Origin of the sequence: Dermabacter hominis NBRC 106157 (assembly GCF_001570785.1) — a bacterium.
GTDB classification, from domain to species: domain Bacteria; phylum Actinomycetota; class Actinomycetes; order Actinomycetales; family Dermabacteraceae; genus Dermabacter; species Dermabacter hominis.
Map to the genome: position 1 here is coordinate 285,087 of NZ_BCSI01000001.1, position 54,460 is coordinate 339,546.

General features: G+C 62.8%; 58 protein-coding genes (2 of these 58 only partly in view). 30 read left to right on the plus strand and 28 right to left on the minus strand.

The annotated features are described in order from the left end of the window. Positions 1–345, minus strand: the 5' portion of a protein-coding gene (locus tag DEHOM01_RS01290) for a DUF4307 domain-containing protein (protein WP_061211140.1). Its footprint begins 60 nt before the window's first position; only the first 345 of its 405 coding nucleotides appear in the window; it begins with the start codon at positions 343–345; its stop codon lies beyond the left edge, outside the window. A 34-nt stretch (positions 346–379) separates the two neighbouring features. On the opposite strand from DEHOM01_RS01290, the gene mca reads away from it, so the two are divergent. Both mca and DEHOM01_RS01300 read left to right on the plus strand, forming a co-directional pair. Beyond that, positions 380–1,378, plus strand: a complete 999-nt coding sequence (mca, locus tag DEHOM01_RS01295; protein WP_082738627.1) for a mycothiol conjugate amidase Mca — start codon at positions 380–382, stop codon at positions 1,376–1,378. Continuing rightward, entirely contained in the window at positions 1,375–1,644 is a 270-nt protein-coding gene (locus tag DEHOM01_RS01300) for a hypothetical protein (protein WP_061211141.1), read from the plus strand. Before mca ends, DEHOM01_RS01300 begins: the two co-directional genes overlap by 4 nt. 4 nt (positions 1,645–1,648) lie before the next feature. Here DEHOM01_RS01300 and trhA read toward each other — a convergent pair whose 3' ends face one another. Then, on the minus strand, positions 1,649–2,419 hold the full coding sequence (gene trhA, locus DEHOM01_RS01305; RefSeq protein ID WP_236621880.1) for a PAQR family membrane homeostasis protein TrhA: 771 nt from the start codon (positions 2,417–2,419) through the stop codon (positions 1,649–1,651). 131 nt (positions 2,420–2,550) lie between these two features. Between trhA and uppS the strand changes: the two genes are divergently transcribed. Both uppS and phoH2 read left to right on the plus strand, forming a co-directional pair. Continuing rightward, entirely contained in the window at positions 2,551–3,318 is a 768-nt protein-coding gene (uppS, locus tag DEHOM01_RS01310; protein WP_061211373.1) for a polyprenyl diphosphate synthase, read from the plus strand. A gap of 169 nt (positions 3,319–3,487) precedes the next feature. Beyond that, a complete protein-coding gene (gene phoH2 / locus DEHOM01_RS01315) occupies positions 3,488–4,801 on the plus strand; it encodes an RNA 5'-3' helicase PhoH2 (RefSeq protein ID WP_061211142.1) in 1,314 nt (437 codons plus the stop codon). Positions 4,802–4,810: 9 nt separating this feature from the next. On the opposite strand, the gene DEHOM01_RS01320 is transcribed toward phoH2, so the two are convergent. Then, the gene (locus DEHOM01_RS01320; RefSeq protein WP_061211143.1) at positions 4,811–6,220 is read right to left on the minus strand and encodes a class II fumarate hydratase; all 1,410 of its coding nucleotides are present in this window, start codon (positions 6,218–6,220) and stop codon (positions 4,811–4,813) included. A gap of 1 nt (position 6,221) precedes the next feature. Next, positions 6,222–7,163, minus strand: coding sequence for a carbohydrate kinase family protein (locus DEHOM01_RS01325; protein ID WP_061211144.1), 942 nt, complete (start codon positions 7,161–7,163; stop codon positions 6,222–6,224). 84 nt (positions 7,164–7,247) lie between these two features. Here DEHOM01_RS01325 and DEHOM01_RS01330 point away from each other — a divergent pair, with 84 nt between their 5' ends. Further along, a complete protein-coding gene (locus tag DEHOM01_RS01330) occupies positions 7,248–7,859 on the plus strand; it encodes a DUF4245 family protein (protein WP_061211145.1) in 612 nt (203 codons plus the stop codon). 6 nt (positions 7,860–7,865) lie between these two features. Next, the gene (locus DEHOM01_RS01335) at positions 7,866–8,462 is read left to right on the plus strand and encodes a hypothetical protein (protein WP_061211146.1); all 597 of its coding nucleotides are present in this window, start codon (positions 7,866–7,868) and stop codon (positions 8,460–8,462) included. 74 nt (positions 8,463–8,536) lie between these two features. Here DEHOM01_RS01335 and pcp read toward each other — a convergent pair whose 3' ends face one another. The 7 genes from pcp to DEHOM01_RS01370 form a co-directional block, all read right to left on the minus strand. After that, entirely contained in the window at positions 8,537–9,181 is a 645-nt protein-coding gene (pcp, locus tag DEHOM01_RS01340; RefSeq protein ID WP_061211147.1) for a pyroglutamyl-peptidase I, read from the minus strand. A gap of 13 nt (positions 9,182–9,194) precedes the next feature. After that, entirely contained in the window at positions 9,195–10,124 is a 930-nt protein-coding gene (locus DEHOM01_RS01345; RefSeq protein WP_061211148.1) for a DUF979 domain-containing protein, read from the minus strand. After that, entirely contained in the window at positions 10,121–10,834 is a 714-nt protein-coding gene (locus DEHOM01_RS01350; protein ID WP_061211149.1) for a DUF969 domain-containing protein, read from the minus strand. Before DEHOM01_RS01350 ends, DEHOM01_RS01345 begins: the two co-directional genes overlap by 4 nt. A 103-nt stretch (positions 10,835–10,937) precedes the next feature. Continuing rightward, positions 10,938–11,207 carry an exodeoxyribonuclease VII small subunit gene (locus DEHOM01_RS01355; protein WP_061211150.1) on the minus strand — a complete coding sequence of 90 codons (270 nt, stop codon included), beginning with the start codon at positions 11,205–11,207 and terminating at the stop codon, positions 10,938–10,940. A 21-nt stretch (positions 11,208–11,228) separates the two neighbouring features. Next, positions 11,229–12,482, minus strand: coding sequence for an exodeoxyribonuclease VII large subunit (gene xseA / locus DEHOM01_RS01360; RefSeq protein WP_061211151.1), 1,254 nt, complete (start codon positions 12,480–12,482; stop codon positions 11,229–11,231). A 175-nt stretch (positions 12,483–12,657) separates the two neighbouring features. Then, positions 12,658–17,256, minus strand: a complete 4,599-nt coding sequence (locus DEHOM01_RS01365; RefSeq protein ID WP_061211152.1) for a lamin tail domain-containing protein — start codon at positions 17,254–17,256, stop codon at positions 12,658–12,660. A 127-nt stretch (positions 17,257–17,383) separates the two neighbouring features. Continuing rightward, entirely contained in the window at positions 17,384–18,583 is a 1,200-nt protein-coding gene (locus tag DEHOM01_RS01370) for a DNA recombination protein RmuC (protein WP_061211153.1), read from the minus strand. 89 nt (positions 18,584–18,672) lie between these two features. Between DEHOM01_RS01370 and ychF the strand changes: the two genes are divergently transcribed. Further along, positions 18,673–19,776, plus strand: coding sequence for a redox-regulated ATPase YchF (ychF, locus tag DEHOM01_RS01375; RefSeq protein WP_061211374.1), 1,104 nt, complete (start codon positions 18,673–18,675; stop codon positions 19,774–19,776). Next, the gene (locus tag DEHOM01_RS01380; RefSeq protein ID WP_061211154.1) at positions 19,773–20,846 is read left to right on the plus strand and encodes a type I restriction enzyme HsdR N-terminal domain-containing protein; all 1,074 of its coding nucleotides are present in this window, start codon (positions 19,773–19,775) and stop codon (positions 20,844–20,846) included. Before ychF ends, DEHOM01_RS01380 begins: the two co-directional genes overlap by 4 nt. A gap of 219 nt (positions 20,847–21,065) precedes the next feature. Here the strand turns inward: DEHOM01_RS01380 and DEHOM01_RS01385 are convergent, their stop codons facing one another. After that, a complete protein-coding gene (locus DEHOM01_RS01385) occupies positions 21,066–21,947 on the minus strand; it encodes an IS3 family transposase (RefSeq protein ID WP_082738630.1) in 882 nt (293 codons plus the stop codon). Continuing rightward, complete coding sequence (locus DEHOM01_RS01390; protein WP_016664108.1) at positions 21,917–22,201, minus strand: transposase; 285 nt, start codon at positions 22,199–22,201, stop codon at positions 21,917–21,919. Before DEHOM01_RS01390 ends, DEHOM01_RS01385 begins: the two co-directional genes overlap by 31 nt. A 225-nt stretch (positions 22,202–22,426) precedes the next feature. Between DEHOM01_RS01390 and nrdI the strand changes: the two genes are divergently transcribed. From nrdI to DEHOM01_RS01415, 5 genes are all read left to right on the plus strand, one after another. Beyond that, on the plus strand, positions 22,427–22,942 hold the full coding sequence (nrdI, locus tag DEHOM01_RS01395; protein ID WP_019174207.1) for a class Ib ribonucleoside-diphosphate reductase assembly flavoprotein NrdI: 516 nt from the start codon (positions 22,427–22,429) through the stop codon (positions 22,940–22,942). Further along, positions 22,939–25,113, plus strand: coding sequence for a class 1b ribonucleoside-diphosphate reductase subunit alpha (nrdE, locus tag DEHOM01_RS01400; protein ID WP_016664110.1), 2,175 nt, complete (start codon positions 22,939–22,941; stop codon positions 25,111–25,113). Before nrdI ends, nrdE begins: the two co-directional genes overlap by 4 nt. A gap of 102 nt (positions 25,114–25,215) precedes the next feature. Then, positions 25,216–26,244, plus strand: a complete 1,029-nt coding sequence (nrdF, locus tag DEHOM01_RS01405) for a class 1b ribonucleoside-diphosphate reductase subunit beta (RefSeq protein ID WP_016664111.1) — start codon at positions 25,216–25,218, stop codon at positions 26,242–26,244. 215 nt (positions 26,245–26,459) lie between these two features. Next, positions 26,460–27,680 carry an ATP-binding protein gene (locus tag DEHOM01_RS01410; protein ID WP_061211155.1) on the plus strand — a complete coding sequence of 407 codons (1,221 nt, stop codon included), beginning with the start codon at positions 26,460–26,462 and terminating at the stop codon, positions 27,678–27,680. A 222-nt stretch (positions 27,681–27,902) separates the two neighbouring features. Next, positions 27,903–28,733: an Abi family protein gene (locus DEHOM01_RS01415; protein WP_082738631.1), complete on the plus strand. Its 831-nt coding sequence runs from the start codon at positions 27,903–27,905 to the stop codon at positions 28,731–28,733. A gap of 3 nt (positions 28,734–28,736) precedes the next feature. Here DEHOM01_RS01415 and DEHOM01_RS01420 read toward each other — a convergent pair whose 3' ends face one another. Further along, positions 28,737–29,405, minus strand: coding sequence for an IS3 family transposase (locus tag DEHOM01_RS01420; protein ID WP_256365641.1), 669 nt, complete (start codon positions 29,403–29,405; stop codon positions 28,737–28,739). 116 nt (positions 29,406–29,521) lie between these two features. Here DEHOM01_RS01420 and DEHOM01_RS01425 point away from each other — a divergent pair, with 116 nt between their 5' ends. The 4 genes from DEHOM01_RS01425 (at position 29,522) to DEHOM01_RS10175 (ending at position 30,855) form a co-directional block, all read left to right on the plus strand. Then, complete coding sequence (locus tag DEHOM01_RS01425; RefSeq protein ID WP_016664115.1) at positions 29,522–29,755, plus strand: FitA-like ribbon-helix-helix domain-containing protein; 234 nt, start codon at positions 29,522–29,524, stop codon at positions 29,753–29,755. Next, a complete protein-coding gene (locus tag DEHOM01_RS01430; RefSeq protein WP_016664116.1) occupies positions 29,752–30,189 on the plus strand; it encodes a type II toxin-antitoxin system VapC family toxin in 438 nt (145 codons plus the stop codon). Before DEHOM01_RS01425 ends, DEHOM01_RS01430 begins: the two co-directional genes overlap by 4 nt. Before the next feature lie 191 nt (positions 30,190–30,380). Then, positions 30,381–30,581, plus strand: a complete 201-nt coding sequence (locus DEHOM01_RS10170; protein ID WP_227909832.1) for a hypothetical protein — start codon at positions 30,381–30,383, stop codon at positions 30,579–30,581. Then, positions 30,568–30,855, plus strand: a complete 288-nt coding sequence (locus DEHOM01_RS10175) for a GNAT family N-acetyltransferase (RefSeq protein WP_232049727.1) — start codon at positions 30,568–30,570, stop codon at positions 30,853–30,855. The genes DEHOM01_RS10170 and DEHOM01_RS10175 overlap by 14 nt, the downstream gene beginning before the upstream one ends. A gap of 164 nt (positions 30,856–31,019) precedes the next feature. On the opposite strand, the gene DEHOM01_RS01440 is transcribed toward DEHOM01_RS10175, so the two are convergent. Both DEHOM01_RS01440 and DEHOM01_RS01445 read right to left on the minus strand, forming a co-directional pair. Further along, positions 31,020–31,613 (minus strand): TetR/AcrR family transcriptional regulator, encoded by a 594-nt coding sequence (locus tag DEHOM01_RS01440; protein WP_016664118.1) that lies wholly within the window; start codon positions 31,611–31,613, stop codon positions 31,020–31,022. Between the two features lie 4 nt (positions 31,614–31,617). Continuing rightward, positions 31,618–32,034, minus strand: coding sequence for a CPBP family intramembrane glutamic endopeptidase (locus tag DEHOM01_RS01445; protein ID WP_016664119.1), 417 nt, complete (start codon positions 32,032–32,034; stop codon positions 31,618–31,620). A 515-nt stretch (positions 32,035–32,549) separates the two neighbouring features. Here DEHOM01_RS01445 and DEHOM01_RS01450 point away from each other — a divergent pair. Next, on the plus strand, positions 32,550–33,017 hold the full coding sequence (locus DEHOM01_RS01450; RefSeq protein ID WP_061211157.1) for a hypothetical protein: 468 nt from the start codon (positions 32,550–32,552) through the stop codon (positions 33,015–33,017). Between the two features lie 41 nt (positions 33,018–33,058). On the opposite strand, the gene DEHOM01_RS09905 is transcribed toward DEHOM01_RS01450, so the two are convergent. Continuing rightward, entirely contained in the window at positions 33,059–33,235 is a 177-nt protein-coding gene (locus DEHOM01_RS09905) for a hypothetical protein (RefSeq protein ID WP_156468276.1), read from the minus strand. 78 nt (positions 33,236–33,313) lie between these two features. Here DEHOM01_RS09905 and DEHOM01_RS09910 point away from each other — a divergent pair, with 78 nt between their 5' ends. Further along, complete coding sequence (locus DEHOM01_RS09910) at positions 33,314–34,138, plus strand: BPL-N domain-containing protein (RefSeq protein ID WP_061211158.1); 825 nt, start codon at positions 33,314–33,316, stop codon at positions 34,136–34,138. 68 nt (positions 34,139–34,206) lie between these two features. Continuing rightward, positions 34,207–35,040 (plus strand): antirestriction protein ArdA, encoded by an 834-nt coding sequence (locus DEHOM01_RS01460; RefSeq protein WP_259853775.1) that lies wholly within the window; start codon positions 34,207–34,209, stop codon positions 35,038–35,040. A gap of 69 nt (positions 35,041–35,109) precedes the next feature. Here the strand turns inward: DEHOM01_RS01460 and DEHOM01_RS01465 are convergent, their stop codons facing one another. Beyond that, positions 35,110–35,952 (minus strand): IS3 family transposase, encoded by an 843-nt coding sequence (locus DEHOM01_RS01465; RefSeq protein WP_016664123.1) that lies wholly within the window; start codon positions 35,950–35,952, stop codon positions 35,110–35,112. Next, the gene (locus DEHOM01_RS01470; RefSeq protein ID WP_082738665.1) at positions 35,952–36,266 is read right to left on the minus strand and encodes a helix-turn-helix domain-containing protein; all 315 of its coding nucleotides are present in this window, start codon (positions 36,264–36,266) and stop codon (positions 35,952–35,954) included. Before DEHOM01_RS01470 ends, DEHOM01_RS01465 begins: the two co-directional genes overlap by 1 nt. 332 nt (positions 36,267–36,598) lie before the next feature. Between DEHOM01_RS01470 and DEHOM01_RS01475 the strand changes: the two genes are divergently transcribed. The 3 genes from DEHOM01_RS01475 to DEHOM01_RS09920 all read left to right on the plus strand — a co-directional run bounded on the left by DEHOM01_RS01475 (position 36,599) and on the right by DEHOM01_RS09920 (position 39,303). Beyond that, positions 36,599–37,225, plus strand: a complete 627-nt coding sequence (locus DEHOM01_RS01475) for an MFS transporter (protein ID WP_016664125.1) — start codon at positions 36,599–36,601, stop codon at positions 37,223–37,225. Between the two features lie 432 nt (positions 37,226–37,657). Beyond that, complete coding sequence (locus DEHOM01_RS09915) at positions 37,658–38,929, plus strand: MFS transporter (protein WP_156468278.1); 1,272 nt, start codon at positions 37,658–37,660, stop codon at positions 38,927–38,929. Then, entirely contained in the window at positions 38,926–39,303 is a 378-nt protein-coding gene (locus DEHOM01_RS09920; RefSeq protein WP_061211161.1) for a siderophore-interacting protein, read from the plus strand. Before DEHOM01_RS09915 ends, DEHOM01_RS09920 begins: the two co-directional genes overlap by 4 nt. A 152-nt stretch (positions 39,304–39,455) precedes the next feature. On the opposite strand, the gene DEHOM01_RS10295 is transcribed toward DEHOM01_RS09920, so the two are convergent. Beyond that, the gene (locus DEHOM01_RS10295; RefSeq protein ID WP_259853739.1) at positions 39,456–39,578 is read right to left on the minus strand and encodes a hypothetical protein; all 123 of its coding nucleotides are present in this window, start codon (positions 39,576–39,578) and stop codon (positions 39,456–39,458) included. 177 nt (positions 39,579–39,755) lie between these two features. Here DEHOM01_RS10295 and DEHOM01_RS01490 point away from each other — a divergent pair, with 177 nt between their 5' ends. Both DEHOM01_RS01490 and DEHOM01_RS01495 read left to right on the plus strand, forming a co-directional pair. After that, complete coding sequence (locus DEHOM01_RS01490; protein WP_061211162.1) at positions 39,756–40,688, plus strand: hypothetical protein; 933 nt, start codon at positions 39,756–39,758, stop codon at positions 40,686–40,688. 488 nt (positions 40,689–41,176) lie between these two features. Next, positions 41,177–41,506, plus strand: coding sequence for a hypothetical protein (locus DEHOM01_RS01495; protein ID WP_061211163.1), 330 nt, complete (start codon positions 41,177–41,179; stop codon positions 41,504–41,506). A 111-nt stretch (positions 41,507–41,617) separates the two neighbouring features. On the opposite strand, the gene DEHOM01_RS01500 is transcribed toward DEHOM01_RS01495, so the two are convergent. The 5 genes from DEHOM01_RS01500 to DEHOM01_RS01520 form a co-directional block, all read right to left on the minus strand. After that, the gene (locus tag DEHOM01_RS01500) at positions 41,618–41,827 is read right to left on the minus strand and encodes a hypothetical protein (RefSeq protein ID WP_061211164.1); all 210 of its coding nucleotides are present in this window, start codon (positions 41,825–41,827) and stop codon (positions 41,618–41,620) included. 333 nt (positions 41,828–42,160) lie between these two features. Continuing rightward, the gene (locus DEHOM01_RS01505) at positions 42,161–44,053 is read right to left on the minus strand and encodes a heavy metal translocating P-type ATPase (RefSeq protein WP_061211165.1); all 1,893 of its coding nucleotides are present in this window, start codon (positions 44,051–44,053) and stop codon (positions 42,161–42,163) included. Next, on the minus strand, positions 44,050–44,409 hold the full coding sequence (cmtR, locus tag DEHOM01_RS01510; protein ID WP_061211166.1) for a Cd(II)/Pb(II)-sensing metalloregulatory transcriptional regulator CmtR: 360 nt from the start codon (positions 44,407–44,409) through the stop codon (positions 44,050–44,052). The genes DEHOM01_RS01505 and cmtR overlap by 4 nt, the downstream gene beginning before the upstream one ends. Before the next feature lie 27 nt (positions 44,410–44,436). Continuing rightward, positions 44,437–44,943: a flavin-dependent oxidoreductase gene (locus tag DEHOM01_RS01515; protein ID WP_156468279.1), complete on the minus strand. Its 507-nt coding sequence runs from the start codon at positions 44,941–44,943 to the stop codon at positions 44,437–44,439. 242 nt (positions 44,944–45,185) lie between these two features. Continuing rightward, a complete protein-coding gene (locus tag DEHOM01_RS01520) occupies positions 45,186–45,569 on the minus strand; it encodes a MerR family transcriptional regulator (RefSeq protein WP_055089491.1) in 384 nt (127 codons plus the stop codon). Between the two features lie 197 nt (positions 45,570–45,766). Here DEHOM01_RS01520 and DEHOM01_RS01525 point away from each other — a divergent pair, with 197 nt between their 5' ends. Further along, complete coding sequence (locus tag DEHOM01_RS01525; protein ID WP_061211167.1) at positions 45,767–47,290, plus strand: SulP family inorganic anion transporter; 1,524 nt, start codon at positions 45,767–45,769, stop codon at positions 47,288–47,290. 93 nt (positions 47,291–47,383) lie between these two features. Here DEHOM01_RS01525 and DEHOM01_RS10180 read toward each other — a convergent pair whose 3' ends face one another. Both DEHOM01_RS10180 and DEHOM01_RS01530 read right to left on the minus strand, forming a co-directional pair. After that, the gene (locus DEHOM01_RS10180; RefSeq protein WP_034372423.1) at positions 47,384–47,512 is read right to left on the minus strand and encodes a hypothetical protein; all 129 of its coding nucleotides are present in this window, start codon (positions 47,510–47,512) and stop codon (positions 47,384–47,386) included. Between the two features lie 439 nt (positions 47,513–47,951). After that, positions 47,952–48,494: a DUF488 domain-containing protein gene (locus DEHOM01_RS01530; RefSeq protein WP_061211168.1), complete on the minus strand. Its 543-nt coding sequence runs from the start codon at positions 48,492–48,494 to the stop codon at positions 47,952–47,954. Between the two features lie 512 nt (positions 48,495–49,006). Between DEHOM01_RS01530 and DEHOM01_RS10185 the strand changes: the two genes are divergently transcribed. From DEHOM01_RS10185 to DEHOM01_RS01555, 4 genes are all read left to right on the plus strand, one after another. After that, complete coding sequence (locus tag DEHOM01_RS10185) at positions 49,007–49,981, plus strand: GNAT family N-acetyltransferase (RefSeq protein ID WP_082738635.1); 975 nt, start codon at positions 49,007–49,009, stop codon at positions 49,979–49,981. Between the two features lie 120 nt (positions 49,982–50,101). Further along, positions 50,102–50,383, plus strand: coding sequence for a type II toxin-antitoxin system RelE/ParE family toxin (locus DEHOM01_RS01545; protein WP_055089482.1), 282 nt, complete (start codon positions 50,102–50,104; stop codon positions 50,381–50,383). Continuing rightward, positions 50,370–50,672 (plus strand): HigA family addiction module antitoxin, encoded by a 303-nt coding sequence (locus DEHOM01_RS01550; RefSeq protein WP_016664140.1) that lies wholly within the window; start codon positions 50,370–50,372, stop codon positions 50,670–50,672. The genes DEHOM01_RS01545 and DEHOM01_RS01550 overlap by 14 nt, the downstream gene beginning before the upstream one ends. Positions 50,673–50,746: 74 nt before the next feature. Then, complete coding sequence (locus tag DEHOM01_RS01555; protein ID WP_156468280.1) at positions 50,747–51,739, plus strand: serine hydrolase domain-containing protein; 993 nt, start codon at positions 50,747–50,749, stop codon at positions 51,737–51,739. Between the two features lie 425 nt (positions 51,740–52,164). Here DEHOM01_RS01555 and DEHOM01_RS01560 read toward each other — a convergent pair whose 3' ends face one another. Beyond that, on the minus strand, positions 52,165–54,460 hold the 3' portion of the coding sequence (locus DEHOM01_RS01560; RefSeq protein ID WP_061211170.1) for an excinuclease ABC subunit UvrA. Its footprint extends 302 nt past the window's final position; only the last 2,296 of its 2,598 coding nucleotides appear in the window; its start codon lies off the right edge, out of view; its stop codon occupies positions 52,165–52,167.

Below are 54,460 nucleotides of genomic sequence, written 5' to 3' on the forward strand. Positions count from 1 at the left end.
TTCGGCCCGATGGGTCGTGAGCCTTTCCGCTTGAGCAGGAATATGGACGACCGTATAGCCCACCTGTGCACGGACGGAGTTGAGGGCCTCGAGCGAGCAGTCGAGCGCGGTGCCGGGAGAGGCGTTGACCGAGAAGCTCACAGAAATTCGTGAGTCGTCGATGTGGGTGTAGGAAAGCGTATTGGCCTTGATCGGCTGTGAAGAGATGAATGCGAAGGCGACCCAAATGACCGTTGCGATGAATCCGACGGCGATTACGATCGTGCCCACAAGCGCAAAACGGTGTTTCTGAGGGGAATTTCTCACGCCGTAGCGTTCTTGAAGTGTGCGCTCGCGGGTACTCATGCCTACATTGTTTCACGTGTGTGAACTTTGCGTAATGACGACGGGGCGCTACCGCGCAGGCGTGGCGCCCGAGGATACGGGGGTGCCAAAGGCGGCGCTTGCACCGAGCGATGAGACCTTCAAGGCGCTCCTGAATCACGGTGGACACCCCGAAGCGGAAGTCGAGAAGAATCCCTGCCGCTTGCGGCTCATGGCTGTTCACGCCCACCCGGACGACGAGTCGTCGAAGGGGGCTGGGACGATGGCCCGCTATGTCGACGAGGGTGCCGAGGTGACCGTCGTGACCTGCACGGGTGGAGAGCGCGGAGACATCCTTAACCCGCGGCTGAAGGACGATCCCGAGGCAAATGCGGATCTGAGCGCGGTGCGTCATCGTGAAATGGATCGCGCACGCGAGATTCTCGGCATCAACCAGGTGTGGCTTGGCTACGTCGACTCGGGGCTCCCCGAAGGGGATCCGCTGCCCGCACTTCCCGACGGCTGCTTCGCCCTCATCGATCCCGAAGAGGCGGCGCGCCCCCTCGTGAAGCTCGTTCGTGAGCTGCGACCACACGTCATGCTCACATACGACGAAAACGGTGGCTACCCCCACCCCGACCACATTCACTCGCACAGGATCAGCATGCTCGCCTATGAACTTGCAGCTGATCCGAACTACATGCCTGAGCTCGGTGAGCCGTGGGCGGTCGCAAAGATTTACTACCAGCTTCTGTTCCCGCCGGCCCAGATGATCGCGTACGCGCGCTACATGCGTGAGCATGGGCTCGACAACCCGTTCGAGGCGCAAATGGAGTATTTCGAGGGCCTCGACCAGCGACCGATCACGACGCGAGTGAATGTTTCGAGGTATCTTGACGTGCGTGATGCCGCGCTTCTCGCGCATGCGACTCAGGTCGATCCGGACGGTTTCTTCTTCGCTGTCTCCAACGAAATTAAGCGCGAGGCGTGGCCCACCGAGGATTTTCAGTTGCGTCATTCGCGTATCGGCGTGACGCTTCCGGAATCCGACCTGTTCGAAGGGATCCGACAATGACTCTCGCGAATCTTTCAGCCGTGGCTATTCTCGCTGATGGTGCTCCGACGACGCCTCCTGGCTCGGGAGACATGACGACGGCGACGGTGACGCCGGGTCTGCCGGGCTTTGTCGTGTTTTTCGTGATGGCGATTGCGCTTGTGCTTCTTGCGCTCGATTTGTCGAGGCGCGTGCGGCGCTCGAGCGCCCGCGAAAACGTGCGTATTCGCATGGAGGAGGCTGAGCGTGCGGAACGCGAGGCCGCGGAGCCTCACGAAGAGGCGTAGCGCTTTAAACGACGGCGAGCCACACCGCGATCAGGTGGCACACGAAACCCACGACGGTGAAGGAATGGAAGATTTCGTGGAAGCCGAACCACGCCGGTGAGGGATTTGGTTTCTTAGTGCCGTAGACGATGGCACCGAGTGTGTAGGCAATACCGCCCGCGATGATGAGGGCGATGACGGCCGCGCCGCCACCTGCGTAAAGCTGAGGCATGTAGAAGATGGCAACCCAGCCGAGGGCGACGTAGGCGGGTACGTAGAGCCATCGCGGCGCGTTCGTCCACAGGAGCCTGAATGCTACGCCGATGAGCGCGCCGATCCAGCAGACCGTGAGTAGCACGGTCGCGTCGTGGGGGTTGAGCAGCGCGACTGCGAGAGGCGTGTATGTGCCAGCGATGATGAGGAAGATGTTCGCGTGGTCGAAACGTCTCAGCGCGAGAGTCCCCTGTACCGACCAGGTTCCGCGGTGGTAGGTCGCTGAGACGCCAAAGAGCATCCCCGCGGTGACGATGAAGACGACGGTTGCGAGACGCACCGCGAGCGACGAGCCGGTCGCGATCAGTAGCATGCCCGCGATCAGTGCGGAGGGGAAAGCCACGAGGTGGATAATTCCGCGCAGCTTCGGCTTTTTAGGGAGCGTGGGCAGGTGAATTCCGTACGCGCCAAGGAGCTCAGGAACGCTCGCCCCGTTGGCGGCGGTGGGCACCGCTTCGCCATTGGTGGGAGAGGTTCCGACGCTCGCTACGCTCTGCTGCGTGTTTCGCTGATCGGTGCTCATAACGGTAGCGTAACTTACGGTGGCGTAGGTGTCACGGGACGTCCACTTTTTTGACTCTTCCACGAATCTTTTGTGAAGGAGTCGTGGGAAATGTCGGGCATGCGCGCGTCGGCTGGGGCGCTCCTGCCACAATGGAAGGCGTGAATTCCTCGAGACCTGCCGACGCCACGCCGCACTCCGCACTTCCCGCGGGGTCCGTGCCGCGCCATGTCGGTATCATCCTCGATGGCAATCGTCGCTGGGCGAAAATGAGAGGGCTCGAGACTTACGAAGGTCATCGCGCCGGGGCAGCGATTATTCTCGAAGCGATCGAGTGGGCGCGCGAAAGTGGAATCGAAACGCTGACGCTGTGGCTCCTGTCGACCGATAACTTCCGTAGGCCCGACACTGAACTCGCGCAGCTTTTTGACATCATCGTCGACCTCGCGCGCGCGGTGGCACACATGGGGTTTCCGCTTCGCATCCTCGGAGCCGAAAACGTGCTCCCGGACTCTCTCGCCGCGCGACTCGCCGCACTTGATGCGCCGCAGAAACCTGCTGAGGCTTCCTCCACGACGTTCGAGGTGAATCTCGCGATCGGCTACGGCGGCAGGCGCGAGATAGTCGATGCGGTTCACTCCCTCATCGACGAGGAAATTGCCCGCGGGGGAGACCTCGCGAGCCTGCGCGACGCCGTGAGTGAAGCTGCCGTCGGAAACCACCTGTATACGGCTGGGCAAAGCGCCCCCGACCTGCTCATTCGCACCTCCGGAGAACAACGCCTTTCAGGCTTCCTGCTGTGGCAGTCCGTGCACTCAGAACTCGTGTTCTGTGAGGCGCTGTGGCCCGATTTCACTCGTGCCGACTTTGATGCGGCACTTGCGGAGTTCGCTCGCCGCGAGCGGCGTTTCGGGGCTTGATCGTCGCGGCGTCTCCCAACAAAGAGTTTCTCGGGTAACGCTTGGGTGAAGGCTAAGTGACCGTCGTGGATGAGCGGCGCGTCAGCCGATCGAAGAAGCCGAAAACGGTGCAAGGATCGAAGCGGTAGCCGGTCGTGGACGACCGGAAGGACTTCGAAAGCGAGAGACCATGAATGCGCCGCTTACCTATGTTCTCGATACGTCCGTTGTGCTGGCGGACCCACACTCGATCTTTCGATTCGCGGAGCACCACGTTGTGCTCCCTATCGTCGTGATCACCGAACTCGAAGGGAAGCGGCACCACTCCGAACTCGGCTATTTCGCCCGCCAATCTCTGCGCATCCTCGACGACCTGCGCGAAAAGCACGGCACGCTCGCCGAACCGTTGCCGATCGGGGACCAGGGCGGCACGGTACGCGTCGAACTCAACCACCAAAGCCCCGAAAACCTGCCCGACGGCTTCCGCCTCGGCGATAACGACACGAGGATCCTCTCCGTCGCGAAAAACCTGCAGGTGGAGGGTGCCGAGGTCATTCTCGTCTCGAAAGACCTTCCCATGCGGATCAAGGCGAGTGCATCGGGGCTCAAGGCTGAGGAGTACCGTGCAGAACTCGCACGCGACCGCGCTTACACGGGCATCACCTCCGCCGACATCACCGAGGAGCAGATGGCGGCGCTGTGGAGTGATGAGGGCGGTGCCCGCCATACGGGTATCGAGATCCCCCAGCTCGCCGATCTCGGCGTCCACACGGGTCTCAAGCTCACGTCCCCGCGCGGCTCGGCCCTCGGGCGCGTCCTGCCAAACGGCAACGTGCGTCTCGTTCCGGGAGACGGAAACGTTTTCGGTGTGACTGGCAGAAGCGCAGAGCAGCGCATCGCCATCGACCTGCTACTCGACGACGAACTGTCCATCGTGAGCCTCGGTGGCCGCGCCGGCACAGGCAAGTCCGCTCTCGCGCTATGCGCGGGCCTCGAAGCGGTTCTCGAAAAACGCCACCAGCGCAAGATCATGGTGTTCAGGCCCCTGTACGCGGTAGGCGGTCAGGAACTCGGCTACCTTCCCGGGGATCACGACGACAAGATGGGGCCCTGGGCGCAAGCGGTGTTCGACACGCTCGGGTCGATGGTCTCCAACGCCGTGGTCGACGAAGTCCTCGGCCGTGGACTGCTCGAAGTGCTGCCGCTTACCCACATCCGCGGCCGCTCCCTCCACGATGCCTTCGTCATCGTTGATGAAGCGCAGTCGCTCGAGCGCAACGTCCTGCTCACGATGCTCTCGCGCATCGGCCAGAACTCCCGGGTCGTGCTCACGCACGACGTTGCGCAGCGTGACAACCTGCGCGTCGGGCGGTACGACGGAGTCGCCTCCGTGATCGAAGCCCTCAAAGGCAACGAGCTCTTCGCGCACGTGACGCTCCAACGCTCCGAACGCTCCAAGGTCGCCGAACTCGTCACGCGAGTCCTCGACGCGCCAATCGCGTAAACGGCGCCCCTACTCGCCCCGAGGGGCAGGGGGAGCGGTCATCGTTAACACGTCGAGCGCGGAATCGAGCTGCTCCTTGGTGAGCTCACCGCGCTCGACGTAACCGAGTGCGATAGCCGCTTCGCGGACTGAAACGCGGTTCGCAACCGAATACTTCGCGATCGCGGCCGCATTCTCGTAGCCGATCAGCCTATTGAGAGGCGTCACGACCGAGGGAGAGGCCTCCGCAAAGAACCGTGCTCGCTCCTCATTCGCACGGATTCCTTCGATCGTCTTCGTCGCGAGGACGCGCACGGAGTTCGATAGGAGAGAGATCGACTCGAGAAGCGCCGTTCCCATCAGCGGGATCTGAACGTTCAGTTCGAACGCACCCTGCGCTCCGCCCCACGCGATCGCCGCATCATTGCCGACAACGCGTGCACACACCATGAGCACCGCCTCGGGAATAACCGGATTGACCTTCCCGGGCATGATCGAACTGCCCGGCTGGAGATCGGGCAGCGCGATTTCGCCAAGTCCCGTGTTGGGGCCCGATCCCATCCATCGAAGGTCATTGCAGATCTTCGTGAGAGAGACCGCGAGTGTGCGCATCGCCCCGCTCATTTCGACGAGGGAGTCGCGCGCCGACTGCGCTTCGAAGTGATTGCGCGCCTCCGCGAGCGGGAGGCCAGTGCGCTCGCGGAGGAGCTCAATGACTCGCGAGGCGAAACCCGCGGGGGTATTAATGCCGGTTCCCACGGCAGTCCCGCCGAGGGGCAGCTCGGCGGTGCGGCCGATTGCGGCCTCGACGCGTTCAATCCCGTAGCGTACCTGCGCGGCAAAACCACCGAATTCCTGGCCGAGGGTGACGGGGGTAGCGTCCATCAGGTGCGTGCGGCCGCTCTTGACGACCCCCGCAAATTCGCGTTCTTTGCGCTCGAGCGCGCTCGCGAGCGACTCGAGGGCCGGTATGAGGAGAGTCGTGACATCGCGTGTCACGGCGAGATGCACGGCTGTGGGGAAGGTGTCGTTGCTCGATTGCGAAGCATTGACGTGGTCGTTCGGGTGCACCGGACGTTCGTCCGTGCTCGCGAGATGCGCGAGCACCTCGTTCATGTTCATGTTCGAGCTCGTGCCGGAACCCGTTTGGTACACGTCGATCGGGAACTGTGCATCGAACTCGCCTTCGCTGACGCGCTCGGCGGCCCGGGCGATGGCTCCGGCGCGCTCCTCGTCGAGAACGCCGAGTTCGGCGTTCGCAAGGGCAGCGGCGCGCTTGACCTCCGCGAGCGCGTGAATGTTCGACGGGGCGAGAGGGCGATGGGAGATGGGGAAGTTTTCCACTGCGCGCTGGGTTTGCGCACCGTAGAGCGCCGAAACGGGAACTCGCACCTCACCCATGGTGTCGTGTTCGATGCGGAAATCTTCGGTGCCAGTCATGTCAGTCCTCCGTGGATGTAAGCGTGCAGCGATCAGCGATCTCGCGCGTCCACGGCGGATTCGCGCCCGCGCGGGACACTGTCACGGATGCGAGGAGCGCGGCGTGCGCGAGGATATCCTTGATGGCCGTACCCTCGAGCGCGCTGATCTTCTCGCGGCCTGAAGCTCCGAGGAGCCCCTTGCGCGAGAGTGCATCGAGGAGGCCGGCCGAGAATGTGTCTCCCGCTCCAACCGTGTCGGTGACGTCGACGCGGACGCCCGGAATGTCGAATCGCCCCTGCGCCGTGAACGCCGTCGCGCCCTTCTCGCCTCGCGTAATCACCGCGAGCTTCACGCCTCTGCGAAGCCATGATTGCGCAGCCTGGTCGATCTCGGTCGTTTCATACAGCCACTCGAGGTCTTCGTCTGAGGCCTTCACGATGTCGGCGAGCGCGATGTTCTCCTCGATCGGTTCGCGCGCGATCGAGGGATCTCCCATGAGGGTGGGGCGCGCGTTCGGATCGTAGGAGATGAGGGCGCTCTCGCGAAGCGAAGCCACGACCGTGCGGAGGGTATCGGCGCCTGGCTCGAGTGTCGCGGCGATCGAGCTGGTGTGCACCGCATCGACCTTTGCGGGCAGTCCTCGTGGATCGGGGTCCCACGTGATGTCGAAGTCGTATGAAGCCGCGCCACCTTCGCCGATCGTCGCGGCCGCAGTCGAGGTGTGAGCCCCAGGCCTTACCGAACCGGGGGTGAGCGAGACGTTCGAGGATTCAACATGCTGCACAATGGCGCGCCCGCGCTCGTCATCGCCAATGTGGGTGAGCAGGTGCGAGGTGTGGCCGAGTCGGCCGAGGGCGACGGCCACGTTCATGGGGGACCCACCCGGGAGCTCGGCCCTAGGAGCGTCGGTGCGGATTACGATGTCTGTCAGCGCTTCGCCGATCGTTAGATAGGTACTCACGCCAGTATTGTTTCAGATCACAGCGGGGGCTGCATGGTCCTCAGTCACGGCGCGCGACGCTTCGGAATTTGGAACAATGGCGGTATGGCCGAATCTCACGAGAGACCGCAGCGGAAAAAGCGCGAGCTGCCCACGAAGAAAAACACCTCGGTACGGAACCTTGTGTGGGCGATCGGGCTGAACCTCATTGTGGTGGCTATTGCCGCGGTTGTCATCGTCGGGCTCGGACGGAACGATCGTGATACGGCCGCCTCCGCGCGTTCACATGTCAATGTGGGCGAAAGCGCGGCGCGTGCGAGTGAGTCACTCGGCTTTCGCGCGGCCGACGTCGAGCCGGAAGGGTTTACGGTGCGTGAGGCGAAAATGTCGACGGCCGAGCCGGCCTACTGGGAGGTGCGCTACACCTCGCCCTCCAGTGAGCTTGCGACACTTCTGCAATCCCGTGCCGACTTCTCCTCTCTTGCGTCGCGAGTGCGCGGTACCGCAAGGCAGGCGGACTACCTAGAATTCGGCGGCACCGAGTGTGCGAAACTCGACATTGAGGTTCAATCGACCAAACCGAAGGGCAAGGAAGGTGAGGCCGTATCGGGTCTCGTCTGCTCAGCCCAGGACACAACGCTTATTGTCTACGGGGCCGGTGACGGTGCCGAGCACACAACGCTCATGCGAGCAGCCCTCGACCGTGTCAACAAGTGAGGAACCATGAACACCAACTCCCACCGTCCGCCGCGCGGTAGTGCCGACGCCACCGAAAAGCTCGATGCGCCGCTTGGTGCAGACCCCACCGAGGTCCTCGCGCCTGTCGCGAGTCCCGACCCAACTGCGTCAACGCCCACCGCGAGGCCCGCGCGCACGTCTGCGCCCGGGCCTGCCGCCGCCTCGACGCCGGTAGTGGCCCCGGAGAGGCAGAGCCGGCAACGCCCGCGCTCAGCAACCGCCCCCGTCGTCATCGTGCTTGGCCTCGTCGCCTCCGCGCTCCTCGCAATTTTTGCCTGGGGAGGCATTTTCTCGACCGCCCAGCTCGCGTGCGTGATCGCAGGTGCAGCGCTGTTTGCGCTCACGGGCATCGTCGCGGTGCGCACGTGCACAACAACGGGCGCCCTCGTCGCTGCGTGGATCCTCGCCTTTGTTCTCCTGTTCGCCCCGCTTCTCGTGTGGATCGTTGTGCAGGGGGGAGCGGCCGTCACGAGCACGCTCATCTTCGGGGCGATCGGCATGTGGGTTTCAGGCGTTGCCGTCGTCGCTCTCGTGGTGGCCGTTCTCGGCACGTACCTTCACGCACGCGCGGCAGCGCGGTAAGAGATCCGCGCTGCCGCGATACGCACTCCTATCCGTGGCGCCATAGCGCCCCGAGTGCGGTGTGTGCGTGGGGCTCAGTGCGTCGTGCCCTCAACCGTGGCCACATCGCTCGCATTCTCAGCGATCGCGCGGATCGCTGCGGTGAGCCCCTTCGTGATCGTCTCCGTGGAAAGCGAGGGCTGACCAGGCTTGCCCACGGTCTGCTCGGGGATGAACGGCACGTGCACAAAGCCACCGCGGGTGCCCTTCGGGCCCTCGGTTGCGAGGTGGTGCAGAACGCCGTACATGATGTGGTTGCACACGAAGGTCCCCGCCGAGTTCGAGACCGAGGCGGGAACGCCTGCGTCGCGAATCGCCGCGGCCATCGCCTTGATCGGCAGAGTCGCGAAGTACGCCGACGGTGCCCCGTCAACCACGGGCTCATCAATGGGCTGATTGCCGTCGTTATCGGGGATGCGCGCATCGTCGATGTTGATCGCGACGCGCTCTGGGGTGATGTCGAAGCGCCCGCCAGCCTGGCCGACACAGAGCACGGCGCTCGGCTGGTGCTTCTCGATCGCTGCCGTCGCCGTCTCGATGGCTTTGCCGAACACTGTGGGCACTTCGACCGTGATGACCTCTTCTCCCGCGATTTCGGCGGGGAGTGCCTTCACGGCTTCGAGCGCGGGGTTGATCTTCTCCCCGCCAAACGGGTCAAATGCGGTCACAAGGATTGACATGGTGTTCCTCCAATTAGAACGCGAGGGTGTACATGAGCACGATGTGCACAAGCAAAAGTAGCGTGGCAGTCACGGCTTGAGACTTGATGACCCCGTACTTGTCTTTCATCTCGAGCAAGACCGCGGGAACCACGTTGAAGTTGGCGGCCATGGGGGTCAGGAGTGTGCCGCAGTAGCCTGCGGTCAGGCCGAGCGCTGCCACGATGATCGGGTTTCCACCCTGCGCGACGACGAACGGGATACCGATGCCGACGGTAATCACGGAGAACGCTGCGAAGCCGTTGCCCATGATCACGGTGAACAGGGCCATCCCCACGCAGTAGGCGATGACGCCGATGAGGGGATTGTGCGCAGGAATGACCTTGGCGACGGTGTTCGCGATGACCTCGCCCACACCCGCGGCGGTGAACACCGCGCCGAGCGCTGCGAGAAGTTGGGGCAGGATCCCCACCGGCCCGACGTCCATCGTGAGGCGCGCACCATCGACTGCCACGAACTTTGCGGGCGCCTTCGTGACGACGAGCCCCACGACGGTGGCGAGCACGGCGCCGGTCCCCACCGCGAGGTAGGTGGGCATCTCGAGTTTCTGGTACACGGTTGCCGCGACGAGCGCGAAAACAGCGAGGGACAGCGCAGGAATAAAGACCTTGTAGCCGAGTTTCGAAGCGCGTTCCTCAATGTGCGCGGGGTCGGGGCGATCCACCGCGGCGGGCTTTACACCCCACACGGCGGTGATCGTGGCAAGCACAATGACGCAGATGCCGATGAGCCACGCCGGTACCCAAGGACCGGCGATAAACGCGAACGCGAGAATGAACCAGAAGGATGCCGCCGGGATGCGGTTCTTGAGTGCGGCATCTTTCCCGCACAGGCCGCCTGTGATCGCGAAGATCACGCCGACGAGGATGAAGAAGAATTCGCCGATCACGATATCGGGGGTCATGCCTTCACGCTCCCTTCAGTGCCGGCCGATGCAGTGCCGGAGGTCGATTCGGTGCGAAGGCGGCGGTCGAGAAGGAAGTTGCGCACGACGCCGAAGATCATTGTCGCGATCGCGACGGGAATCGACCACAGTGCCACCGAGAGCGGGGTGACCTGGGTGTAGCCCTGCTCCGCCATTGTCGACACGATGAGCAGAACGCCCGGTGCACCGAGGAACAGGTTCTGCGCGAAGAAGTTGCCGAAGTTATCGGCAGCGGCGGAGGCGCCCTTAATCGAGTCGCGCTGCTTCTCGGTGATCGAGCCGAACTTCGCCTCGGCAGCGCCCTCAGCCATCGGTGAAATGAGCGGGCGCACGAACTGCGGGTGGCCGCCGAGTTGAACCGAGAATGCGATCGCGACCGCGCGAATCAGCTGGTAGAGCGAAAGGACAGTGCCGGTCGTCGCGTTCTTGACGGATCCGATGAGGTCCACGGCTTTTTGTTTGAGGCCGTAGCGCTCACAGATGCCGACGACGGGCAGGGTCAGGATAAACAACGTAGCAACGCGCTGATCGGTGAACGACTGGCCGAGAAGGGTCAGCAGTTCCATAGGGCTCAGCCCAGCCACGAGGCCAGTAACCAGACCGGCTACGACCACGACGGCAAGCGTGTCTCGTTTGAGCACGAAGCCCACCACGATAATCACGATGCCGATGAGCTTCAGGTACTCCATGAGTAGCCTTTCTCATAACGGTAAGTAAGTGTGCGCAGTCACTCTAGTCGTTACAAAACGGTGACGTCGAGTCGTGCACAGGCGTGAGACGCCCACGGCGGCTCTACTCTCGCTCGGTAACCTCGTCATCGGTCTGCCGTTGACGGTCCGTCGCACGGTCGAGTCGTTCGCGTGCGCCGTCAAGCCACTCGTCGCATCGCCGTGCGAGAAGCTCGCTGCGCTCCCACAGCGCGATTGATTCCTCGAGCCCGCTCTGGTTGCGCTCGAGGGTCTGCACGATCGAGAACAGTTGGTCGCGCGCTTCCTCGTAGCCGAGCGCCTGAATATCCTCGGGCAGCTGCTGCGGTTCGCTAGTGGTGTCTTCGCTTTCCATGGCTTTTTCCTTCACAGTTCGTTATTCCTCGCCGAGGGAGGTCGCTGCTAGGCGGCCGCCTGCGAGCCTGATTGATACGCGAGTACCCTCGGGTGCTTCGCTCGGGTCGGTGAGCGCGGCTCCATTCGTGCTTTGCACGACCGCGTAGCCGCGCTCGAGTGTATGCAGTGGTGAGAGCGCCCGGGCTTGATCGGCGAGGGCCCGCACGCGCTCACTGGCGCGGTCGAGGGCAATCGCAATGGTTGCGCGAGCCGAGGCAATCGCGCCATCGATCACTTGCGCGTGGCTGTCGATCATCGTGTGCGGCTGTGCGAATGCGGGGCGGGCTCGGACAGTGGCAAGTGCTTCCCGCTCCCGCTCGAGACGCGAGGAGAGCGCCGCGTGCGAGCGACGGCGTGCATCGCCCAACTGCGCGCGTTCGAGGACCATATCGGGAACAACGCTCTTCGCGGCGTCGGTGGGGGTCGATGCGCGATAGTCGGCGACGAGGTCGAGTAGCGGCGTGTCGATCTCGTGTCCAATGGCCGACACGATAGGGGTACGAGCGGCCGCGGCGAGGCGAACGAGGGATTCATCCGAGAACGGGAGAAGATCCTCGAGTGAGCCACCGCCGCGGGAAATGATGATGACGTCTACGTCCTCGCGCGCGTCGAGCTCACGCAGTGCTTCGCTGACTTCGCCGACGGCGCGTGTGCCCTGAACGGCGACTTCGCGCGTCTCGAACCTCACCGCCGGCCAGCGCTTCTCGGCATTGACGATGACGTCGCGCTCCGCCGCAGATTTACGTCCGCAAATGAGCCCGATCGTGCGGGGGAGGAACGGGAGGGGTTTCTTGCGCTCCGGGGCGAAAAGCCCCTCGTCGTGGAGGGCCCTCTTGAGACGCTCGAGGCGCTGGAGCAGATCGCCGATTCCTACCGCGCGGATATCGGCGGCTTCAAGTTGGAGCGTTCCACGCCGCCCCCAGAACGTCGGCTTGCACTGCACCACCACTTCGCTGCCCTGCTGCGGTTCGAGGGGCAGGCGCGCAAACGCGCTCGCACGCATCGATACCGAGAAGCTCGCATCCATGTCGGTATCGCGGAGAGTCATGAATACGAGTGCGCCTTTGCCCCGGCTGACCTGCACCAGTTCGCCGCGCACCCACACGACACTCATGCGGTTCACGTAATCGCGCACCTTCTGGCTGAGCAGCCCCACGGGCCAAGGGCGCTCCGCGGTCGTTTCCGCCGCCGTCGCCGGCAGCGCTGGGGGCTCTCCTCCCTCGAGTGCGTTCATGTGGTGTAGGTCCACGCCTCTTTCGTGCATGTCTCTACTGTGCCAGACCATCCTCGGCTTGCGTGGGCTCCGCCCAACGCTGTGGGTAACCAAAGCACTACAAAGGGCCGACGCCACCCTCTTTCGGGTAGCGCCGGCCTTCGGGAAGCGCCCGCTCAGGCGGGGCTTATGGCGATCAGCGCGAGACGCGGCGCGAGCGGAGAACCGCGGCGCCACCCGCGACGAGCGCGAGACCCGCCGCGAGAATGCCCATCACCTCGGCACCCGTGCGGGGGAGCCCCGTCGAGTGCTCCTTAGCGCCAGTGGCGGTGGAAGCGTCGGACCCGTGCGAGCCCTCGCCCGGATGCCCCTTGCCAGAACCGGCGTTGCCGGTGTTGCCCGTGCTGCCGGTTTCAGTCTCGCCGGGCTCGCCGCCCTCGCCGGGCTTGCCGCCCTCGCCGGGCTTGCCGCCCTCGCCGGGCTTGCCGCCCTCGCCGGGCTTGACCGTGCCGTCTGGGTCGACTGTCGTGCCGTCATCCTGGCCGCACTCGGTCTTCGTCACAGAGGCGTTGCGCACCTCGCTGTAGTGCTTCGCGCCGTACGGGTCGGTCGTGAGCGTGTACCACGAGAACTCGCCCTCGGGCAGGTCGCTCGCGGGGACGCTCACGGTGTCGCCGGAGGCAACGCTGTCTTTGTGACCGAATTCCTTGGTCGTGAGAACGTCGATGCGAGCTTCGGCGGTCGTGAGGGTCTTCTTCTCGGGCGTGAGGCCAAGATCGCCGTAGCTCACCTCGAACTCCTGGTCGATCGGCTCGAAGCTCGGATCCTCTGAGTCATAGTCCTTGAGCGACGGCGAGTAGGTGCGCACGATCATGCGGCCCTTTTCGTTGTCGAAGTGCATGAGGCGGAGGTAGCCGAGGCCACCCTCGGCGAGGCCCTGGTAGTCGAACAGCATCTGAGTTACGGTGCGGTCCGGGGTGCCGTCGCCGTTGTCATCGAATTTATCCACGCGCGTGTGAGCGTCGTGGTAGTGGCCGCTCATGACCGCGCGCACGTTCGGGTTGGTCGCGATGACTTCGTCGTAGATCCGCTGCGGGATCGGGCCGAGGCCGCCGGTCGTGAGCATGTACTCGTGAAGCTCGATGAAGGCGATGCGCTCCGGGTATTTCTTGAGCACCTCGTTCATCCACTCGATCTCTTCATCGCCCGGGCCCCATCCCATGTACAGGACGATGTAGTCCTGGCCCCCGGCGCTGATGAGGTCGTAGTGGCCGCGGTTGTCCTTGTAGCTACCGCCGTACCAAGGGTTGCTCTCATAGCGCTTCTCGCCGAAGTACTTGCTGTACTTCGAGTAGTCGCCCGCCTGGTGGTAAACGTCGTGGTTGCCTGCGAGCACGCCGTAGGGGAGTTTCGCGTCATCGAGAGCCTTGTAGGTCTCGTCGGCGCGCTTCCACCCCTCATCGTTCGGGAACTTATCGACGATGTCGCCCGTGTGGAACAGGTACTGCAGGTTCATCTTCTCGCGCACGCGCAGGAGGTAGTCGTGGATCGCGCGCTGGTGGTGGTAGATCTTCGCATCGTCGTTGTAGTACTGCGTGTCGGTCTCCCACGCGAACGTGTAGTCGTAGTCCGAACGCGGGGTGTCGTCGGCGTGCTCGCCGGGCTCCGCTCCCGCACGATTGGAGAGGTCTGCACCGGCGTATCCAACACCCTGCTGAACGAGAGCTTTGATCTCGCCATCCACGTTGTGATCCTTGAGCGGGACGATCGCTTCGAGCTTCGCCTCGCCAGATTCGCTATCCGTGAGGAGCGACTGGGATTCTTCCCAGCTGTTCGTCTTGGTGTTCCACACGAGAAGACGCACGCGCTGTCCCTTGTTTGAGGCACCGGTCCAGCTCACGCGAACTTCCGAGTCTTCGCCTGCGCCCTTGGGCACGGCGGTCGAGAACTCGTGGAAGGGAAGTGCCGAACCCGCGGTCGTCATCTCACCCGCCTTGAGCGCATCGCCCTTGCGGTCTGCTTGATCGGCGTCGTGGACGCTTCCCGCAGTGCCCGCGAGCGTACCTTCGCTAAGCGAGGTCGAGTAGCCCTCACGGAAGGAGACCGAGAGGTCATCCTTGCTGGGGTCTGTCGCGGTCGCCGAGAGCGAATCGTCTACGCACACGTTCAGGCCCGCGCCATCCGCCGTATCAAGGGTGGCCGACGGTTGCTCGACGGGCGTCGTGAACGTGATCGTCTTTTTCGACTCGTTACCGAGCTTGTCCGTCGAGACGATCGTTAGCGTGTGCGTGCCCGCCGCGAGGGTAAGCGAGGAGAACTTCGTGCCTGATGCGACCTTCTCGCCGTCAAAGGTCGCAGACGTGCTCGCGACGCCGGAACCGGCATCGGTCGCCTCGAAGTCCACGGTGAACTCGCCGCGCTGCTCGGAGCCATCCTCAATCGAGGACGTGATCGTCGGGGCAGTGTTGTCAACGATGACGGTCGTCTCAACAGTGTCGCCGGCCGCATTCCTACCGAGAACCTTGTGTTCGCCGTCAGCGACCTTGGTGGTGTCCCACTGGTAGGCGTTCGCGGTGAATGCATCGTCCGGGATCGAGAACGTCGCGTTGAGAATCTCGACCTTCCCCTTCGAATCGCCCATGTTAATGATCTGGGTGGGATCGCTGACCGGGACCGTTGTGCCTTCCGCGCCCGGGTAGTCGGCCGCGCGCAAGGTGCGCCCGTCCGGAAGGATGAGGCGTGCGTTGCGGGCATTGAAGTCGTCGTTGTTTTCGTCCGGGTCGATGCCGGGCTTTGCCTTGGTGCCCGCCGCGACGTCAACCTGGAGTGACTCGCCCTTCGTGACGTACTTGAGCGGGATATCGGCGGTCACGGTTTCCCAGTTCTCGTAGAAACCCTTGTCGAAGATCGTGAGGATCTCGTCCTTGACGAGCACTCCGTTGCGGAAGAACGCATCGGTTTGCGTGGCGTCGATGGCGAAGACGGGCTCCTTCTCGAGCGAGGGAATATCCGCGTTGACCTCGGTCCCGTCAACGGCAAGCGTGCGAGTGTCGTTCTCGTTATCGCTCGCAACCGAGAGGCGGGTCGTGCCGCTCACGTACTGCTTTTCCGAGACGTTAAGGCGAACCGGGCCTTGCTCGGCCCCGTCGACCGCAACGCGAGTCACCGGAATATTGGCGATGTTGGTGCCGTCGGAGGCCTCAACCGAGTACTCGAAGTACTTCTTCCCCGTGAGGTCCGCCTGGGGGATCGTGAGGGTGAAGGTGCCATCCTCGTTCGCGAGGAGGTCCTTGACCATCGGCTTATCGTCGGTGTTCGACTGGAGGGAGACGGTGAGGCGACGAACCTGGACGTTATCGGTCGCCTTGACCGTGATCTGGGCGTCCTTTGTCGGGTCGAGGGACTTTGCGGTCTGATCCACCAGAGCTGGCTTTTCGGTGTCCTCGTTGAGCTTCACGAGCTTCGAGGGAACCTTCGCGGGAGCCGCCTGTCCAGGCGTCGCTTTCGAGATCTCTCCGATCTCGCTCACCTGGAAGTTTTCGGGATTGACCGCGTAGTGAATGCCCTGATCTGCCTGGGTGTCGTCGCGTCCGTCCTCGTTGTAGAAGACGCGGCTTACGGTCTGGCCCGTGCGGGTCTGAATCTCCATGCCGCGAAGCGAGCCGTTGGCCATGCCGCCCACGTGGGACTCGACAAGGGTGAGGCTATTTGTGTCAACACCGTAGTGCTTGGCGAAGTCTTCGACGGTCTTGTCGTCGTTGTGGCCGTTCTTGATCCACACGACCACCGTGCCGCCGGGCTCGACGACCTTATCGGCAGGCTCCATGGGCCACACGGCCTGGTTGCCCATTTTCCGGCCCTCACCGGGGTATTGATAGGCGACCTGGTAGTCAGCGAGGCTGATCGGCTTGGTAGTGGGGTTGTAGATTTCAATGAATTCGTAGCCGTCGCCCTCGCCGGTGTTGGTGGAATCGGGAACGAGCTCGGTAATGAGGAGCTGGCCGACGGTCGTATCGGCCGCCGGGCCGGGGACGTCTTCGGTGGGGGCGGGCTCAGCCGGCTTCTCGGGCTGAGGCTCTGCACCGCGGTTCTCGAGCTGCTTCGGGTCAACCTTGCCAGCGGTGGGAGCAGCCGGGCCCTCGAGAACTTCGAGGCTCTTGGTGTTCGCGTCGGCAGGGGTACGGAACTGTGCGGACTTGCCCTCAGCGACCGAGCCTTTCGGGTAGAACGAGCGCGAGACTTCGGCGCCGTTCGAGTCGAGAACGCGAATGCCGCGGTTGCCGCCGTTCGCCATACCCGACTGGCCGGTGATGCGCTCGACGCGCGCGTTCGGATCCATGCCCCACTGTGTGCGGAACTCTTCGACGGTGTGCGCGGCCGAATCGACCTTGCCGTCATCGCTCGTGTAGCTCAGCCACAGGGTCACGGTCTCTCCGGCGGCCAGTTCGATCGGCTTCTCGGGTGCGAGGGCAACGTCCTTTGCGGTGTTAGTGCTGTCCTCGTAGATGTAGGCGAGCGAGTAGCCGCCCTTACCGATCGTGAGGGATTTGTCGGTCGTGTTCGTGACCTCGACGAATTCGTAGTGGTCGTCGCTCGCGTTGTTCGGGGCGATCTCGGTGACGACGAGCGGCCAGGTGCTCGCTGGAGCTGCCTGGGCGGCGTTCATCGTTGAGGGGGTGATGCCGGCGGGGACGATTGCGGGGCTCGCGACAAGAGTCAAGCCGAGTGCCGCTGCGGCGAGGGATTTGGAGTAAATGGCGGGAGTGCGGCGCGTGCCGCGCGACTGAGGAGTCATGCCCTTCACTTTCGCTAAGTGCCTGTTGGGAATTTGCGGGGAAGCGCCCTCCAAATTGCTCCGGAACATTAACAAATCAGTAAAGCAACGGTTGTTATTTGCTGTACTCGCCATGTACTAGTGGAAATCAGGCATTCAGGTTTGACGGATCGATATCGCGTGCGAGCTGGGTCACTGGTTCGACTCCTTCGAGGGTGCCACCGACGATGTGAAGCTCTTCCATTGAGCGTGCCGCGGGCATTACTCGCGCCTCGTACGAACCCACCGCGTTGTTGAATGCCCGCACCGACGAATCGAGCGAACGGCCGAGTTTCGCAAGGTGCCCTCCGAGAGTGCCGAGCCTCTTATGCACCTCTCGACCTGCTTCGAGCACGCGGAGGGCGTCCTGGTTCAGTGCGTCCGTGCGCCACGTGTGGGCGACGGTACGAAGAAGCGCCATGAGGGTGGCGGGGGAGGCGATCACAACGTCGAGCGTGAAGGCGCCATCGAGCAGCCCTGGATCCGCCTCGAGCGCGCCCGCGAGAAGACCGTCGCTCGGCACAAATAGCACCACGAATTCGGGGGAGTCGCCGAGCGAGGCCCAGTACGACTTCGAGCTGAGGTGCGTGACGTGCGAGCGCAATGCCCGCGCGTGTTCCGCGAGGTATTTCGCCCGTTCGCTCTTCTCCGTGGCCTGGGCAGCACGCAGGTACGCATCCATCGGAGCCTTTGCATCCACGACGATCGTGCGCCCGTGGCTCAAATGAACGACGAGATCGGGGCGCTGGTTCTTCTCTCCGCTCACGTTTTTCCCGCTGAGCTGCTCGGTGAAGTCCGTGTGCTCGAGCATGCCCGCAGCCTCGACGATGCGTCGCAGCTGCACCTCTCCCCACTGGCCCCGGCTCGTGGGGGCTTTGAGGGCGGTGACGAGGGCGTTCGTCTCCATGCCCAGATCGCGTGTGCGCTCCGAGAGATTCTTCAACTGCGAAGCGAGGTCACCGTCGGCCTTTTGACGGGCCGCCTCCGTGCGCGCAACCGAGCGTTCCAAACTCGTGAGGGTTTCCGAAATGGGGGAGAGCGTGCGGGCAAGCTGCTCCGAGCGTGCCGCATCGACTGCTTCGCGCCGAGCCGAATCGCGATCGAAGCGTTCCGAAGCGAGCTGCAGCAGTTGCGTGCTCGAGGCGCTAACCGCGCGTGCCGCGAGCGCTTCGATGTCGGTTCCGTTTGCCGAAGCCCTCGCCTCAGCCGCGCGAACCCGCTCGCGCATGAGGATCCACATGACCGCGGCTCCGAGAGCAGCCCCGATGAGCAACGGAAGTAGAACGGTCACAAGAGTCGAAAAGTTCATGCTTCTACCTCACCACGGGGGTGAGACATTTAAAGTGCGGCACGCCCTGAGGAAGGCAAGCGTCGGACCCTGCCCCTAGAATGAAGGGTGTGGCTTTGACAATTGGAATCGTTGGCCTGCCCAACGTTGGTAAATCGACCCTGTTCAACGCGCTCACCCGTGCGGAGGTGCTCGCGGCGAACTACCCGTTCGCGACGATCGACCCGAACGTCGGTGTGGTGCCGCTTCCGGACCCCCGTCTCGCGCGACTCGCCGAAATCTTTGGCAGCGAGAAGATCCTGCCCGCAACCGTGAGCTTCGTGGACATCGCCGGCATCGTGAAGGGCGCGAGCGAAGGCGAAGGCCTCGGCAACAAGTTCCTCGCAAACATCCGCGAGGCCGATGCAATCTGCCAGGTCACCCGCGCCTTCAGTGACCCCGACGTCACGCGTGTTCCCGGCTCCGAGACTCCCGCGGGTGACATGGAGACGATTTCGACCGAGCTCATCCTCGCCGACCTCCAGACGATCGATAACGCCCTTCCGCGCCTCGAGAAAGACACGAAGCGCAAGGTCATCGATGCCGCGATCCTTCCCGAGGTGCTCAAGGCCAAAGAGCTCCTCGAATCCGGGAGCACCCTCTTCCAGGGGGTCGACGGCGCCGGGATCGACGTGTCGCTCCTCAAAGAACTGCAACTCATGACCGCCAAGCCGTTCATCTACGTGTTCAACACCGATGAAGAAGGGCTCGCGGACACCGCGATGCAGGAGGAGCTGCGCAGGGCCGTCGCGCCTGCCGAAGCGATCTTCCTCGACGCCAAGTTTGAGAGCGAGCTCATTGAGCTCGAGGCCGACGAAGCTGCGGAGATGCTCGCCTCAACGGGCCAGGAGGAATCCGGCCTCGACCAGCTTGCCCGGGTCGGCTACGACACCCTCAACCTGCAGTCCTACCTCACGGCTGGGCCCAAGGAATCGCGTGCCTGGACCATCCACAAGGGATGGACGGCGCCCCAAGCGGCAGGCGTGATCCACACGGACTTCGAGCGCGGCTTCATCAAAGCCGAGATCGTGTCTTTCGACGAGCTCGACGACGCCGGCTCCATGCAAGAGGCGAAGGCCCGCGGCAAGGTGCGCATGGAGGGCAAGGACTACGTTATGCGCGACGGAGACGTGGTCGAGTTTCGATCAGGACTAACGTCTGGCGGTAGAAGGTGAGCCGCCCAGTTGTCCAGAGCGATGCGCCGCATGGCGGGTTTGCGATTGTCCCGCCCGGCAAAGTGCTCGACTTCATCGACGGCGCCACGTTGAGGCAGGACACGCCCGAGGAGTATGTCCGTCAGGAGATCCTCAAGTCGCTCGTGCGCGAGTACGGGTACGACAAACGCGACATTCGGGTCGAATTCCCGATCAAGTTCGGTAGTCGACGGGTCCGCGTCGACATCGTGGTGTTCCCGCCCGACCTTCGGGCGTCAGAGCAGACCCAATCAACTGCCTGGCTCATCATTGAGTGCAAGAGCGCCAAGGTCCGTCCCTCAATGAAGAAGGACGGTGTCGAACAGATGCTCAGCTACATGGCCGCATGTCCGAACGTCGAAGTCGGCATGTGGACCAACGGTGAGGATATGGCGAGCTACGCCTTTGAAACGGGGACGTCTGGCCAGCGGGTCTCCGTTGAGATCCCTGACATTCCCCACTGTGGTGACAGTGCTGAGGCGGGCACGCCGCGTTTCGACCAACTGCGCCCGGCTGCATCGGACTCTTTGCTGTTTGCTTTCCGGAGGGCTCACAGCTATATCGCTGGTAATCAGGGGATGCAAAAGCCGGAGGCGTTCTGGGAGCTGCTGAAGCTCATACTTTGCAAGATCCAGGATGAACGTGATTCCAGCTCGCCGCAGTTTTACGCAACACCTAAGGAACGTCAGAACATGACTGGCCTGATGCGGTGCTCCTCGCGGATCGGGAAGCTATTCGAGAACGTCAAGACTCAGTACCCTCAGATTTTCAAACCAGTCGAGCAAATCGAACTCGACCCTAAGGTTCTGGCATACATTGTCACGCAGCTTCAGATGTTCTCGTTGCTTGACTCCGATGTGGACGTCAAGGGTAAGGCGTATGAAGAGGTCGTAGGTTCGAACCTTCGCGGGGACCGAGGAGAGTTCTTCACCCCCCGCAACGTCTGCAACATGATGGTCGAGATGCTGGACCCCAGCGACAAAGACCTCATACTTGAAACTTTCATTCCACGACGGATACAAACGCGCGCGAGCTACGATTTGGCCGCCTGACTGGTTCACTCCGCAATCCATGAGCAATTTGAGAGAATGCCATCCAACCGACGACTTAGGGGCAAGTAATGACTGGCGAAAATAGGCAGCTCGATGCAAAGGAAATAAGCGTCGGCAGGCTACTTAATGATGGAGACTACGAGTTTGTCATCCCTGAATACCAACGCCCTTATGCCTGGGGCGTCGAGTGGAGTGGCCTAAGAATTAGGCCCACTCGGTTTAAGTGTTGACCGTGTTTTCTTGTTTCCATTGTTCCGCGTATTTCCGTGGGCTGAGGTAGCCGAGTGAGGAATGCGGATAGAAGTTATTGTAACGTGATGACCATTGGGCCACGAGTAGGCGGGCATGCTCGAGATTCTCGATACTGTTGTCCTCCAAGAGTTCGTCTCTCATCCGGTTATGGAAAGACTCAACGAACCCGTTATGCCAGGGCTGGCCTGGTGGGATGAATGCCTGGATTGTCTCACCCTCGGCTGCCCACTCCTGGAGCGCATGAGCGATGAACTCGGGCCCGTTATCCATCCGGATCACCCGCGGGCGCCCGCCGTGCTCCAGACAAGCCACGTCAAGGAGTTCGGTCACCGAGACCGCGTTAATGTTCTTGTCGACCGTGAAGGCGAGGTGTTCGCGGGTGTATTCATCGATAATGTTACAGATTTTGATTGTCTTGCCGTGCCAGGTTGAATCGAACTGGAAGTCCAACGCCCACACGTTGTTCGGGTACTGGCCGGCAGGAACATCACGATGGGTATCGGCAGCTAGACGCTTGAGCTTCTTCCTAGGCAAGACACGCAAGCCCTCTTCACGCCAGATCCTGCGGAAAGTCTCGCGGCATATCCCGTACCCTTCGGCGAGGGCGTTTCTCCAGGCGCGCCGGTGTCCCCACCGGCGATGATCCTTAACGAAGTCGTGCATCCACGCCCGTAGGTCCGCGTACTTATCCGGCTTGTTCTCGCGGGTCCTAGCGCGCCGGTAAGCACTGCGAGAGAGCCCAACAATCTGGCAGGCAAGTCTTTGGGAGTAGCCCAGCCCGACCAGATGCCAGACGGCATCATGGCGGCGAGCTGGGCTTAGAAGTTTCCCTCCGACAATTCTTTCCACGCAGCCTTTTCCAGCTCTGCCTGACCTAGGAGGCGTTTGAGGCGCGTGTTTTCCTCGCGCAGGCGCTGGAGCTCTTTCGCCTCGCTCTTGGTCATCGCCCCATAGGTAGCCTGCCACCTGTTCAACGTGGCTTCGCTAATCCCCAACGTGGTCAGGATCTGAGCTGTAGTTGATCCCGATTCCTTCAATTCCCGCGCCCTATCGAGCTTACGAACAATCTGCTCGGGAGTATGCTTGCTGAATTTCTTCACCATTCATCCATTCTCCCCACCCACAGGCAGGGCATCAATGGACAGCACTCAAGTCACCTGGACCTAAAAACCTAGAGCACTCCAGGTTCGGTATGACGTAGTCTGTACTTCGGCGTGTCGTAGATTTGTGAGATTATTCGTGCTAACCACTATATGTGGTGCCCGCAATGTGGGTCAGGACTAGATGTAGGGGTGGGATTGCTGAGGTGCAAATGCTGAGAGGAGAACATGCTGATGAGTGAACGCAGGGAAGGCCGAACACGAAGCGTCGCGGAGGTGCGAGTGCTCGAGGGGCAAGATTCACCTGACCTGGTGTTTTTCTCGAGCGTTTCGGAGAACACCCTCCGCTTCGTCGAGAAGCTCGAGCGCCCGGCGGTGCGGATCCCACTCCGACCGCGCACAGAGGGAATGATCCGAGTGACCAGGCCCTACGTGCTCGTGGTTCCGACCTACGGCGGCGGAGCGCAGGCCGGGGCGGTGCCGCGGCAGGTGATTACGTTCCTGAACGATCCTGCAAACCGCGCGCTGATCCGCGGCGTGATTACCGCGGGGAACACCAACTTCGGTGAGCACTACTGCATCGCAGGACCGATCATCTCAGCCAAGTGCAAAGTTCCTGAGCTGTACCGCTTTGAACTTCTTGGCACCAACCGCGACGTTGCTCGAGTCAAGGCTGGTTTAGACGAATTTTGGGCACGACAGAACACATTAGAAGCAGAAGCAAATGAGGAGGACGTCGCATGACGATCGCCACACCATCAGAAACAACCACCCCCAACACTGCACGGGTTGGCGGGGTCGGCGAGCGGAAGGACTACCACGCGCTCAACGCCCAGCTGAACCTGTTTGCGGCGGACGGGTCGATCCAGTTTGACAAGGATCACGAAGCGGCGGAGGCCTACCTGAACCAGCAGGTCATCCCGAACACGAAGCAGTTCGCTTCGGTGTGGGAACGCCTGGAGTGGCTGATCGAAAACGAGTACTACGAAGCCGAATACCTGCGCGCCTACGACAAGGACTTCGTCGAGCGCCTCCACGAACAGGCCGACGCTTTCGGGCACAAGTTCCAGACCTTCCTCGGTGCGTTTAAGTTCTTCACCTCCTACGCGCTGAAAACCTTCGACGGCAGCCTCTTCCTCGAAAACTTCGAGCAGCGAGTTGTTGCCACGGCGCTGTTCCTCGGTCAGGGTGACGAGGAACTGGCTTCGAAGACGGTCACCGAGATCCTCTCGGGCCGTTTCCAGCCGGCAACTCCGACGTTCTTGAACGCGGGTAAGAAACAGCGCGGCGAGCTCGTGTCGTGCTTCCTGCTGCGCGTTGAAGACAATCTCGAATCGATTGGCCGCAGCGTTAACTCTGCGCTGCAGCTGTCCAAGCGCGGCGGCGGTGTGGCGCTGCTGCTGTCAAACCTCCGCGAGGCGGGTGCCCCGATTAAGCAGGTCGAGAACCAGGCTTCCGGTGTTGTTCCCGTGATGAAGATCCTCGAAGACAGCTTCAGCTACGCGAACCAGCTCGGCGCTCGCCAGGGCGCAGGCGCTGCGTACCTGCACGCGCACCACCCCGACATTATGCGGTTCCTCGACACGAAGCGTGAAAACGCTGACGAGAAGATCCGCATTAAGACCCTGTCGGTTGGGGTTGTGATTCCGGATGTGACCTTCGAACTGGCTAAGCAGAACAAAGATATGCACCTGTTTAGCCCCTACGATGTGCTTCGCGAAACCGGTATTCCGCTTTCGGATCAGTCAATCACCGAGCGCTACGACGAGTTCGTCGCGAACCCGCGGATCCGCAAGACCACGATCAGCGCGCGCGAGTTCTTCAAGACCCTCGCTGAGCTGCAGTTCGAGTCGGGCTACCCGTACGTGCTGTTCGAAGACACTGTGAACCGTGCGAACCCGCTCGAGGGGCACATCAACATGTCGAACCTGTGCTCGGAGATTCTGCAGGTGAACACCGCCTCTGAGTACGACGCCGCAATCGGGTACGAGACGATCGGTCACGACATTTCGTGCAACCTCGGCTCGCTGAACATTGCGCAGGCAATGGCCAGCCCGGACTTCGGCGCAACCGTTGAGATTGCGGTGCGGGCGCTGACGAGTGTGTCGGATCAGACCGACATTCAGGCGGTGCCGTCAATTGCCGAGGGTAACCGTGCGTCACACGCCATCGGCCTCGGCCAGATGAACCTGCACGGCTACCTCGCTTCGCAGCGCATCCACTACGGCAGCGAAGAGGGAATTGACTTCACCGACGCGTACTTCCGCACGGTGACCTACCACGCGCTGCGCGCTTCGAACCAGCTGGCGATTGACCGCGGTGCGACCTTCGCGGGCTTCGAGAAGAGCGACTACGCTGACGGCAGCTACTTCGACCGTTACACGGCCGAGGAGTGGGTGCCAGAAACCGCGCGGGTGCGTGAGCTCTTCGCCGAGGCTGGAGTTGCGCTGCCGACGGTTGCGGACTGGGAACAGCTGCGCGAGTCGATCCGCGAACACGGTATCTACAACGCGTACCTGCAGGCGGTGCCACCGACCGGGTCGATTAGCTACGTGAACAACTCGACGGCTTCGATCCACCCGATCGCCTCGAAGATTGAGATTCGTAAAGAGGGCAAGCTCGGCCGCGTGTACTACCCGGCTCCGCACATGACAAACGACAACCTCGAGTTCTTCGAAGACGCCTACGAAATCGGCGCCGAGAAGATCATCGACACCTACGCTGCTGCGACCAAGCACGTGGATCAGGGTCTGTCGCTCACGCTATTCTTTAAAGACGAGGCGACCACTCGCGACATCAACCGCGCGCAGATCTACGCGTGGCGCAAGGGCATCAAGACGCTGTACTACATCCGCCTGCGCCAGCCCGCGCTCGAGGGAACCGAGATCGAAGGCTGCGTTTCCTGCGCGCTGTAGTCGCGTTCGCGCCCGTGCTGCGCGCGCGGGCGCACCGCGCGCCGTCCGCGCACTCCGCGCACTGACCACCAGACACCACTAGTGAAAGAGCTTTATTGAACTATGACTGATCCGTTGAACACCGACCGCCCGCTGCAAGAGATCTCGGTCACCCCGCCGTCGTACCGCCACGACCCGGCAGCGCGGCTGCGCCCCATTAACTGGAACCGCGTCACCGACGACAAAGACCTCGAGGTGTGGAACCGTCTGACCGCGAACTTCTGGCTGCCAGAGAAGGTGCCGCTGTCAAACGACATCCCCGCGTGGCAGAAAATGACCCAGGAAGAGCGCACCCTCACGATGCGCGTCTTCACCGGTCTGACCATGCTCGACACCGTGCAGGCAACTGTCGGTGAGATCGTGCAGATCCAAGACTCCCGCACCGAACACGAAGAGGCCGTCTACACCAACATTGCGTTCATGCAGTCGGTGCACGCCCGCTCGTACTCCTCGGTGTTCTCAACGCTGACGAGCACCCCGGAAATCGACGACGCCTACCGCTGGGCAGTTGCCAACGATCTGCTGCAGGAACGCTGCAAGAAGGTGCTGCACCACTACTACGGCGATGATCCGCTCAAGCGTAAAGTGTCTTCGACGCTGCTGTCGTCGCTGCTGCTGTACGCAGGGTTCTACCTGCCGCTGCACTTCTCGGTGCACGCGACACTGACGAACACCGCAGACATGATCCGCCTGATTCTGCGTGACAAGGCAGTGCATGGTTACTACTCTGGTTACAAGTACCAGCGCGGACTCGAGACGCAGAGCAAAGAGCGTCAGGAAGAGATGCGCAAGTTCACCTTCGACCTGCTGGAAGAGCTCTACGAGCTTGAGCTGCAGTACTCGGGTGAGCTGTACGAGCCGCTCGGCCTGATGGACGACGTTGCCGTGTTCGTGCGTTACAACGCGAACAAGGCGCTGATGAACCTCGGTTACCCGTCGCGGTTTACCGCTGAAGAGACCGAAGTGAACCCTGAGATTCTCGCGGCGCTGTCACCTGGCAGCAACGAAAACCACGACTTCTTCAGTGGATCAGGATCGAGCTACATCATCGGTAAGGGCGAAGACACCACCGACGACGACTGGGACTTCTAGGCTCAAGGGCTTAACGGCTCGAGGGCTCAGCGGCTCGATTCGGGCCGCACCGTCCGAATAGCGCACCGCGGGTTGGACGCTGGCACACGCCGGCAACCTTCCCGCGGTGCGCTGTTTTGTGCCCGAGCCAGCGCGATTCTTGTCGACTATGATCGACAAAACCTCCGCAAAGTAGCAGCTTGTCGACTATACTCGACAAGACAGGGAGGTTTGTGGTGGACAGAATCATTGAACGCCCGAGATACTTTTCGCGGATCCAGCCCTTTATCGACAAACCCCTCGTGAAGGTGCTCACCGGTGTGCGTCGCTGCGGCAAATCTACGATTCTGCAGCAGCTGCAAGAAGTGATTCGCGCGGGCAGCGCTGATCCACAAGTGTTTGCGATGAATTTTGAGTCCGCTGACGGGCTTCACATCACAGACGCAGCGGCGCTGCTACGGCGCATCGAAGCCGAAAACCTCAACAAAAACACCCGCGCGTATTTCTTCTTTGACGAAATTCAGCAGGTCGCCGACTGGGAGAAAGCCATCAACGCGATCCGCGTCGACTATGACGCAGATATCTATGTCACCGGGTCGAATTCGCGCATGCTTTCCGGTGATCTCGTCACACATCTTGCCGGTCGCTACGTTGAGTTCTTGATCCAACCGTTTTCGTTTGCGGAATTTGTCGAGCTGCACCGCCAAAGCGACCGCACACTGAGCGAACACTTCCAGCACTTTGTGCAGTTCGGCGGTTTCCCGGCGTTGAAATACTTCAACCTCGACCGGGAACCCTCGCTCGACTACCTTGACTCGGTGTACAACTCGGTTGTGCTCAAAGACGTGATTGAGTATCACCAGATCCGCGACGTCGACATTTTTCACCGCATCGTCGGTTACTGCTTCGCAAATATTGGAAAAACCTTCTCGGCGCAGTCACTGGTGCGTTTTTTCAAAAGCGAGGGGCGCACCGTTTCGGTTGATACCGTGTTGAACTACCTTGAGTTTTGCGTGAACGCTTTCTTGATTTATCGGGTTCCGCGCTTTGACATTGCGGGGAAGGCGAGGCTTCGGGCAACTGAGAAGTACTATGCGGTGGATCACGGTTTTCGTGAAACGCTCGGCCTTTCGAACCAGGCCGACATTGAGCTGACCCTCGAAAACATCGTGTGCGTGGAGCTGCTTGCGCGCGGGTACGAGGTAAGTGTCGGAAGAGCCGGCGCGCGCGAGATTGACTTCATCGCCCGCAAAGGTTCCGACACTGAGTACTTCCAGGTGAGTTACCTGCTCGGCAGCCAAAACACCGTCGACCGCGAGTTCGGTGCCTTTCGCGGGGTTACCGACAACTTCCCGAAAACCGTGCTGAGCATGGACCAGTTCGACATGAGCCGCGACGGGATCCAACACAAAAACATTATCGAGTGGCTTGTCGAGCCCTCACCGTTGCACAGCTAGGTGTCATCGCCTAGCCTGAATACCAACATGACCGGTACCGCTACCCATTTTGGTGGGAGCCCAGGGCCGGTCTTTGTTTTTCTCGATCTAGCCGTCATGCTCCTGTAGCCAAATGAGGCCACCCAACGCGCTGGGGCCGTGGCATTATTTAGGTAATCGTTCAGCCCGCTTCGACCATCAGGTTGGAGACGGGCTGGATTTCTTTCGAGGCATGAAAACCCGATGAAGAAGATCAAAAATCCCACCACGGTTGAAGTGCAGATTGCCCTCATGCGCTCACGAGGGATGGAGCTCAACGAATCCCTAGCAAGGCAGTGGCTGTCTAGCGTCTCTTACTACAGGCTGTCCGGGTATTGGTACGCCTACCGGATTCTCCCAGAGCCTGAAGACCCCAAACAGCCGCAACGCGCCGACAGCTTTGTGCGAGGCACGAAGTTCGAAGAAATAGTCGCTCTCTACGAATTCGACCGTAAAATGCGCACACTTATTTACGATGGGATTGAGCGGATTGAGGTTGCGCTACGTGCACGGATCGGCGAACTACTCGTCGCGAAAGGAGCCTTATCTTACAAAGATCCAGGTATCTTTCGTGAGGATTTCCGGCATCAAGACTGGCTAGAGACTGCTGAGAAGCGTGTGGATCGCGAGCGAAAACGTAACCGCGCTGTGGCTCACTACAGTGTCAACTACGGGGATTACCCATTCTGGGTTCTTGCTGATGTCCTTGATTTTTCCGATATTTCCATCCTCTTTGATGGCCTCACTCTTGATGATCAGCGGAGTATTGCACACAGTTTCGGTTTCTTTGGCGACGTCGATCGATTGAACTCTAAGCAGAAGAAGAGCTACTACAACCAAGATCCCCTCGCTCGATGGTGCGAACAACTCACCGTTCTGCGAAACACAGGTGCACATCACGGCCGCGTATGGAACCGCCACTTCACCCCGGCAGCGACGAATGCTTTCCGAACGATACAAGAACTGTCTTGTCTCCCGAAGGGGCAAAGCGGTGGGGTTACCCGCAAATCGTGGACACGTAGTGGAGCTACCTAGTGGTTAGGCAGCTATTCCTTTTCTGCTAGTGATTAGACCAATTTGGTTCTCAAAGTCGACGGGGCTGACCATACCGAGTGCGGAATGTCGGCGTCGACGGTTGTAGACGACTTCAATCCAGTAGGCAACGGCCTTGCGTGCAGCATCACGGGTCGTCCAGCGCTTACGGTCGTAGAACTCGGTTTTAAGCGTCGACCAGAACGACTCAGCCATCGCGTTATCGAAGCACACACCAGTACGCCCCACGGACTGAGCAATGCTCAGGCTGCGGCAAACCTCCCAGAGCTGCTCGCTAGTGAATTGAGCTCCGCGGTCAGCGTGAAACACCAGCCCATCAGGAACGTCACCACGCAACGTGTGCGCCATCCGCAGGGCTCGCTCGACCAGGGAAGTATCTTGAACGCTATCCATAGCCCAGCCCAGCACCCGGCGGGAATGGCCATCGCGGACCGCGCACAAGTACAACCAGCCTTCACCGGTGCGCAAGTAGGTAATATCTGACATCCACACCCGGTTGAGCTCACCAGTATCAAACATGCGCTTGACCAGGTCAGGAAGCGTGGACTTACGCTTAGCTTGAATCGTTGTCACCGGGACAAAGGCCCGCGGTGAAATCCCCTCAATCCCCATCATGCACATCCGTTTAGCCACAGTCTTACGGTTAAGCGCAATGTGGTCGAGTTCCGGTTCAACGTGTGAGGCGGTCGCCGGCGGCTCCGGGGCCAGTCCGATTGGAGCTGATGTTGGGGTGATAGCATGAGTGCAAGCACCTTCGGGAGGTGATCGTGATGTCGTCCATTGTCGTCCGTGGGCTTGATGAGTCGGTCAAGGCTCGCTTGGCTGCTCAGGCCAGGGAGCATGGTCGCTCCATGGAGGCGGAAGTTCGTGACATCCTGACGCGGGCGGCGACCCGTCCAAACATTGGGCTCGCGCTGTTGCGTGCGGGACAGCTGGCCGGTGGGGTCGAAGACTTGCCGATTCCCGAACGTTCTGACCGCGCCCGCGTAGTGGACTTCTCGTGATCGTTCTCGACACGAACGTCGTCTCCGAGGTGCTCAGGCCGCGTCCGGAAGTGAACGTCGTGGAATGGCTGGAATCGGTCACTGATGACGTTGCCATCACCGCAATCACTCTGGCTGAGCTCTTGGCGGGCCTGCGCAGGTTGCCTGATGGTAGGCGAAAGACCGAGCTCACTGGGGCGGTTGAGGGTGCTCTGCGTCCGTATCGCGACACCGGTGCGATTCTTGCCTTCGATGCCGTGGCGGCTCCGCACTATGCCGACACCCTGGCCCAGCGAGAAGCGGCTGGTCTTCCGGTCTCGACTGGGGATGCGCAGATAGCGGCGATCTGTCGAGCCCGGGGAGCGGTCTGTGCGACGCGCAACATCAAGGACTTCCTGAGGACCGGTGTCTCCTTGTTTGATCCGTGGACAGGAACTTCGCACCCCGCTTCGTGACTCGGGCTCGTCGCGGGCCTTGGTTAGAGCTTGCGCAGGATCGGGCAATCGATGAGATCGCTGCGATCAAGCCCTTGCGGGCCGCCTAAGGCTCGCTTGCCACGACCCCTCGGCACCCAGAATGCTTCGCCGCCCCAGAAGCGTGGGGAATGCTTTGCTTGGGGGTGAATCCTGGTGCTGGAATGCTCCTGATGGTCAACGCTGTGCACCTTCGTGAGCTGTCGGTCCATGACGCGGAGGTGATGGCCGAAGTGCTGGCGGACCCATCGCTGTACGAGTTCACCGGTGGGTCCGCCGAGCGCTACGGAGCTCGAGCGGCCGTACGCGATCCAGACTCGGGGCTGCTCCCTCGATGGCTCGAAGGACTGGATCAACTTGGTGGTGCTGCTTGACGCCCAGCCCATCGGATATGTGCAAGCCACTGTTCCCAAGAATGGCGGACCCGCCGAGATTGCCTGGGTGGTCGGTAAGCCGTGGCAGGGCCACGGTTATGCGTCGCGGGCCGCGCAGCTGCTGGTCGATCGGCTCGTTCAACGTGGAGTTCACAGTGTGGCTGCGCATATCAATCCCGATCATCTGGCCTCGCAGGCGGTAGCTGCGAAGCTGGGCATGGTCCCGACCGATGTGGTCGACGGTGAGAGACGGTGGGTGAGCACAGGCGTCTGACCCTGTGGCAGCGGCATGTAAGGCCTGAGGTCAGCTGCCCTGTGGCGAGCCTTCCAAGATCCACCTGACTGCCCCTAATCGTGGCGACCCGGTCGAGTTCCGGTTTGTGTGTAGTTGGCTGCTGCGACTTGGAGCAAGGGGCCGCAGGGGCATTGTGCAGGTGGCTACGCCGACTCGACGCGATCGGCGCGTCTGAACAGCGCCGATAAGGCGATGTGGAGCTCTTCCTCGACGGCGTCAGCCGTGCGTGGGTCATAGAGCAGTTGCGAGCCATATCCCTGCACCAGGGCGAGCCAGATGCGTGCCGCGCGGGTTGGATCGACGGGCTGGATCTCGCCCTCCGCGATGGCGCGTCCGATGAGTGACGCGATGCGCCCCACCAATTCGGCATCCTCCGTGCGCAGTGCGAGGGAAAAGGCCTGATTGGTGTGCGCCAGGTTTCCGAATCCCGTCGCGACGATTTCCTGGCGGCGGCTCCGTTCGTTGAGTGGCAGGATCTGCAGCGTCAGGGCGACGAGCCAGTCCACGAGCGTCGGCTGACTCGGCACGGCGACAGCCGGTGCCGCCGCGGCTGCACGGAAGCGGGCGAGCATCGCCTGGAGCAGCTCGTCCTTGGTGGCGAAGGACTTCTGGACCGCCCCGAGCGACATTCCCGCCTCTGCGGCCACGCTGCGATAGGACACCGCTCCCATGCCGTCGCGAGCCATGACGGCCAGGCCCGCGTCGGCATAGGCCTGCTGCCGTGAGGTCAGTTCCATGGGTTCATTCTGCCTCGGCCTGGGTGGTGCGGGGCCACCACCACACCGCCTGCACTGCCAGCAGGGCCAGGGTGCCGAACAGGCTGATCAGCCCTGCAGTGTCGACCGAATCCCCGGTCAGCCAGGCCGCGTAGTCATAGACCGCGTGCCAGATGATCCCGATCCACAGGCTCCGGCATGCGATCACCATTCCCGCGAGGACGATCCCCACGAGCAGGGCGAGCGCTTGCTGGCCGACGATGTAGACGACTGGCTGGCCGGTGAAGATGTTGCCGAGGTGGAGGAGTGCAAAGATCACTGCGCCTGCGACGATCGCGAACCGGTCGCCGCGCCCCCGCAGGGCGGCGAGCAACAGACCCCGGAACCAGATCTCCTCGTTGAAGCCCACGGCGATCCACAGCGACAGGTACGCCGCTGCCATCAGGGGGGACCCCCTGTCAAGCGATCTCGTCGGAGTTGTCCCCGTGCTCTGAACGGGCTGTGACGGCACCTCGGGGAGCCAAGCGGTGCAGCTGCGACGCGGCCTCGCTCAACGCCCAGCGTGTCCCCGGTGTCGGAACCTGGTTTCGTCGCTCCAAGCATCACCTCAGGAGCTTGCCGGTGAGGTGGTAGGCGTGGCAGTCTCGGCACCAGTAGGAGCGAATCTCTCTACGCTTGTGATTGCCTCGCTCGGCTCTGCCGCCGGCGGTTGCCAGCTCTTCCAGCCTTTTCCTGACTGGCCGTATCCATCGTGGTGCATGCCCGGGATTCTCCTTGACCTCACCCGTGTCGCCGACCGTACGGGCTACCTCTTACAATCCCCGCCCGTCGCCGCAGGGCCGCTGGTCCTGCGGCTCGATGAGCGACGCCGTGCCTGCGGGCGTGCTCCGCTCGCGGGTCATTGGTCTGGCTATACTTGGTGCTCGCTGCACCGCTGATTGCTCGAAGGAGGGTTGTATGGGTTCCTGGGATCCCACGCATGCACTGACGCTCAACGGCGGCGCGTCCGTGACGGAAGTGTGCAAGCTGCTCGATCCGGAGGCGATGCTGCGGCGCGTCCTGTCGGGCATGGATGGTCAGCAGGAGTTCGCCGTCTCCCTGGCACGGTTCCCCGAGGGGACGCGGTTGTGGGGTCCCCGGGCCTCCGGGTGGCCACTGTGCTTCCTGCAGGCGGCGGGGGCAGCGACGGCAATGATGGTCGAAGTGAGCCAGTTCGATGCCTCGGGCGAGCTGGGTCTGTACAAGCTCGGGTGCAGGGGCTCCGACGAACAAGGAGCCGCGCAGCTGGAGGTTCGTTGGCGAGGTCGGGCGGAGACGGTTCCGAAGCTTGAGGTCTTCACTGCGCAACAGGCCGGCGACATCTTCGTCCACTACTACCGGACGGACAGCGTCCCCGACTGGTGTACCTTGCGCCGGTTCGAGTGATCACCGTCCCGGCTGGCGGGGATGCTCGCCGGTTGCCCTTGTCAGGCGCCAGTTTCGATCCTTCGGGCGAGGGGGTAGTCGGTGATCACGCCGTCGCCGTCGACGTCGAGCACAGCGTCGAAGTCCTCGTCCCGTTGATGAAGCGAACCGAGCCGCGATCGATGCTGGCGTAGTACTGCTCCGAGGCGCTGACCTCCAGCGAAGGCAGATCGATCCACGCCATCACCAGCCGTTGTTCAGGTTGGATGTCGAGTAGTCACTGGTGACGACGCCAGCGACCAATAACCATGTGGCCCATGGACCACGCGACGACTGACCAGCGCAGCCCCGCTGCGGGCGCGTCGTCCTGCCGTCCGCCCGCCCGCGCCACCCGTCGCGGGTTCCTCACCGGAGCCGCACTGGTGCCGGTCGCCGCGGGGCTGACGTCGTGCGCCTCGCCGACGCCTCCGGCCCAGCAACCGACGCCGCGACCGACCGTCGCTGCCGTGTATCGCGGCTCAGCCGGATGCGACGGTTGCGCCGAGACGCTCGCGGAACGACTCGCGGGCGCGCCGCTGCACATGGAGGTGACCTTCGTCGGCCCCGACGAGGAGGTTGCGCTGGACGCGGGGGCCCTCGACGGGATCGACCTGTACGTCCAGCCGGGCGGCGGCGACGACATCCCGGCAGCCGCCGCCGAGTTCCCCGCACCGTTCGTCGAGGCGCTGCAGGAGTGGGTGCGCGGCGGGGGCCGCTATCTGGGCGTCTGCATGGGGGCCTACCTGGCTGGCAACGACGGGTTCGGACTCATCCCAAGGCAGATCGACGGTGAGGTCGGGGCGCCGGGGTTTCCCGTGGTGGACAGTGCCGACCACCTGGTCGCGGTCACCTGGGACGGCACCCGACGGTGGACGTACTTCCAGGAAGGTGCCCGACTGCCCGAACGTGGCGCCGTCGTGCATGCCCGCTACGAGACCGGCGACATCGCCGCGGCGCGCTACGTCCTCGGGCAGGGCCGCATCGGCCTGATCGGCCCGCACCCCGAGGCCGACGGCACCTGGCTGAAGGGCAGCGGACTCATCGACGAGGACGGCGACGACTGGGCCTACGCCCTGCCCCTGGTGCGCCAGCTCGTGCCATGAACCCGGGCGCCGGTTCGGCGCGGCAGGATGGGGCCGTGCACCCCGTCCTCAACCTCATCCGCACCCGCATGGCCGCGGGCTCCCGTCCGCTGCACCGGGACGACGACGCCCGCCTCGCCGTGGTGCTCGAGGGCGGCAGCTCGCGAGCAGCCCACGGCGGCAGCATGATCTGTGAGCTGGAGGAACGCGGCCTGCTGGCGGCCTTCGACGCGGTGTACGGCTCGTCGGCAGGAGCCCTCAACGGCGCATGGCTCGTGTGCGAGCGGGCCCGCGCCAACGTCCACGGCTGGTGGATCTCGGAGTCGATGGGCGCCATCATGAAGCCGGGCAACCTCTGGCGGGGCCAGCCGGTGGTCGACGGGGAGCACATCGTCGACGTCGTGTACGAGACGGTCACGCCGATGGGCTTCGACGAGATCCTCGCGAGCCCTGTCGAGTTCCATCCCGCCGGCACCGACGCCGCCGACGTCACCCTCGCCCAGCTCCACGGGGACGCTGGCGGCCCGTACACGGGCTGTGAGGAGGTCTGGTGCCTCGACCACGAGAACATCCCGGTGCCCTGCGAGATGGGCCTTGCCGAGGTCGCCGAGTGGGGTGAGGTCCACGAGGAGGTCGGTGAGACTCTGTGGCCTGCGCTGTGCGCCTGGGTGGAGTCGGGTAACTACACCTCCGTGGGGCGCTGCCTGCCCAGCACTTCCGACTTCGAGGAGCGCTACTGCGGGCAGTGGGAGCGCTTCGACGACTTCGCCGCCCAGCTCGCTGAGGACACCGGTCTAATGGACGGATGGCCCGAGGAGGCTCAGCGGTACTTCAACTGGGAATCATGGACCCGCGACCTGCTGTTCGACCACACCGTCATACCCGCACCCGACGGTGGGGTGTTCGTATTCCGAGACCTGTGACATAAGAGCCCCGCAGCCAGATTTGGTGAACTGGTCCCCGATTGTCGGACTGGTTTGAAAGCCTAGGGCCTAGGCGGCAAGGGTCTGTTCCCGGTATTGGACCGGGGGCAGGCCCTTGTTGCTGTTGTGGGGGCGGTGGTGGTTGAACCAGTCGATGTAGTCGGTGAACTCGGTGGTGAGTTGCTCGACGGTGGTGATCGTGGTCGAGCAGAACAGTTCGTCCTTGAGGTGGCCGAAGAAGCTCTCGATTACGGCATTGTCGAGGCAGTTCCCGCGCCGGGACATCGATCCTCTCGCGCCGGCCTGGCCGAGGATCCTGCGCCATTGCCAGTGCTGATATTGGAATCCCTGGTCCGAGTGGACGATCGGGTGGTCTCCCTCTCGCAGCCGGCCGACGGCCTGTTCCAGGGAGGTGTTGGTCAGGGCCAGGTTCGGTGACGGGCCGATGGTCGCGCCTATGATCTGGCGGTCGAACAGGTCCATGACCGCCGACAGATACACCTTCTCGCCGTCGAGGTGGAACTCGGTGACGTCGGTGACCCACTTCTGGTTCGGGCCAGTGGTGGTGAAGTCACGCTGGAGAAGGTTCGGGAAGGTCTTGCCGACCTCGCCCTTGAAGGACCGGAACCGCTTGCGGCGAATCTCGCAACGCAGCCCGAGGTCGCGCATGAACTTCAGGACGGTCTTCTTCGCGACGATCCAGCCCTGGGCCCGCAGTTTGGCCCAGACCCGTCGATGCCCGAACCGGCGACGCGAGGCCTCGAAGACCTCCCTGATCGCCGCCTTCAACCCAGCCTGCGGGTCCGGGGCGGTGAGGCGGGCTTGGTGATAGAAGAACGTGGATCTCGCCAGCCCGGCCGCGGCGAGCAGATCGGTGAGCCTGTGGTCTGCCTTGAGGGAAACGACGGCCATCACCTTGACCGACGTTGTGGCTCCATCAAGGCCCGCAATTTTCCCAGGTAGGCGTTCTCCGCCCTCAGCCGCTCAACCTCGCGCCGCAGAGTTTCGATCTTGTCGGACGGCCCCGTGGCCGTCTTCCGACCTCGTGGTCTGGGTCTGAGACCGTCTTCGCCCTGCTCGCGCAGGATCCTTCCCCATCTCTGGACGATCTGGGGAGAGGACAGACCGAATTCGATCGCCAGGTCCGTCTTCGGCTCCCCAGCCAGGAAACGCTGCGCGACGGCCACCTTCGTTTCGAACGGATAGACCTTCTTGCCCGATGCCATGACCAGCGCTCCTCTGCCTCGAACACGCCAACGCTGGAACAACTTTCGCACCGGCCAACGACTCACACCAAGCTCAGACGCCACGGCCGTGTCGCCCCAGCCCGCCTCGAACAACCCTACAGCCGCCCGCTGCTGGGCTTGGGTCAGAGAACTACTCGCATACATGAAGACTCCCCGGAAGAAGAAACTGAATTCTCAGTCCAACTTCCGGGGAGCACTTCAGGCTCAGCGGCACCCTGGGACCGGCCGCGGTCGCCTGGCTCGCCGCAGCCGCGAGCCCGCTCGTCGCGACCCTGGCACTGGCGGCCGCTGAGGTCGTCGGGGCCGGAGCCGTGCTCGCCCTGCCGCGCCAGTCCCCGCTCGACGACCCCGGCGCGGTCCCGTCCCCAGGACGCACCCTCGTCACGATCCGGCGATCCGGCCCGCTGCGGCGCACTCTCGTCCTGACCGTCGTCGTCGCATTCTCCGTCGCGGCGCTGCCGATCTATGCCGTCGCGGTCGCGCAGTCCCTGGGCGAGGCGGCGCTGGCCGGGAGCCTGGTCGCAAGCTACGGAATCGGCACCCTCGCCGGCTCCGGGCTGCTCATGGTCCGGCCGCTGCACGGGGACGCCGACAAGCTCACCGGCGTCCTCGCGGCAGTCGTCGCTGCGGCACTGCTCCTGGTCATCGCGACGACGAACTTCACTGCTGCCCTCGTCGCGTTCGGCGCAGCAGGGATTGCGAACTCACTGTTCTTCGCGGCTACGCTCGCGGCTCGGAGCGAGTACGCCCCGCCCGAGGCGCGCGGGCAGATCTTCATCTGGGTCGGCGCGCTGAAGATCGCCGCCGGCTCGGCCGGCACCGCCGTCGCCGGAGCGCTCATCGGCGGCACCGCCTGGCTGCCGGTCGCAATCGTCGCCGCCCTCTCAACTGCTGCAGCAGCGGTCTGTCTGGTCGAGCGGAGTAGGGATCGAACCTGACCCGCGGTCACCGCTCCCCGACGAGCCGCGGGCACCGCAGCAGACGAGGGGCAGCCGGGCATCGGCGCAATCCTGCGCGAGCACCGCGCCGACGTCATCGCGCGGATCCTCCTCCTGCTGGTCACGGTCACTCCAATCGTCCTGCTCTCCCACGACATGGCGGTCTTCCTGGACGACGGGCTCGACCGGCTCGGTGCGCCGCTGGCTCTCTGCGGCGTGCTCATCGCGCTGCTTTGCCGAGTTCGCAAGCTGAGGTTATTCGGCTACGGAACGTGGTGGAGTTCAAATTTAACGTGTGATCACCTGTCTGGCAGACCGTCGAGTTCGGTCGCCTGATGGGAATGATGTCGCCTGCGCAACTGGGCCTGCATTAGCGCTAGACGCGAGTTTCATAATTCCGTAAGGTTACCCTTACCTAGCGGAAGGATCTCCATGAGTGCTACCGCCCCCGCCGTCCCGGTGACGACGACGGCCCTGCACGATGACCAGGACCGCACGACGACCCACGGCGCGCTGCCGCTCGTCGCGTCACTCTACGTCACGCAGTATCTGGGTGTCGGCTTCATCTACGTCGGGCTGGCCGCCATTCTGCGGCACGAAGGAGTCTCCCTCGAGAGCCTCGCGGCCGTCTCTCTGGCGGGTGCAACGTGGGCGCTCAAACCCCTGTGGGCGCCGCTCGTCGACCGGTTCGGCCGGACGAAGACGGGGCATTACCGGAACTGGCTCCTCATCCTCCAGCCCCTTCTAGCCATCGCATGCCTCGCTCTGGTCGCGATCCCGGAGCCCGCTCAGCATCTCGGCCTGCTCGGTGCCGTCATCGCCATCTACACCTTCATCAGTGCCACGCAGGACATCGCCGCCGACGGGCTCACGGCCCGCGCCGTCAACGATGCGACGCGGCCGCTCGCCAACGGCATCGCAAACGCAGCTCAGTGGGTCGGAAACATCCTGGGCGGTGGAGTCATCGTGCTGGTCTTCAACGCCTTCGGCTGGGTCCCGGCGATGATCGCGCTTGCTGGACTCTGCCTCATTCCGCTGCCGCTCACCCTCTGTCATTGCGAGCGCCTCCCCGACGCTCCCGAGCCGCGGCTCGGCCCTGCGTATGCCGCACTCCTGGGGGTGTTCCGTCAACCCGCCGGTCGCATGTGGGGACTCGCGGTGATGCCACTGTTCCTGGCCGGCACCACCGCCGCGTACGGACTCCTTTCGCCTGCGCTCACCGATGCAGGTTGGGGCCTCGACCGCCTCGGCTGGGTGCTCGGCATGTTCCTCGCCGTTCCCGCGGCGGCAGCCTCGCTGATCGTTGGGCCGTGCGTTCGACGATTCGGGGTCTCGCGCTGCCTGCTCACCGCCGGGCTCGTGGATGCGTTCGCCGTGATCGCGCTGCTTCCGCTGGCCTCCGGGTGGGCACCCTTCCTGCTGACCGTGGTGGTCCTCAGCGTGTTCGTGGCGGCGATGGCGGCGGCGAGCACGATCGTCTACACCGTCAACATGTCGTTGGCTCGACCTGGCTCCGAAGCCACCGACTTCACAGTGCTCGCCGCTGTCGCGATGATCGCGAGTTACGTCCTCGGCGCCGCACTCATGTACGCCGCGGGAAGCGTCGGCTACGGCCCGGTCTTCCTGGCGTGCGCCGGACTCGCCCTCATCGGAACGGTGGTCGGTGTCGCGCACGCCCGTCGCATGGAGAGGAGCACCGCATGAGCAACATCACCGTCTCTCAGGGCGACGGCCCGATGCGCGTGCAAGTGGCGCGCTCGGAGCGCATCTCGTCGTGCATCCAACGGGTCACATTCACCGGCGATGATCTCGCTCGCCTTCGCTGGCGTGGTTTCGACCAGTGGGTGCGCCTGTTCCTGCCGACGAGCGATCCGATGAGCCTGGATCACGTGCCTGATCGCATCACCAGGGGGACATACGCGCGTCTGCTGACCGTTCCGGCCAGGCGCCGCCCATCGGTGCGCTCGTACACCCTGCGTGCTTGGCGCCCGGAGGCCGGCGAACTGGACATCGATTTCGTTCTCCACGGCGACAAGGGGATCGCCGGTCCCTGGGCCGCGGCGACGCTCGAGGAATAGCCGTGCCGGCAGATCAAGACGTAAGGCTGGTCCCACGCGATTGCTTCGGGGATGCGGTAGACGAAGGTGGGGTCGAGCCGCCAGTGCAGCACCGTGAGGTCGATCGCGAGCGCACCGGGGATATTGTGCGCGGCGCGACGGTGGGCCTCGGGTCACACGTCGATGATGATGGCCCCGGCTTTCTGGGCCTCGAACGCCTCGCGGGGCGTGAGTCGCGAAATGGAGGAGCGGGCACTGTCAAGGAGGCCCATGCAGCCGAGCGGTTCTGTGTGCATGGCATCCACGGTAGCGGCGGTTGGAGCATACCCACGGCGCAGCCACCATTGCTGCTCATTGAGCGTCAAGGAACCGTCGGCCGGAGGGGTCCCATTCCCGGTTCAGACTTAAGATCCCGCAGTCCCCGTGCACCCCTCCCCATTGCTTACTTCCGAGATGGTCGATAGGCTCGCCGCATGAGCGCACCGAACCATGCCTTGACACATCCGAAGCAAGCTGAACACGACGCGAAGATCACCGAGGTGTGGAAGTCGCTCCTGCCGACCGATGCGGTCGAATCCGTGTTCTACGTGTCGCATTGCATGGTCGGATACGTGCACGGCTGGGCGAAAACGGCAGACGGCACGCGGCACAACATTCGCGTGAGCGGCCCCTTGTTTAACACCGTCACGAAGGCAAGGGTCCGTGAATCTGAGCCGTATGAACGCGGCCAGTGGATCACGATCATTGGCCGCATGAAGAACGGCGAATTTTCGTACGAGCGTGACTGGATGCGTCGCACGTACTGGCACAAACCCGAGAGCGACGACCCGAACGCCATGTTTCAGCCGCCGCAGGACCCTTCGCTCGTTCGCCCCACGGACATCGCCTGGCACCGTGAACTCATGCTATGGGGGAGCCGCTCCGCGGAGTATCAGCCCGCGTGGGTTCAGAAAATACAGCAGCCGCCGAACCCTTTGGACCCAAATAGGCCAATGCCGCAGTATCTGGTCGAAGCGTCAAAACAGCCGCCCGCGGATCGGTGGGTGGAGGAAATCAGCCGACAGCTCCTGGAATTCACCAAGGACATGGGGTACGACCTCGAAAGCTTCCAGGCCGACCCGGAAAGCATCGAAGGGGATTCGATTCGCGGCATGGTTATGGAAAATGTGCCGCTTGAGGTGACCGATGAACTGTGGAAGCGTGATGCGGGAGAGCTCCCCGTTGTGTGGCCGGCGTTCACGGGCAAGCCGTGGCCGGAAGGGCTACCGCATCCTCCACGGGGCAAAAGCATCGAGAGTCTCACACTTGCGCCGGATTCAGAACCGCGACGCATGCTCAATGAACTCTACGACGCTATTGATCGCGCGGTGTACGACCTCATGGACTCGTGGGTGCGGAGGGATTAGGCTACTGTGCAGTCCCAACAGTCCGTCGAAGCTTCCAAGGATGAGGAACCGGCAGGGCCGGATCCCTCGGAAGGCGTGTGGGCGCAAGCCGAGGTTCGCTAGAGAGTGTAGACGGACAGCAAGGATCGGCTGAAGGCCCACCGGCATTGCTCGCTCGTGCTTCACAACACCTCGCGGGGCCGGCGGTGGACTTCCAATTCCTGGACCTGCCGGAGAATGCGGTATTCTGCGTGCATCGCGAGGAGGGTGCGTTCGGAACCATCCGCCAGGTCAGGAAGCACGGTTCCCTCTGCTGCTCGCCATGGGGTTGCCAGGCGCAGTCGATTGCGTAGTTACGTGGATCGACGCTTCGCGAGGCGCCAGGGAGACGAAGGCAACTGTCCGAACCTGACGTTCCTAACCGTGGCGAAGCCGTTGAGCTCCGCTTCAACGTTGAGCGGGGTGCCCCGCCCATTGCAGTTTCTGCTGCTCGGTCTGATGCTTGAAGCATGACGATGTGGAAAGTATCTGATGACTGGTTTGATCGGCACACAACCCAAGACCTGGCATACCGAGTCCGGGTGCGTGTCATAACGCCGAATGCGCTGGACTCCGCGTGGGCGCGCATTGTAGAAGAGCACGGTTCTGATGCCGAGGGTGTTGTGCCAATCGGCGGGGCTGCACTCATCCGGGTCAACGACTGTGAGGCTGAGGCCATTAGCGGGGGAGAAGACGCCCTTGACTCTCTTGAGTGGGCGGTCAACGACGTTCTCGGTGAGGCCCTCAAGGGGGCCGAGGTGCTCGTTGTAAGCGAAGAGCGTTCCCTCGTCATCGACTAGGCAACGCTCGTCGGCTGCTTCTGAAATCAGCTGCGTGGTTAAGGGGGTCATGTCCGATGCCCGGTCAGCTTCTTCCGTGGTCCTGATGAACCATGCGTTTGCCTGCGGCAGTTAGAAGAACGCAGTCAGAGGGATCGAAATGATGGCCACTGCGACCGTTCCGCCACCACCGGACTCGAGGCCTGCGACGGTGAGGATGATCGAGTAGGCAATGGTGAGCACTGTGACGGCTGTCAGGCCTGCACGTGCCCATTCGGAGCCCTCCCTGATCTTCAGAGTGAGCGCCAGCTGCAGAAGAAGCATCACCAGCTGCAGGATCATCGTCGCGAAAGATACGTAAGCACTGTACGGAACGTGGTGGAATTCCGCTTTAACGTGTAACGCGAGGCGTTAATGACGTTTCGCGTTATTGGGGGGTAGGTTGAAGAGCGCTCTCTCTAACTCCGGTTTTCGTTTGGCCTCGGTCCATTCCGCTACCTCGTGTGAAGAATCTGCAAGCGGTATCGGGCCGTTGAACTATTAGGTTCACCCACAGTTCCCGTGCCTGCACGCATCGAGAAGGACCAGGTGGTGAACTCGAATGACTCGCCTGGTCCAACGTGTGTGTGCGCTCGGCGCGTGGTTTAACCCTTATAAGACTTGCCGGTCACAGTCTCAGCGCTTCGCTCGTGCAGCCCGCAGGCCGTTCAAGATCACGATGACTTCGGCGACTTCGTGAACCAACACGACGGCGGCCAGGCCCAGCATGCCGCTGATCGCCAGCGGCATCAACACGATGATGATGGCCAGAGACAGCACGATGTTTTGGTTGATGATCCTGCTGCCTCGGCGGGCGTGCTGCAGCGCCTTCGGGATTAGCCGGAGGTCGTGGCCGGTGAAGGCGACGTCAGCGGACTCGATTGCGGCGTCAGAGCCGGTCGCTCCCATCGCGATGCCCACCGTCGCGCCCGCCAGTGCCGGCGCGTCGTTGATGCCGTCGCCGATCATCGCTGTCGGCGTCTTAGAGGAGAGCTCGGCGACGATGCTTGCCTTGTCCTCCGGGCGTAGTTCAGCGCGCACGTCGTCGATTCCGGCGATTTCAGCCAGCGCCCGGGCGGTGCGAGTGTTATCGCCGGTGAGCATGCTTACTTCCACGTCGTTGGCGTGCAGGGCCTGCACGGCTTCGGGCACCTCGGGCCGCAACTCGTCGCGGACCCCGATTGCCCCGGCGAGAGCGTCATCGACGGTGACTAGGACGCAGGTCTGGCCCTCGGACTCCATGCGCTCAACGTCCGCTTTCAGTGGCCCGGCGTCGATCCATCGGGGGCTGCCCACAAGTACCCGTCGACCTTCGACGGTGCCGCCGATGCCATGCCCAGCCTCCTCGCTGATGTCCGAGGCGGTGGGCGCTTCGGGCCCCGCTGCCGCGATCGCCGCGGCGAGGGGGTGCGTCGATTGCTGCTCAACTGCCGCAGCGAAGGAAAGCACCTGCTTCCGATCGAATCCGTCTGCCGGGACCACTCCGGTAACCTCAGGCTGGTTGCGGGTAAGGGTTCCGGTTTTGTCCACTGCCAGGTGACGGATACCGCCGAGTCTCTCGAACGCCGCGCCAGACTTGATGACCACTCCGAACTGGCTGGCTGCGCCGATCGCGGCCACGACCGTCAGCGGCACGGAGATTGCCAGCGCGCACGGCGATGCTGCGACCAGGACCACCAGTGCACGGGTGATCCACGTCTCGGGGTCGCCGAGCAGCGAGCCGATCACGCCGACCAACACCGCCAGGATCATCACCCCGGGCACCAGGGGTCGGGCAATCCGGTCGGCGATCCGGGCGCGGTCGCCCTTTTCCGCCTGCGCCTGCTCGACCAGGCCGACGAGAGTGGTCAGTGAGTTGTCCGTTCCAGCTGCGGTCGTCTCGACCTCCAGCACGCCGGCGGAGTTGATTGCTCCCGCGGGCACCTCGTCGCCGGGCGCAACCTCCTCCGGAATGGATTCTCCGGTGATCGCTGAGGTGTCAAGGCTGGAGTGCCCAGACCGAATGATGCCGTCCGTGGCGATCCGCTCCCCGGGGCGTACGACCATTAGCTCGCCAACCTCAAGGTCCTTCGCAGCGACCTCGGCCGTCGTACCGTCGCGCAGCACGGTCGCGGTTTGCGGTACCAGCTTCAACAGTGCCCGCAGTCCGCCTTGGGCCCGGTCCATCGCCTTGTCTTCAAGCGCCTCGGCGATCGAGTACAGGAACGCCAGCGCCGCGGCCTCTCCGACGAAACCAAGGATCACCGCGCCGACCGCGCTGATCGTCATCAGCAAACCAATGCCGAGCTTTCGCTTCGTGACAAGGTTCCGGATCGCTCCAGGCGCGAACGTGTACGCGCCCAACAGCAGGCCGACCCAAAACAGCACCGTCGCGGGCGCCTCCAAGTCGGACCAGTCCAGCGCCAGGCCTATGCAGAGGGCTACGCCGGAGAAGATCGGCAGTAGCAACTCGGGGTCCTTCCACCATGGCCGATCGAGATCTTCGATCTCCGCGGCTGGTTCGTGATCGCATCCACACGCCGAGCTCATGCATCCGCTCCTTTCTCGCCGCAGCCGGGCACCGAGCACTCAGGGGTGATGCACGGGGCGTTTTCGTCGATAGCCAACGTCGCGTTCACTAGCGCGTCGAGCGCCGTCGCGAGGTGCGGATCGGCAATTTCGTAGCGGGTCTTACGGCCCTCCGGCTCAGCGACGACGATGCCGCAATCGCGCAGGCAGCTCAGGTGATTCGAGACGTTCGAGCGGGTCAGGTCCAGGTCGCGCGAAAGCACGGCCGGGTAGCTCGGGCCGTCTAGTAGGGCCATCAGGATTCGGGAGCGGGTCGGATCCGCCATGGCTCGGCCGAGCCGGTTCATGACGTCGAGGCGTGAAGCAATAGTCAGCATGTGCTGAACTATACAGTATTCACTGAACTATTGAAAACGCACTGAACTGACATTGAAGCGAAGAGCTTGCGACCTGCAGGAATTACTCGATGGGTAGCCGGTAACTGGGCCTTCGCGGTTCGGCTGCCAACCGAAAGCGGGGGCGACATGCGTGGCGAAGTTGTCCAAGATCTTCACGTTGACGTCCACGCCCATCCCGGTGGGGATGATGATGAGCAGGGCGTCGGCGGACATGACGGCGGGATCGGCTTTGAGCTGCTCAATGAGCTTGTCGGGCTCAGCGGCGAAGGTGCGACCGAAGGTGGAGGCGCCGACGTCGGGAAGCATGCCCAGCTGATCGGAGTCGGTGGCCTGCATGCCGAACATCTGCATGTCCGCGCCGTCAGCGATGGGGAAGACGGAGCGCGAAACCGACGCGCGCGGCGTCCAAGCATGGCCCGCCGTCTTCCATGCGGCGCGGTAGCGACTGATCTGGTCTGCCTGGATTTCGCTCAGGGGCTCGGCGTTGGTCTCGGAGACCAGAGTGGACGACATCAGGTTGAGTCCGTCCTCGGCGGTTTGCTCGACAGAAGCGTGGGTGCCGGAGCCGTAGGAAATGTGCTAACGCAGCTCGGGCACCATGGGGACGACCGGCAGGGCGGAGCCGGGCTGGAATATGTTGGGCTACTGCCGGTCCAGCGGTGCGGCGGTGGCGAATCCGTTGCCGTCCACTGCAGCCATGAACGCTTCGAAGTGGCCTCGCTGGCACAGATAGCGCATCGTGTGTCTGTTTCGACTCAGTCCGAGGAGTGCGCGGTGAGCAGGCCGATGAACTCGTCAGCGGCGTCAAGCTGCTTGGCAAGCTTCGCGCGGCGTTCCTCCGCGTCGGTGCGGAAATCGTTCAGCGCCCGCCGGGCGCTCTCGGCGGCAGCACCGACGCCATCTGCGCCGTCGAGCGCCCGGAGTAGGTCGCCCATCTGATCGAGCGAGTATCCCAGTGGCTTCATGCGCCGGATCAGCAGGAGTCTGCCGAGATCGCCCTCAGTGTAGAGCCGGAACCCGCCCTCGGAGCGTCCGGAGGGTGTCAAGAGTCCGATCTCGTCGTAGTGGCGGATGGTGCGCTGCGACAGAGCTGTCCGCTCAGCCAGCTCTCCGATGTGCATCATTCCCGCTTCGGGCACGGGGGCCTCCTCATCTCATCGTCTCAGTTCGACACAACTCTCACGTTACGTTAGTGTTGACTCTCGTGTCCACATGAGACTGGACATGCCTCCGCCGTGGCGATCTATCGCCAGGCGAAGCCGCACGTTGTCGCGCACCACCAGACATTCTCCGCTCCTGGCCTGAGAGCGCCGCCCTGAACAGATGGAGGTACCGCATGGCCTTGCCCACTGCGACCAAAGAAGACAAGGGTCGGTACCGGCCCGAACCGTCGGTGCTCACCGCACTGAAGACCCCGCGCATCCTCACTCGCGAAGTTCTCGCAGGCCTGGTCGTGGCGCTGGCGCTCATTCCCGAGGCGATCTCGTTCTCGATCATCGCGGGCGTCGATCCACGTGTGGGCTTGTTCTCCTCATTCGTGATGGCAGTGTCCATCGCGTTCCTCGGTGGCAGACCCGCCATGATCACCGCGGCGACGGGCGCTATCGCTCTCGTTATCACCCCCGTCGCCCGCGACTACGGCTTGGACTACTTCATCGCGACGGTGCTTCTGGCTGGGGTCTTCCAGATCCTCCTCGCCGTCTTCGGAGTCGCCAGACTCATGCGATTCATCCCGCGCAGCGTCATGGTCGGCTTTGTCAACGCGCTGGCGATCCTCATCTTCATGGCACAGGTGCCCGAACTCATCGGCGTGCCCTGGATGGTCTACCCCCTCGTCGCGGTCGGGCTGCTGATCATGGTCTTCATACCGAAGATCACTAAGGTCATACCGGCCCCACTGGTCTCGATCGCTTTGGTGACCGCCGCCGCGGTCGTCTTCTCGATCAACGTACCCGCAGTCGGCGACAAGGGTGAGCTGCCGCGCAGCCTTCCCGAGCTGTTCATACCGAATGTGCCGCTGACATGGGGGACTTTCACGATCATCGCGCCGTTTGCCCTCGCGATGGCGCTGGTAGGCCTGATGGAATCGCTCATGACGGCGAAGCTCGTGGACGATGTGACCGACACCCACTCGAACAAGACCCGGGAGAGCTGGGGGCAGGGCGTCGCGAACCTGCTCTCCGGCCTGTTTGGCGGCATGGGTGGCTGCGCGATGATCGGGCAGACCATGATCAACGTGAAGGCGTCCGGGGCCCGCACCCGCATCTCGACGTTCCTCGCAGGTGTGTTCCTCTTGGCCCTCATCGTCGTCCTCGGCGACATCGTTGCGATCATCCCCATGGCGGCGCTGGTCGCGGTGATGATCATGGTCTCCGTAGGTACCTTCGACTGGCACTCCATCAAGCCCTCCACCCTGCGCCGGATGCCTAAAAGTGAGACGACCGTCATGGTCATCACCGTCGCCGTCGTCGTCGCCACCCACAACCTCGCCGTCGGTGTCGTCGTCGGCGTGTTCGTCGCCTCTGTGATGTTCGTGCGCCGCGTCGCCCACCTCATCGACGTCAGGCGTGAGATCACTGAACAGGATGGCGCTCGGATCGCGCATTACACAGTCGAGGGTCAGCTCCTGTTCGCCTCCAGCAACGACCTCACCACCATGTTCGAGTACGCCGACGACCCTGACCGAGTCATCATCGACCTCACGAGATCCCACATCTGGGATGCCTCCACCGTCGCGGCGCTCGACGCAATCGAGACCAAATACGAACAGCACGGCAAGACGGTCGAGCTCGTCGGGATGAACGAGTTCACGACTGGGTTCCACGCCCGACTCACGGGAGGACTCGGCAACGGTCACTGACAGTGCTCAGGTGGGCCAGTCGGTCACGTCGGGGGCAACCGCGGCGCAGCCGCGGGCGGCAGCCGCTATCCAACGTCACAACCATGAGATGCGCTAGCGCATGTCGATGACACCGTTGGCCACCTCGATGTGTTTGGTGGTGGCCGCGACAGCACCGAGCAGCGGCATCGGGGCGGAGGCCTGCGGCACGAAGTAGTGGACTCGGAAGGACGCGTCGTTCACGCCGATTTCGTTCGCAGCCTGGGCGATCCAGATGAGTCTTGGCGATCTTTTCCGCGGATGACCCGCGCTGGCCACCGAAGGCGTAATGCCCGAAGCTTAAGAATCGGAACGCTTCATTGGATAACGCTCCTTTTGGTGGTGTTAACGAGAGAGTGACTTTGTAACGAGATATCGTGGACTTCAAGTTCAACGTCTAGGTCCGTGGCAAGTCGGTAGCACGTTTTTCGATTCGATGCTTCGGGGCACTATCGGGGTTCCCGGTGGTCTTCTTAGATTGAGGGGTTCAGATTTCCTAACCTAAAGCTCGTTTGAGCGTGCTATCCACTGGTGTGCCTCCGATGCTGCTGCTCATAAGGGGCGGGCGCTCCATGAATACAAGGCGTAGGTCGCGCCTGAGGCATAGTCCGAGTTTCCGCACCCCTGGCCTCTGGGGTACGCGCTAGTCCCGCTCGGCGTAGCGCACGAGGAGATCGTTGCCGATGACTGCGCCGTCGTTGAGCGTTGCCTCGTTCACCGTCGCCCCGGCTGCCCCCAGGCCCATAATGTGGCCAACCTCGTCACCGCGGGCGATGAGGTGGTCGGCGATGATACGCCGGTGGCAGCGCCACCACACCGCCTCGGAGCACATGATCGCGGTGGGGGTTTCGGCGGCGTTCACCCGTAGCTGCGAGAGCGCGTCCGAGAACTCCCCGCCCAGCGCATGGTCGGCGTAATTGTGGAAACTGCGGTTACGCCAGTTGCCGTTAACCTCAAAAGGCACCGAGTGGGACACGTTGCGCCGCCCGGTGAGGCCCTCACTTCTGCTGTAAGTGATGCCACATGTAGGAAGGTGTTCGGCAAGGGGGTCGCCGTTGAACCACGGGTACTTCCTGGACCCGGGCAGCTTGCGCACATCCACGATGGATGCCACACCGGCAGCCTTGATCATTTCAGCGAAGTCCTCGAACTCGAGGTTGGAGTGGCCCACGGTGAAAATGCGCATGTCGCCAATGCTACGCGTCAAGCGGTTACACCAACATTGGCGTCCAGGTATCGTGCATCGGCAGGTGGTCGGACCGGTAGAACGCGGAGGTAGCAGACAGGACGTTTGATGCATTCGCGCCCACCTTTCCGCCGTATAAATCCCATTTATGGCCGAGTATTCCGCACGGACCGTTCGGTTAAGTTTCAACGGATCGCTTGGGCGACATCGGAAGCCTGAGTTAATCGTATGTGGGGCGAATCCCATGTATGTCTTGTTTAAGGATGCCGCTGCACGAGGAGCGGGGCTGAGGCTACCTGATGTGCACTCTATCTTTGCCGCACATAGCGGGGTGTGGTGGTTTTTAGCTGCTATTCACGAATGAGAAGGTGTTTTTGCAACGATACGTCGTCGAATTTAGGTTCAATGTGTAGTTCCGGTCTGCCGAGCCGTCGAGCAGCGGCGCTTTCGCCATCTGGGCGAGAGACGAAAAGCCCTGATGTCTCCAGTCTCGGCCAAGGTAGGCTGGCGCAGTGAATGTGACTCTCCGGCCGGTGAGTGCCGATGATTTCGACTTCTTGTGGGCCTGGCAGCACGCGACGCCGGATGCCGCGTGGAAGCTGTGGGATGGGCCCTACTTCGAGGCCCCTGTGAACCCCAGCCGTGAGGAGTTTGATCAGCGGCAGCGTGCAGGATTAGGCAGTCATGATCGTCGGATCATCGAGGTCGATGGAGAGCCTGTTGGTTTTGTTTCGCGTTTCGAGGAGGAGTCCGCAGGCGGCGGCTGGTGGGAGCTTGGCATCGTGGTCTTCGGCCCGCGTTGGTGGGGGAGGGGTATCGGCCGGGCGGCGCTCACCCAGTGGCTCGACCTGATCTTCGACGAGACCGACGCTCACGTCGTCACCCTTCAGACATGGTCAGGCAACGAGAGGATGATCGCCTCAGCGAGACGATGCGGTTTCGTCGAGTGTGGCCGGATTCCCGAGGCGCGGTCGTGGAATGGCCGACGCTGGGACAGCGTGAAGATGTGCGCATTGCGTCCTCGTCCATCACTCTGGGAGTGCCGCAGAGACGCTCAGCTCCCGGATGACGTTGCACGGCTTCTGGCGACAGTCCCGGAGTGGTTCGGCCTGGAAGAAGCGAATCAGGAGTACATCGACGCTGCCCGGCACATGGAGACGTGGTCTGTGCGCGACGAACATGGAAGGATCATCGGCGTGACCTTGGTCGACCGCGACTTCCCGATATCCGCCGACATTCACCTCATGGTCGTGGACCGAGCTTGGCATGGTCAGGGCGTTGGATCAGCCATGCTCAGGGCTGTGGCGTCAGCCTCCCGTGCCGATGGTGTTCGGCTGCTCCAAGTGAAGACCTTGGGGCCGTCGCATCCTGACGCTGGATACGCCCGCACCCGCCACTTCTACGAGAAGTGCGGATTCCTGCCGCTGGAGGAAACTGATCTGTGGGGTGATGACAACCCCTGCTTGTTCATGGTCATGCCTTTGTAAGGATCGCTGGGCTTCATGACCTGGGCTGCGGTGATCAGTCGTGCTTACCGGTGTCGTAACTCGATTGAGTTCAGGTTTAACGTCTAGCGTTAATGACGGCCCCCGTTATAGACTGGCTCCATGATCAGATCGTTCGGCGACAAGGCGACCGAACGGCTGTGGCGTCGTGAGCGCGTGCGGTCCATCGATCCGAGGATCCATCGCGTCGCACTGCGCAAGCTGCGTCAGGTGGGGTCCGCGGAGTCTCTCGAGGACCTCCGGGTCCCGCCCGGCAACCGGCTTGAGGCCCTCAAGGGTGATCGGGCCGGGCAGTACAGCATCAGAATCAACGACCAGTGGCGTATCTGCTTCGTGTGGAGCGACGCCGGACCCGAGGAGGTGCAGATCGTTGACTACCACTGACAGGATCGAGCCGATCCACCCGGGTGAGGTCCTCATGGAGGACTTCATCGAGGGCTTCGGCATCACGCAGAACAAGCTCGCCGTCTCGATCGGGGTTCCGCCGCGGCGGATCAATGAGATCGTGCACGGCAAGCGGGGCATCACTGCCGACACCGCGCTGCGGCTCGCGAAGTACTTCGGCACGTCGGCGGAGTTCTGGATCAACCTGCAGAGCCACTACGAGCTGGACCGTGCGGAGGACCTCGCGGAGGAGCAGATCGCGGCGATCACGCCCCTGCAGGTCGCGTGAGCTCTCGCAGACGGCTGGCTGTCGGGTCCGGTCTGGTGGTCGCAGGAGTAGCGGCTGTTGAAATCTTCGCCCGAATGAGAACTCCGAGCCTGTGCCGCGAGTCGTCGGGGGATCCTTGGCTCGTTCGTGAAGCCGAGACGATTCTTCGACGTTCGCGCGGGCCTCGAGACCGGGCCAGTATCGCAGTTATCGACAACGGTGTACTCCGTGAGGCTCATTTCGGTGCGGGTCGTCATACGCAGTACGAGATCGGTTCGATCACCAAGACGATGACGGCTGCGGTCTTTGCTGACATGCTGGAGCGCGGTGAAATAAGCCGACGGACTCCTCTGGGAACCTTCTTTGATCTGGCGAGCAGCGAGGTGGCTGCCATCGAGCTTGAAGAGCTTGCTACTCACACCAGCGGCCTGCCTAATATGGCGAGCACATGCCGCAACGTCGCTGATCTTGCTCTTTGGCCGTTGCTCGTGCATGACCCAAGTTCGTCAGTGACTCTCGAGCGTCTGATTGCGGATGCGAGCCGGTCTCGCCTGGGGCCAAGGGAATACGCATACTCAAACCTCGGCTACTCCTTGCTTGGGCAGGCGCTGGCTCGCCGAGCGGGAACGAGTTTTCCGCGACTGCTTCAAGAACGGCTGTTCGCACCATTGGGGATGGACGACACCTTCGTTCCAACAGATCCGACGTCGCTTGGAGTAGATGTGCCCCGCGGTTACTCGGTCATGTGGGGGCGGCGATCCGCGCCATGGACGTTGGGTGCTGAAGCGCCCAGTGGCAGTGTCCGATCGACCCTTGCTGACATGACTCGATATCTTCAGTCCCTGCTGGACGCCACCGCGCCGGGCACGGCTGCGATGGATCAGGCAGTCGTTGCCAGAGACGGTCTGCGCATCGGCTACGGCTGGCATATCGACCAGAACTCACTGGTGTGGCACAACGGCATGACCGGTGGCTTCAGCAGCTGGATAAGTCTTCAACCCGGCCGTGGGCAGGGCGTGATCGTACTTAGCAACACGATGAACTCGGTTGATGACCTTGGGATGGCACTGGCCCGCTCGCTGCCTTGAAGCACCAGTGAGGTAGGAAGCGTTCGCCGTATGTTTCTACCCAGCGGAACTCGACCGTGTTCAGTTTTGACGTGTAGCGCTGTTGAGTCGCGTTATTTTTCTCCGTGTCTCACTGGATGCTGCTAAGGATGGTCTAGTCATCGAGCGGCAGCGTGAGTACTAAGCCATTGCGAGCAGCGTGACTTTTAGCCGTGGGATGTACGAGGCTTAGTCGATCTTGGCCTCTGAGAAATATGGAGATTGTCCTGGCCACGACGCGGGCATGCCTTGTGTTGGGATTGAGGTCGCCTCAGACGGCAGCCCGCACAGCTCGACTATTGGATCTCGATTGCGACGAGACCGCGACCGGCTGGCGCCTTATGGAAGAAGACCTAAAGCGCACGCACCGTCATAATTGGGCGACTGGGTCTTTGGCGTTCAGATTCTCAGGCTCGGCTTATACCGGCTCGATCGGCCAACACCTGGGCCGTCACCGAGTGCGAATCCGAATGCAGAGCATGCTGAGCGACCGCCGCCGGTGTTCCGGTGACCAGGATTTGGCCACCCTCATCACCGGCTCCCGGGCCGACGTCGATGACGTGGTCGGCTTGGGCGATCACCCGGAGGTCGTGCTCGACGACGACCACCGTCGCGCCGTCGTCGACCAGGCGACGCAGCTGGGTCAGCAAAAGATCAACGTCCGCCGGGTGCAGCCCCGTCGTAGGCTCGTCCAGGAGGTACAGGCTATGCTTACGGCTGGAACCGCGTTGCATTTCGGAGGCCAGCTTGATGCGCTGCGCCTCCCCACCCGAGAGTTCCGGGGACCCCTGACCCAGTCGCAAGTAGCCAAGCCCGAGTGCGTGCAGGAACTCGACGGAACGCAGAATCCTCGGCTCCTCGGCGAAGACCTCGAGCGCCTCGTCCACGGTCAGCGCCAAGATCTCCGCGATGCTGCGGCCGCTCCACTGCACCTCGAGGATCTCCGGCTTATAGCGTTTGCCGTGGCAGGCCGGGCAGGTGGTGTACGTTCCGGGTAGGAACACCAGTTCGACCTCGATGCTGCCCGCCCCATCGCACTCCGGGCAGCGACCCTTTTTCGTGTTGTAGGAGAAGTCCGATACCGACATGCCCCGCCGCTTCGCCTCCGGGGTGTCAGCAAACAGCCTGCGGACGGCATCGAAAAGACCCGTGTAGGTCGCGACGGTGGAACGCACCGTGCGTCCAATCGGCTTCTGGGTGATGTGAACCAGCCGACGGATCTTCTCGACCCCCGTTGTGCTCTCCACCCGGAAATCCCGGGAGTAGTCGGAATCTGCCGTGAACTCCGCGTCCGGATCCTCGAACGAGACCTCGTCGGCGCCGACCACCTGCGTGGCCGAGCGGGACGCCACGTCGGCGAGCACCCCGGTGACCAGGGTGGATTTGCCGGACCCGGATACTCCCGTGACTGCGGTGAGCGCCCCCAGCGGAAAGTCCACGTCGATCCCGTCGAAGGCGCGCGCGTGCACGCCGCGAAGGCCGATGGAGTCACCGGTTCCAGCAGGGGTGTCCGTGAGCTCGGGGAAACCCTCGTTCAAGGCGGTCGCAGTGGGGGAATTCAGCTGCTCGGCGTTGGCGCGGAATTGGTCAATAGGTCCGGAGAACACCAGCTCCCCGCCGCGCTCACCGGCGCGGGGGCCGATATCCACGATCCAATCGCATTTCGCCACGAGGGACATATCGTGCTCGACCAGAAGAACCGAGTTTCCCGCCTCGATAAAGCGCTGCAGGAGCTCGGAAACTGCCTTCCGCTCCACGACGTGCAGGCCGGCCGAGGGCTCATCCAGCACATAGGTTGTGCCGAACAGGTTCGAGTTCAACTGGGAGGCTAAGCGCAGGCGCTGGTGCTCGCCCGCAGACAAGCTCCGAGCCGGGCGGGAGAGGCTCAAGTGCCCGAGCCCCAGCTCGATTGCCGCGCGCACCGTGGGCAGCACCTGATCCAGCAGCAGTTCTTCGGCCTCGTCGTGCTCGTTCCACTGCTGCTTCTCGATCGCCGCCAAGCGCTCGAGGCGGTCCTCCAACACAGTCAGCAGGTCCTTCAACGCCAAGTCGTTGAATTCGTCGATAGCGTGACCGGCGTAGCTCACTTGCAAGGTATCCGGTTGAAAACCACGGCCCTGGCACGTCGGGCATGTCGATGAATGCAAGAAGGAGAGCACTCGGCGGCGGGTCTTATCCGATCCCGTCTCCGCCAGAGTTTCGGTGAGGTAGGTGGCTACCGAGCGCCATTTGCCTTTATACGACAAGTGCACGGCGTTTTCATCCCGCTCCGGGTGGACCGTCACCACAGGTCGCTCGTCCGTGAACAGGATCCAGTCGCGGTCCTCTTGCGGAATTTCCCGCCAAGGGATGTCCAGCGGGTAGCCGAGGGCGCCAAGGATGTCCCGGAAGTTCTTTCCGAGCCACGCTCCCGGCCACGCGGCGATCGCGCCGTCCCAGATAGACAGGCTGGGATCCGGCACCATCGACTCTCCCGTCGGCCGGTGCACGGTTCCGGTTCCCTGGCATTCGGGGCACATGCCGGCGGTGGTGTTGGGGGAGAAGGCGTCGGAATCCAGCCTGCCGTATTCCAGCCGCTCGCGCATACCGTCCGGGTAGCTGCCGGAGCGGGAAAAGAGCAGCCGAACACTATTCGAGATTTTTGAGATCGTCCCCACGGAGGAGCGCGCCCCACCGAGGGTGGTGGACTGCTGCAGTGCCATC

Excerpts from the sequence above, each read along its gene's own strand:
- mca (WP_082738627.1), top strand. The coding sequence starts at position 380 with ATGACGACGGGGCGCTACCGCGCAGGCGTGGCGCCCGAGGATACGGGG.
- DEHOM01_RS01300 (WP_061211141.1), top strand. The coding sequence starts at position 1,375 with ATGACTCTCGCGAATCTTTCAGCCGTGGCTATTCTCGCTGATGGTGCT.
- trhA (WP_236621880.1), bottom strand. The coding sequence starts at position 2,419 with ATGAGCACCGATCAGCGAAACACGCAGCAGAGCGTAGCGAGCGTCGGA.
- uppS (WP_061211373.1), top strand. The coding sequence starts at position 2,551 with ATGGAAGGCGTGAATTCCTCGAGACCTGCCGACGCCACGCCGCACTCC.
- phoH2 (WP_061211142.1), top strand. The coding sequence starts at position 3,488 with ATGAATGCGCCGCTTACCTATGTTCTCGATACGTCCGTTGTGCTGGCG.
- DEHOM01_RS01320 (WP_061211143.1), bottom strand. The coding sequence starts at position 6,220 with ATGACTGGCACCGAAGATTTCCGCATCGAACACGACACCATGGGTGAG.
- DEHOM01_RS01330 (WP_061211145.1), top strand. The coding sequence starts at position 7,248 with ATGGCCGAATCTCACGAGAGACCGCAGCGGAAAAAGCGCGAGCTGCCC.
- DEHOM01_RS01335 (WP_061211146.1), top strand. The coding sequence starts at position 7,866 with ATGAACACCAACTCCCACCGTCCGCCGCGCGGTAGTGCCGACGCCACC.
- pcp (WP_061211147.1), bottom strand. The coding sequence starts at position 9,181 with ATGTCAATCCTTGTGACCGCATTTGACCCGTTTGGCGGGGAGAAGATC.
- DEHOM01_RS01345 (WP_061211148.1), bottom strand. The coding sequence starts at position 10,124 with ATGACCCCCGATATCGTGATCGGCGAATTCTTCTTCATCCTCGTCGGC.
- DEHOM01_RS01350 (WP_061211149.1), bottom strand. The coding sequence starts at position 10,834 with ATGGAGTACCTGAAGCTCATCGGCATCGTGATTATCGTGGTGGGCTTC.
- DEHOM01_RS01355 (WP_061211150.1), bottom strand. The coding sequence starts at position 11,207 with ATGGAAAGCGAAGACACCACTAGCGAACCGCAGCAGCTGCCCGAGGAT.
- xseA (WP_061211151.1), bottom strand. The coding sequence starts at position 12,482 with ATGAACGCACTCGAGGGAGGAGAGCCCCCAGCGCTGCCGGCGACGGCG.
- DEHOM01_RS01365 (WP_061211152.1), bottom strand. The coding sequence starts at position 17,256 with ATGACTCCTCAGTCGCGCGGCACGCGCCGCACTCCCGCCATTTACTCC.
- DEHOM01_RS01370 (WP_061211153.1), bottom strand. The coding sequence starts at position 18,583 with ATGAACTTTTCGACTCTTGTGACCGTTCTACTTCCGTTGCTCATCGGG.
- DEHOM01_RS01390 (WP_016664108.1), bottom strand. The coding sequence starts at position 22,201 with ATGGTGAAGAAATTCAGCAAGCATACTCCCGAGCAGATTGTTCGTAAG.
- nrdI (WP_019174207.1), top strand. The coding sequence starts at position 22,427 with ATGCTGATGAGTGAACGCAGGGAAGGCCGAACACGAAGCGTCGCGGAG.
- nrdE (WP_016664110.1), top strand. The coding sequence starts at position 22,939 with ATGACGATCGCCACACCATCAGAAACAACCACCCCCAACACTGCACGG.
- nrdF (WP_016664111.1), top strand. The coding sequence starts at position 25,216 with ATGACTGATCCGTTGAACACCGACCGCCCGCTGCAAGAGATCTCGGTC.
- DEHOM01_RS01415 (WP_082738631.1), top strand. The coding sequence starts at position 27,903 with ATGAAGAAGATCAAAAATCCCACCACGGTTGAAGTGCAGATTGCCCTC.
- DEHOM01_RS01425 (WP_016664115.1), top strand. The coding sequence starts at position 29,522 with ATGTCGTCCATTGTCGTCCGTGGGCTTGATGAGTCGGTCAAGGCTCGC.
- DEHOM01_RS10170 (WP_227909832.1), top strand. The coding sequence starts at position 30,381 with ATGGTCAACGCTGTGCACCTTCGTGAGCTGTCGGTCCATGACGCGGAG.
- DEHOM01_RS01440 (WP_016664118.1), bottom strand. The coding sequence starts at position 31,613 with ATGGAACTGACCTCACGGCAGCAGGCCTATGCCGACGCGGGCCTGGCC.
- DEHOM01_RS01445 (WP_016664119.1), bottom strand. The coding sequence starts at position 32,034 with ATGGCAGCGGCGTACCTGTCGCTGTGGATCGCCGTGGGCTTCAACGAG.
- DEHOM01_RS01450 (WP_061211157.1), top strand. The coding sequence starts at position 32,550 with ATGGGTTCCTGGGATCCCACGCATGCACTGACGCTCAACGGCGGCGCG.
- DEHOM01_RS09910 (WP_061211158.1), top strand. The coding sequence starts at position 33,314 with ATGGACCACGCGACGACTGACCAGCGCAGCCCCGCTGCGGGCGCGTCG.
- DEHOM01_RS01460 (WP_259853775.1), top strand. The coding sequence starts at position 34,207 with ATGGCCGCGGGCTCCCGTCCGCTGCACCGGGACGACGACGCCCGCCTC.
- DEHOM01_RS01465 (WP_016664123.1), bottom strand. The coding sequence starts at position 35,952 with ATGGCCGTCGTTTCCCTCAAGGCAGACCACAGGCTCACCGATCTGCTC.
- DEHOM01_RS01470 (WP_082738665.1), bottom strand. The coding sequence starts at position 36,266 with ATGGCATCGGGCAAGAAGGTCTATCCGTTCGAAACGAAGGTGGCCGTC.
- DEHOM01_RS09915 (WP_156468278.1), top strand. The coding sequence starts at position 37,658 with ATGAGTGCTACCGCCCCCGCCGTCCCGGTGACGACGACGGCCCTGCAC.
- DEHOM01_RS09920 (WP_061211161.1), top strand. The coding sequence starts at position 38,926 with ATGAGCAACATCACCGTCTCTCAGGGCGACGGCCCGATGCGCGTGCAA.
- DEHOM01_RS10295 (WP_259853739.1), bottom strand. The coding sequence starts at position 39,578 with ATGCACACAGAACCGCTCGGCTGCATGGGCCTCCTTGACAGTGCCCGC.
- DEHOM01_RS01490 (WP_061211162.1), top strand. The coding sequence starts at position 39,756 with ATGAGCGCACCGAACCATGCCTTGACACATCCGAAGCAAGCTGAACAC.
- DEHOM01_RS01495 (WP_061211163.1), top strand. The coding sequence starts at position 41,177 with ATGACGATGTGGAAAGTATCTGATGACTGGTTTGATCGGCACACAACC.
- DEHOM01_RS01500 (WP_061211164.1), bottom strand. The coding sequence starts at position 41,827 with ATGATCCTGCAGCTGGTGATGCTTCTTCTGCAGCTGGCGCTCACTCTG.
- DEHOM01_RS01505 (WP_061211165.1), bottom strand. The coding sequence starts at position 44,053 with ATGAGCTCGGCGTGTGGATGCGATCACGAACCAGCCGCGGAGATCGAA.
- cmtR (WP_061211166.1), bottom strand. The coding sequence starts at position 44,409 with ATGCTGACTATTGCTTCACGCCTCGACGTCATGAACCGGCTCGGCCGA.
- DEHOM01_RS01515 (WP_156468279.1), bottom strand. The coding sequence starts at position 44,943 with ATGTCGTCCACTCTGGTCTCCGAGACCAACGCCGAGCCCCTGAGCGAA.
- DEHOM01_RS01525 (WP_061211167.1), top strand. The coding sequence starts at position 45,767 with ATGGCCTTGCCCACTGCGACCAAAGAAGACAAGGGTCGGTACCGGCCC.
- DEHOM01_RS01530 (WP_061211168.1), bottom strand. The coding sequence starts at position 48,494 with ATGCGCATTTTCACCGTGGGCCACTCCAACCTCGAGTTCGAGGACTTC.
- DEHOM01_RS01545 (WP_055089482.1), top strand. The coding sequence starts at position 50,102 with ATGATCAGATCGTTCGGCGACAAGGCGACCGAACGGCTGTGGCGTCGT.
- DEHOM01_RS01555 (WP_156468280.1), top strand. The coding sequence starts at position 50,747 with ATGAGAACTCCGAGCCTGTGCCGCGAGTCGTCGGGGGATCCTTGGCTC.